Source organism: Weissella thailandensis (assembly GCF_001932615.1).
Classification (GTDB): domain Bacteria; phylum Bacillota; class Bacilli; order Lactobacillales; family Lactobacillaceae; genus Weissella; species Weissella thailandensis.
On sequence record NZ_CP014332.1, the window covers coordinates 1496093 to 1553763 of the forward strand.

Below are 57671 nucleotides of genomic sequence, written 5' to 3' on the forward strand. Positions count from 1 at the left end.
ACAGTGGTACGAATCTCAGCACCCTTGGTATCCAGCAAGAAACCAACTTTCTTGCCAGCTGCCTTCTCGGCCTCACGAACTGCATTCATTCGTCCCAAATGTTCCTCATGATCACCATGTGAAAAATTGAAACGGACAACATTTGCACCAGATTCGATTATCTTTGTAATCGTCTCTACATCAGAGCTGGCTGGTCCAAGCGTTGAAACAATCTTGGTCTTCTTCATGATTAAAAACTTCTCCTTAGTAAAAGATATTGCTATTTCTATCTATCTGCAATCATTGTACTATTTATCACTTTCTTTGTATACAAATTCAACTCGGCGTTTGTTTCATCAGTAGAACACTTTTTATCCCCTAAAATTAGGAACCTTTTTATATTAAGCAATAAAGCGCTACCACAATTTTAAATCTTTTTTTATTCTTTATATATAAAAAAAGATTAGGACAAGTTGTCCTAATCTTAGTGATTTATTTAATCTAATGATCGCGCATTAGTATCTAAATCAACGTCCGTTAGCTTACGTAACTTAGTATGATGCTTGATCTTATAACCAAAGTACAAAACTAAGAATAGCGGTATAGCTAAGTATGTCGTGATAATACCAGGCCAATTCCAGTCAGCAATCGAGCCTTTAAATGATGCTGTATCTTGTCCAACAACAACGATAATCGATAAGACCAAGGCAACGATTGGTCCAAATGGGAACCACTTTGCTTTATAACGTAATCTATTAACGTCTCTACCTTGCGCAATAAATGCTCGACGGAAACGGTAATGCGAAATGGCAACCCCAATCCAAGCAATAAAACCAGTCAAACCAGAAGCAGCAACTAAGTAATAGTACAATCCTTGACCAAATATCGATGTAACGTAGGTAAATAATCCTACAGCAACCGTAGCTAATAAGGCAGGAACTGGAATTCCAGTCCGGATATTAACCCGCTTGAAAATCTTAGGTGCCATCCCATCTATTGCCATTGAGTAAAGCATACGAGAAGATGCATAAAGTCCCGAATTGGCTGATGATACAACCGCTGTTAGAATAACTGCATTCATGATAGAAGCTGCCGCAGCTAGTCCAGCAGACTTAAATACCAAAGTAAATGGTGAGACAGCAATATTTGTTTCACTTGAGTGCAACAAGCTTGGATCCTTGTAATAGATAATTGCACCAATAATGAAAATAGATAAAATGTAAAATAGTAAAATACGCCAGAAAATCTGCTTTACAGCTGCAGGTACTGATTTTTCAGGTGTTTCTGATTCACCAGCTGTAATTCCGACCATCTCAGTCCCTTGGAATGAGAAACCAGCAACCATAAACACTGACAAAATACCACCAAAGCCACCAACAAACCCATGATTACCACCGGCTGACAGGTTATGCACCACATCAGGTTGCTTAAACATAATTCCTAAAATAGTTAGTAATCCAACAATTAAAAAGGCAACAACTGCAGTGACTTTAATCATAGCCATCCAAAACTCCGTCTCAGCATAAGCCTTAGCTGAGAACAAATTAATCACTGTAATTAACACCAAAACAATCGTCGACCAAATCCAACTAGGAACATTTGGTAACCAAAATCCCATGACAACTCCAACTGTTGCAGCTTCTACAGCTACTGTAATGGCCCAATTAAACCAGTAGTTCCAACCCATCGCAAAGCCAAATGCTGGATCAACGAAACGGTCAGCATAAACTGAAAATGAACCTGAAATAGGCATATAAGTTGCCATTTCTCCCAAGCTGGTCATTAAAAAGTAAACCATTACACCAATAACAGCATAAGCAGTCAACGCTCCAAATGGTCCTGCCTGAGAAATAGTTGCTCCCGATGCAACAAACAGTCCTGTTCCAATCGTCCCTCCCAATGCAATCATTGAGAGATGACGGGTTTTCATTGTTCTCTTTAAATGTCCCGTCTGTTGTTGATTATCCGCCATAATTCCTCCTAAAACAAAGGCCTAACGCATTTAAAAACAAAAAAATCCTAGTTTACACATCTATCGTATAAACTAGGAACTCATTAGTTTTTAGTATTGTCGATAGCTCTCCGCAGCCGACTATTTTGCCGCGACAGTCTGCACACTATTAATATACACACCAACGATGAATATCACCATATCCACCATTTCGGCAATCGCCCCTTTCGTCTAACATCCACACCCGTCGGCTCCTTTAGACTAATTATGTTGATTGCAACCTCTATATCCTATTTAATTTGTAATCTTAATATACATGAACCCATTTTACTTTGTCAAGTTATATTTTAAGTAAAGTAAAAGAGTCATTAAGCATTTTGGGCATACATGGGTTATTTGTAACAAACATGATAAAATCAGTGTAGTTAAACATTTGACAGATTAGATGAGCAAAGGAGTATGGGCTTATGATTATAGCTAGATCACACACACGTTTTCTGACGTTCCTGATTAGTTTGCTATTATTTATTGTAATTTCAATATTAACCTATAGACATCAAGGATTCTTGCACACACTCACACAAATAGACTATTCAATTGCTAGGGCCGTGGTACCTAATTGGCTAGAAAATCTTATTAAACCAGCTTATATTTTTAGTCATGGCATCCTGTCTGGTTTACTGATCTTTGTCATTGCTTTCTTTTTGTGGGGATTTAAGTTTAAAATTCCAGCGACCTGGATTTTATTAACCAGCTTAAGTGGTTGGTTATTAATCAACATTCTTTCACTATTTTTTAACTTAGAAGTCAATGGTACAAAAATAGTTTATCCCGCACATACAACCTTTTTTATGACCTTGTTAATCTCTTACATATTACTCATTATTATCCCTGAAATTAAACATGATTTGGGTCAATTTATCTGTCAAACCATTTTGTTATTAAGTTGGGTCGGAACATTTATGATGACTTTATTGTCTCCTAATTACAATCTGGTTTCCGCACTTGCCGGTTGGATTTTAGCTATTGCTTGGCTAAAGTTTTCCGAAAATTTTTACCGCGTTTATGCTGGTGAATTATATCGACGCAAAGGATTTAGCAATTCATGGTACTAATAAAAAGAGAGCGAGACAAAAGTTGCTTTGAAGCCGGTGTATAACGTGATTTGCGACATTTTTGGCCGGAGCAAAGCGCAGGACAGGAATGGCGTAAATTGCATTACATTGAGACTTCAGACTTTTGGAACGCGTTTAAGCTGTTAAATTTATAAGCTTATAATTAATTTATTGTTAACAAATAGAGGTTGGGACATTTCTTTTGTCCCAACCTCTTTTATTTTATTAATTTAATCCAGTAATGTGACCATCACTATCAATATCTATATCAAGAGCTGCTGGATGCTTAGGCAAGCCCGGCATCGTTAATATTGACCCAGTTAACGCAACCAGGAAACCAGCGCCTAATTTAGGCATAAATTCACGAATATGAATATCAAAGTCTGTCGGTGCCCCAAATCGTTTGGCATCATCTGTCAATGAATTTTGTGTTTTAGCCATAATGATGGGTAATTTATCCCAACCATATTGCTTAAAGTTTGCTAGCTGTTTTTCAGCCTTAGCAGACAATACCGCTTTATGACCACCATATATTTCTTGGACAATATGATTGATCTTTACCAATGCATCATCTTCTGGTTGATAAAGTGGTTTAAAATCCTGATAATCAGCTCGCTCGGTCGCCTGGACAACACCAGTAGCTAGTTCTTGAGCGCCTGAACCACCCTGTCCCCACACATCTGCTACATAAGCATCGACACCAAAACTTTTCGCATAATCACTGACTAAAGCAAGTTCCTCGGCTGTATCATGTGTAAATTGGTTAATCGCAACAACTACGGGCACACCATAGCGTTTCATACTTTTTAAATGCTGACCTAAATTGCCAAGGCCTTGCTTTAAAGCCGTCAAATTAGGAGTTGTTAAATGTTGTTTGTCCTCACCACCATGCATTTTTAGTGCACGCACAGTTGCAACGATTACAATGGTGTCTGGTACCTTTCCTAACAAAGGTGTTTTAAAGTCAAGAAACTTTTCACCACCTAAATCGGCTCCAAAACCAGCTTCCGTAACGGTATAATCAGATAATTGTAAGGCCGTTTTAGTGGCTAAAATTGAATTAGTTCCTTGTGCAATATTGGCAAATGGACCACCATGAATAAGTGCTGGCGTATGTGCCAATGTTTGCACCAGATTAGGTTTAATAGCATCCTTCAATAACGTCGTAATTGCACCCTCTACACCTAAATCGGCTACCGTTACTGGTTCTTTATCATAAGTATAGCCAATCATAATTCTTGAAATGCGCTGTTTCATATCATCCAAATTATGTGACAATGTCAAAATGGCCATTAGCTCAGAAGCCACTGTAATATCAAACCCATCTTCACGGGGGATTCCCGATGTCGGACCACCAAGACCAATCGTGGCGTGCCGTAATGCGCGATCGTTAACATCTAAAGCTCGTTTCCACAAAATACGACGTGGATCAAGGTGCAATGGATTTCCCTGATATAAACTATTATCGATCAAAGCGGCCAAGGTGTTGTGCGCACTAGTCAATGCATGAAAATCACCTGTAAAATGCATATTTATATCCGCCATTGGGATGACCTGTGAATAACCACCACCAGTTGCGCCACCTTTTAGTCCCATCACTGGTCCCAAAGAAGGTTCGCGCAAGGCAACCATTGTTTGACGCTTTTGTTGCATCAGTGCATCAGCTAAACCGACTGTAACCGTCGACTTACCTTCCCCTGCTGGTGTCGGATTGATTGACGTCACTAAAATTAGCTTTCCTAACTTGTTCTGCTGTGTTGATGAACTCAGCTGAACTTTTGCCTTATCACGACCATATGGCTCCCACTCATCGGCACTTAAGCCAATTTGATCAACTATTTTTTCAATTGGCCAAGTATCTGCCGACTGTGCAATCTCAATATCTGTTTTCATCCCCACTTTTACCTCTTTATATACTCAATATGATGTCTCTATAATTTATACCACTTAGTCTACTTGCTATTTCATATAATCTCAATACCTATTTTGATAAGCATTACCTGCTGATTATAATTTAAACATCAGTACCGATTATATTGTCGAACAAAAACTAATTAGCATCTTGTCAGACAAACTAAAAAGCCACCAATCTACCAACATAACTTGATGAGATTAGTGACTCTGGTGAATATTTATAAGAGATTACAGCTAGTTTAACTCATTAGCAACTAACTTTTACTTATTATCAGTACCAAAATACTTTTGTGATATTTTATCGATTGTACCATCCTTTTTGGCCTCAGCAAGGGCATCATTGACTTTATTACGCAATGTCACATCGCCCTTACGCATACCAACACCATAGGCATCAGTACCAAAATTAGTCTGAATCGTCTTAAATGCCTCTGGATCCTTCTCGTGCGCGATATAATATCCGGCATAATCAGCATCAATTAACACCGCATTCAAACGACCAACTTGCAAATCATTCAAAGCTTTATCAAAAGTATCATATTGCTGTGCGTCAGAACCAACCGTCTTTCGTAAGCTGTTTCCCTGCTCGTTATAAGTCAATAATCCAGATGATCCGGTTTGCGCTCCCAAACGCTTACCTTTTAGGTCATTTAACTTATTAATTTGTTGGTTCTTCATCGTAACAATAACCTGGTGATCATGGTGATATGAATCTGAGAAAGCAACCTTCTTCTTACGATCAGCATTCTTAGTATAACCATTCCAAATCATGTCAATATGACCGGTTTTTAATTCAGTTTCTTTCATTGACCAATCAATTGTCTGAAAATCAGCCTTTAGTCCCATTTTCTTCAAAGTTGCTCGCGCTAATTCAACATCGTAACCAACGAGATCACCCTGAGCATTACGGAACCCCATAGGAACAAAGGTATCATCAACACCGACAACAACGGTTTTATCAGCTGTTACTTGCCGCCAAGTATCTTGGCTATGAACGGTACGGTACCAAAAAAAACCACCAATTAAAGCTAAAACAATAATAACAATACCGTTACCGATAATTTGTCGCCGCCAATTAATTTTAGATTTAATCATAGGCTACCTCCTCGTGAAACATCAGTGCCAAAATCAAACGTCTGATCTGCGACTGCTTGGGCAAATGGTAAATCGTGGGTAACAATTAACTGTGTCACACCTTGTTCTTTCAAATGTTGAATCACATTAATCACACGATCTGTTGATCCCGCATCTAGTCCTGATGTTGGTTCATCATAGGCAAGAATGCCCGGTTTCATTGCCAATGCACGGGCAATCGCCACACGTTGCTTTTGTCCACCTGATAATTGGAATGGATATTGATTGGTCTGTTCTGCTAAGCCTAAATTATTTAGCAATTCTTCCGCATTGGCGTTTGCCTCTTTTTTAGTCATCTTCTTAACAAGTTGCGGTGCCAATGTAATATTTTCCTTCACAGTATATTGTGGAAATAGGTTAAAGTCTTGGAAGATAACACCAACCTGTGCTCCCTGGCGATCACCAGAGATGTCTAATGGTTCATTATTTAAAATCAATTCACCACGATCTGCCGGTAACAAACCAGCCAAAATACGTAAAAAAGTTGTCTTACCAATACCAGATGGTCCCACAATACTTAATACTTCCCCATCATTTATCGTTAAGTCCATATCTTTAAAAATGACACGTTCATCAAAAGCTTTGGCTAAATTTTTAATTTCTAACATAATACGTCCCCCTTAACGATAATAGTTCATTTTGCTTTCCATCCGGCGCTGAACAATTGTTGCAATAGCAATTAATACTAAGTACACCAATCCCACTAACAGATATGGCACCAATGTCACATCTCGGGAAGCCGCAATGTTTCCCGCACGCATCAAATCTCCTAGTCCAATAACATAAACCAATGATGAATCCTTAACCAAATTAACCACTTCGTTTCCGACTGATGGCATCACAATTTTTAATACTTGTGGCAAAACGATTTTACGCATCGTTTGCAACTTACTTAAGCCCAATACTTTCGCACCATCATATTGCCCATCAGGGATACTCTGAATACCACCACGGAATATTTCAGCAAAATAAGCCGTATAATTTAGAATAAAAGTTACCACTGCCGCTTCAAAACGTGGCAAAGTCATAATATTCGCTAGGCTTAAACCGTAATAAACGAAGACAATTTGTAGTAACAAGGGTGTACCACGCATTATCCATACGTACGCATTCATCACCCATTTCAACAAATAAATATCCGAACGTAATGCTAACGAAACTAAAATTCCTAGGGGTACCGAACCAATCAAGGTTAGGACAAACACACCCAAAGTCATTTTTAGACCCCCCAGTATACTTGGTAAAATCTGTACAATATAGTCCATACGCAATCTCCTTAATAAATAAAAAAAGCCCTCAAGCAATCACACGGATTGCTTGAGGACGATTACTCGCGGTTCCACCTCAGTTTAATCAACCATTGCTGGTCAATACTCTAATACCATTGATATCAAATGGTATTCATGGATAACATCATGACACGGGAACGATTAGGCTCCGATAATCTTGGGTGTGGTTCATCTAGTACCTTGGTTACTTTTCAGCTTCAGCGTAACTCTCTTTAACAAGATAACAAGACTACTCGTCCAATCAAATCTTTCTATAAATAACTGTTTACAATAATATAGTTTAAAACCAACCATAAGTCAATCTTATTTTGACATATTTCTTTGTGATCGCGAATCTAAGACTAAACGGCCATTCAAATCACGAGGTGTGACATCGTAAGATGAGATATCAGGTTTCTTCGTAGCATTATATAAATAAATAACTAACTCATACACAATAATAAGTAAAACTAAATTAATAATGATAGTTGGGAACAAATGAAACATGATAAAGTTAGGAATGTTTAAGTTCACCAAATTGATAATACCAAATGCCGCATAATCATATGCCATGTAGGCCGTCAATGTCACAAACCAAACAGCTAACGATGACGAAAAACTATAAGATAGATATCTCTGAATGAACTCTGCTAATTTAAGCATCAGCAAAAAGCCGATAATAGCTGGACCAACTATCCCCGTATAAAAAATATCAACAAGCATACCTGCAAAGAAAGCAATTGTGTATAACCACTTACGTTTAATCTGTTGTGCATGTCCAGTCATAACGGGCATAATCACAAGAATTAGCGATAACATAGGACTTGCCGACATTGGTTGTTTAAATAGTAATGGTGCCAAATATAATGATATCCCACCGTCAAGCATCACGGCGATGATAACTAAAATAAAATGAACCCATGTGGTACTTATATATTTCAGCATAATTATTCTCCATAATTGTTACAAAATTGGTAACTACATTATAGTAGCCTGATTTTCACTATCTCGTCAACCAATTTACATCAAAAAAATCCTGTAATAAAACATACTAGACTGCTACACTTAAATGAGTAGGTTAATAAGGAGAAATAGGATGCAAAAATTAGATTACTCAGCACAAGATAAATGGCCCCGTACTTCAGGTAATATGCAGTCACCAATCGCATTATCTGACGATTTAGCAATTAAAAATGATTTTCAAACATCATTATCTTTTGACTATGATTATACGGCTAATTATGTTCGCGACACTGGTGCAGGCATTGAAGTTGGTTTAAAAGGTCATGCCCAATTAGGAAATCGTCCCTTTACATTGAAACAATTCCACATTCATACGCCTAGTGAACATACAATAAACAAACAAGCATATGATGCTGAAATTCACTTCGTGCATGAAGCCAGTGATGGTCGTCTTGCTGTTGTTGCAGCAATGGTTGAGGCTGGTCATAAATCCGCAACTTATGAAGCCGTCTTACAACACATGAATGAAACAACGGACTTTGACATACCAGTAAATGATATTATGCCTGAAGGCAAAGAATATTATCACTATATTGGTTCATTAACGACGCCACCCCTAACTGAAAATGTTGAATGGTATGTATTAAAAACGCCCGTTACCCTCTCACAGGAGCAAATCACTCATTTAATGGCCTTCTATAGCCATAACAACCGTGATTTACAAGCACTAAACGAGCGTCCCATCGTTTCTTCAAATTAAACACATATTAATAAATATAATAAAAAGCTGGGGCATCACGCCTCAGCTTTTTTACATTATTTAAGGAATAGCAACACTAACAACAGGAATATTATTGAAGTCTGTTGCTGGTTTGATATAAATTTTCTTTGACAAACCGTAGTTATCACTACCAACCTTCTCAACTTTACCAACGTATAGTCCAGAAGGTGTGACACCACCCAGACCACTGGTTGTTACTAAGTCACCTTTTTTCACTGACACACTTGATGTAATCTGCCCCATCACAATGAGATTCTTAGACTGATTAAAACTAGTTACAATACCATCAACAGTCTCACCATCCCCATTTTGCACACGAATGGCAAATCGATCTGAAACTTGGCTATTGTCTGATATCAACTCAACCTTTGCATTAGTTGTATTCACCTGGGTGATACGACCAATCAGGCCACCCGATCCCATAACAGATAGCCCCTTTTTCAAGCCAGCATTGGTTCCTTTGTCAATAATCAACTGTGTTTGCCAACTGCTTGGCGACCGTGAAGTAACAACCGCATTAACAACTTTATAATCTGTTAATGTGTTACTGATTTTAAGTTGATCCTTCAAAGCACGATTTTCTTGTTGCAATACCTGCAATTGCACCTTTGTCTGTGCTAAGTCATCAACCTTCTTAGTTAAACGTCCATTTTCTTGGTAGGTATTCATCAATTCATCAATTGAATCAAACCCACCCTTAACCGCGCGTATTGGGGTATTCACAATATTAGAAGTCCAACCTGACACGTCAGAAATAACTCGAACCGGCAAAGAAGGTTCTTTTTCTGAATTGTGGGCACGTGCACCTAATGTAATGGCACCAATCGCCACAATAACAACTATGACACCAATCACTAGCCGACGTGATGTAAAGATATTCTTCATCTTAAACATGCCTTTCGTTTATCTTGCTTCACCATACTACATGAGCTAATGCCTAACAATTCTAGTACATATGAATAAACTACCCTGAAAATAACGGGGTAGTCATGACTTCACAAGTTTAGGCTTAATTATTTTTTAAAACATCAATCGACTTTAAAGCCTCACCAGTACCAATAACAACCGCATCCAATGGTTCAGGTGCAACAAATACTGGCACCTTAGTTGCTTCAGCAATCACCTCATCTAAATGAGCTAATTGCGCGCCACCACCAGTGAGGACAATACCACGATCAATGACATCAGCAGCAATTTCAGGAGACGTTTCTTCTAGTGTTTCCTTGATCGCAACAATCACATCAGCGACCACATCTTTAATCGCATCAGCAACATCACTTGCCTGAATCTCAATCGTCTTTGGTAATCCTGTTACCAAATCTCTTCCCCGGGCAGTAGTTCCTTCCATATCTTCAGCTGCCTCAACGTCAGCTGAACCAATCGCCATCTTCAAACGTTCTGAGGTCTGTTCACCAATTAATACAGAATACTTCTGACGAACATACGTCATAATTGCTTCATCGATTTTGTCACCAGCCATTCTGATAGAACGTGATGAAACAATGCCACCTAATGAGATGGTGGCAACATCAGTCGTTCCACCACCTAAATCAACAACCATTGACCCAGTTGGTTCCATCACCGGTAAACCAGCACCAACAGCAGCTGCAAAAGGTTCTTCAATAACATATGCATCACGAGCTCCTGCTACACGGGCAGCATCAATAACGGCACGTCTTTCAACAGCTGTTACACCTGAAGGCACGCCAATTGTGACGTATGGCTTTGCGCCACGACCACCCAAGGCTTTACCTAAATAATACTTCAACATAGCAACCGTTGTCTCATAATCCGCAATGACACCGTCACGCATTGGACGAATAGCTGTAATAGATCCTGGCGTTCGTCCTAGCATCTCTTTAGCAGCTGTACCAACTGCGACAACTTCATTGGTCTTTGTATTTCGAGCAACAACAGAAGGCTCACGAAGAATAATCCCCTTACCTTCAATGTATACTAATGTATTAGCTGTTCCTAAGTCTATTCCAACATTTCGAGTTCCAAATGAAAACACAGCACTTTCCCTTTTCTTTTTATATTTTTGATAATTCTCACCATGTACTTAAAACGTACCATGCAATTTCTTACTAAGTTTATCACATGTTGTCGACCTTAGTCCATAAATCGATTAGTGTTTCTAACGCAACTTTGGGTAATAAATCTTCCGTCCGATAGCTACGATAACCTTTGATTGAAATGATCATAAAATCTAAAAAATGGACCTGCATGATTTGGCTACACATCGCCATTTGTGACATTGCCAAACTGTCAGCAGCCGACGCTTTTAAATTACCACTAGGATGATTATGGCACAAAATAAAACCATAAGCATTCGTTGCAACTAAATGGCGAAAAACATCGCGTGGATGGATATTCACACTATCTAAAGTTCCTAACGCTACTTGCCAGACATCAATAATCGTCATTTGAGTCGTCACCGCCACTACCCAACAAGCTTCTTGTGGTGAATTTGCATAACGTTGTACTAATAAGTCGCCTAACTGCCTCACTGATGTAATTTTAATCGTCATAGATTGACCTCCAATAATAAAGACGTTAAATCTACGACTTTTGTCGTCACTGTTTTAATTCTAGGCGTATAATGGATAGTTGAGAAATTAAAAGACATTGAGGTATAACAAATGCGAGTTAGAAAATTCAGTCCATTACAAATTCCAGCAAAAATCGTCCCTAACACGGTGCGATTTTATCGTGAGGTATTTGACCTACCAACTGAATTTGGTATCAACGAATCACGGCATTTATTTTTTGATCAAAAAGCTATTGTATTTAACGAAGAGCCAGATGCCGACCCAATTACTGTTCAAGTTGTCGTGCGTGACCATCGTGAGGCCGTAGAGAACCACTTCATTAACTATGAAGTAAAAGAAAGCAAACCTGCCACGGAAAGTGATGATGGCCGTCATGTTATTTTTTATCTTGATGATATTGATGGTAATCATATTGAAGTTATTGCGAATAAATAATCCGCTCAGTTCAAGATAATAAGAACATAATTAAAAGCCGAAACTCTTATATAAAAGGAGTTTCGGCTTTTAATTAGCTCACACATTTCGTCGCCAAACACGCAATAAGTAGCGCCCATTTTCAGACATATCATGCATTTTCAATTGCTCAGCTATCTGTATACTTTCTTCTGCCTGTCCCCATTCATGCTGGACTAAGTGATCTACTAAACTAGACCACCAGGCAAAACTCATCGCATCACGTGGTTGTTCCACGATCCATGCTGCAACTTCATCAAATATTTCATGATGGTATTCCCCATTGTCCAAGAGCATGACTAAAAATTTGGCAGTCATTATATTAAGCATTTCCATTGTATGATGTGGCCAATGCTTAGACCAAATAATCGTTAAATAATCAGCGACTCTTTCAACTGGAACTTCCGTGATGATTGGTGCCAACAAGGCAACATCCATCTCCCGCCAAATCGTTACCGCTTCAAAAGAATCGATTAAAATTTTTTGGGCAATCTGGGCATGTTCGTCAGGAACAATCCGTGCATGTAAAACATCTGCTAAACTTGCAACACGCAAATAACCACGGGCCATTGTATTACGAAACAAATGATAACCACGTCGACTAATATCTTTAATATCATCAACCGCATGTTTTTGATTTGCTTCTTGTAAGGCAATGATTAATCCCTCAACAGTATCTAACCCATTGACCAATTCTGTATTTACTTCTGTTCCAGTTAATAATAAATGACTCATCAGCGAAATAAATCCCTCAGCTGGTAAGTCATTCTCATTATTCAAATACCGGTAATAGCGATTACGACTAATGCCAATATTTGCCAATTCACGAACAGGAATATCATTAGCTTGACGAATAGCATTAATTCGATTGCGATTAATTAAACTCATGTAGCTATCCCCTATTTTGCTATCTCTCATATCTCATCTTATTGAGTGTACCACCTGCGCAACAACCATTCAACAAAGATTAACCCAGAGAGCAAAATATTCTTGATTTTTACCACATCTTTATCCAATTTAACGTAATTGCTGGCCAATTTGCATACCAAGCCAAAAAATAATTAAACCACCTATAAAGGTCATGATAGTCTTAAAAATTAACATTTGATGGTGACCATGTGGTTTTTGTATCGCATCAGCAATATCTACAATTGGTGCCGAAAAGGTTGATAAACCACCTAAAACTCCTGGTGCTAAAATTGTATGCATCCAGCCTGGTAAGATTAAAGCGACCACAACCCCCATACATAGCGCAGCTAGTAAATTAATGCAAACAACCATTAATTCTGCCAATTTACCAAACCATCGCGGTGCAACTGTCAATAATCCAAAACGAATTAATGAACCCATCATGGCACCCAAACCTGTCAACATTATTTCTACCATGATGCCACCAGCTTATGACCAATTACACGACTGATAAGGACAACTGTCACACCACCAACAATGCTGATTCCTATATATCCTAGCGCTGGCAAAATTGATAATTGACTGATATCTACTAGTGCAGTTGAGTAAGTTGTATAGGCACCTAAAATACCAACCATGACAAAGTCTGCTGTTATTTGTTTTAACTTGGTTAGCTTACCAAGTAAAATGACCAACAAAGCAGAGATAAAAGTACCGCTCAAATTCACAATGATCGTTTCCCATGGAAAATGATTGCTGTGAAACAACATCATCATGACAGCTCGTAAGGTCCCACCTATAAAGCCACCAAACGCAACTGCAAGGCTATTCAATAGTAAACTTTTATTTTTCATTTTCTCTATTTTAGTAACGATTAAAGTAATTCAGCAAATCCGTCACCGTCATTTTCTCCTTTGCATCCCCACTAACGTCTAATGAAATTTTTCCGTCTGACATGATAATTAATCGATTACCATAGTCAAGGGCATCTTCCAAATGATGCGTAATCATCAAAGCTGTCAAATTTTCTTCATGAATCCGTTCATTTGTTACTTGCATTAATTGTGCACTAGTCTTAGGATCTAAAGCCGCTGTATGCTCATCTAACAACAACACTTCAGGCCTAATTTGGGTGGCCATTAAAAATGACAAGGCTTGCCGTTGTCCACCTGATAAATCACCTGCATCCATATCTAACCTGTCTGACAAGCCATTTCCCATTGTCTTCGTAACTGCCACAAAAGAAGCTTTCTTTTCATCAGTTAAGCCACGATTTTTTAGGCGACGACGTAAACCTCTTCGTTCAGCAAGCAATAAATTTTCCGCTACTGTCATTCGCGGCGCCGTACCAAGCTTTGGATCTTGGAAAACGCGAGCCAAAAAGTGCGTACGTTGTGCTTCATCTAATTTTGTGACATCACGTTCACCCAAAAAAATATGACCACTTGTTAATGGTAAAGAACCCGCAATAACATTGAACAACGTTGACTTACCAGCACCATTAGATCCCAAAACCGTCACAAAATCACCGTCGTGTAACGTTAATGATACATCATCTAATATTGTCTTTTCATTCGGTTGCCCTTGATTGACAACGACAGTGGCATGATCTAATCGTAATTTTTCTTTTAAAGCCATAGTTAATTAACCTCGTTTTAAAAATGAACTTAAACGCAGCTTAGCGCGTATTCCTGGCAACATCAGAGCCAGACCAAGTATAATGGCACTGACTAATTTTAAATCATCCGCGTTAAAGCCAATATATAGCACAACAACCAAGACAAATCGATAGAAAATCGATCCGATAATAATTGTAATCAGACGTTCAGTTAACGTTAATGTATCAGTAAAGACAACTTCACCAATAATGATTGAAGCTAACGCAACCACAATCGTGCCGACACCCATGTTCACATCTGCGAAACCATTATTTTGTGCAACCAAAGCGCCACCCAGGCCAATCAAACCATTCGCAATCATTAAACCTAAAATCGTCATATTATCAGTATTGATACCTAACGAGCGCGCCATTTTTGGATTATCACCCGTAACAATAAAAGATTGTCCAAGTTCAGTTTTCAAAAAGCGTGCTAAAAAAATGGTTAATAATACAATAACAATTAATCCAATAACAATTACTGGAAAATTACGAGGCAAGACATGCAAAAAGTCATAAGAAAACAGACTATTCTTTCCTAGTAATGACCGATTGGCTTGCCCCATAATTCTTAAGTTAACTGAATAAGCAGCTGTCATCGTTAAAATACCAGCAAGTAATATTGGAATCTTACCCTTTGTGTACAATACACCTGTCACAAGACCTGCTAGACTTCCCACTAGCGCTGCACCGATGGTCGCTATAATTGGTGAGACGCCACTTGATATTAGGGTCACAGCAGTTGCGGCTCCTAACGGAAACGTCCCTTCTACGGTCATATCGGGAAAATCCAAAATACGGAAGGTTAAAAATAGCCCGAATCCCAGGGTTGCCCAAATTAACCCCTGACCAATTGCTGAAATTAAAAGATTCATAATTGCCTCACTTTACAAATTTTGCTTGTTTATATTTATCTGGTAATTGGATGCCCAATTTATCTAACTGTGAACGATTAATAATTAAATCACCCTTTTTGATAAAGCCAACTGGTATATCCTTTGGTTTTTTACCATTTAATATTTGGGCAACTTGCTTACCAGTTTTTACACCTAGCTTTTTCTGGTTAATTGACTCGGCAGCCAGGCCACCATCTCTAACCATCGTATCTACTGTTGGGAAAACCGGAATCTTCGCCGCATTAGTACTATCAATCAGCGTGGGCATCGCACCAGCAATTGTATTATCTGTTGGTACAAATACCGCATCGACCTGATGATTAGCAACCATTTGCTTAGATGTTTGATTTAAATCGTTAGAAGACGAAATCGTGTATGGTTTAGGTTCAATACCAGCCTTTTTTGCTAATTTCATCATCTGTTTTGCTTGTCTCGATGCTGAATCATCCGAAGAGGTATAGATAACACCCAGATTTTTCATATCCGGGACAAAAGTCTGTATCATCTTTAATTGCGATTGCAACGGTGCTTGGTCAGACACACCGGTGACATTACCACCCGGGTGTTGATAACTTTTAACAAGTTTTGAATGGACAGGTGTCGTTGATGCTGAAAAGACAACTGGTCTATCGGTAACTGTATTTGCTAAGGATACTGCTGCCGGAGTTGCGATTCCTACCGATACATCAGCCCCTGCATTATCGAACTTTGAAGCCATGGTTTTCAAATTTGATTGATCACCTTGCGCGTTTTCGTAAATTACTTTGACATTGCGCCCTTTATGAAATCCTTCACTCGCCAATCCCTTGTATATTCCTTCATTTATGGCATCCAATGCGGGATGTTTCATATATTGCAAGACCGCAACTGTTGGGATCGCCTTCTTTTGATTTTTAGCAACGGTTTCATAACCGCCGGCAAAAAGCGTAAATACAGTTAACACCCCAATTGTACCCAAAATTTTTTTGTTCATTCGTTTACTCACTTCCACTACTATTTAATTCGACAAAATAAAAAACACGAGCAGATACAATAGTACCTTCTCGTGTTTAACATGAAAAGGACTATACACTAAATCGTGTAACCCTTTCCAATAATTTTAGGAAAATTAGTTAGCACAGACTCAATACTTTCGTTCCCGAAGGAACCCACGTACCGAATCTATGCAATCATAGTTCGTACGCGTTATCTGCGCCACCAACCATTTAATTGGAATTTAAATTTACCCATAACTAATTTTCTCCTCAGCTATTTTTTATAATAATACCACGTCACTTGTACTTACGCAATACTATTCAATTTGATAATCATCATCTTCCATAGCTTCAACCTGACCAAGTCGATAACCATTACCCACTTGTGAGAAGAAATCATGATTTGAAGTCGTTGTTGAAATACCATTCATAACGATAGGATTAACATCTTCAGCACCATCTGGGAATAATGGATCTTGTCCTAAATTCATCAATGCTTTATTTGCATTGTAACGTAGAAAAGTTAATACCGATTCTGTCCAACCAATGTCATCATACAGTAACTTGGTATAATTCTCCTCATTACTGTACAAATCTAATAGCAAATCATATAACCAATTTTTTAACTCATTTTGTTCATCTTCGCTCAGTTCATTAAATCCCATTTGGAATTTATAACCAATATAAGTACCGTGAACTGACTCATCACGCAAAATTAATTTAATAATTTCAGCAACATTGTTTAACTTATTATGTCCTAAATACCAAAGTGGCGTATAGAATCCTGAATAGAATAAGAATGTTTCTAAAAATACCGAAGCAACTTTACGTTGTAATTGACTACCACTTTGATAAATTTGATTAATCCGATTGGCCTTATATTGCAAAAATTTATTACTATTTGTCCAATCAAATATTTCATCAATTTCAGCTGGCGTGTGTAACGTTTCAAAAATTGAAGAGTAAGATTTTGCATGAACAGATTCCATAAACTCAATGTTATTTAGAACAGCTAGCTCATGTTGTGTCCTAGTCGATTGCTTCAAAGATGCCATACCGTCTTGTGATTGTAATGTATCTAGTAAAGTTAATCCACCAAAAACATGGCCAACTAAATAATGTTCTTGTTCAGACATCTTACGCCAGTCATCCAAATCATTTGATAGAGGGATTCTTGTATCCAGCCAAAACTGCTCAGTCAACTTTTCCCATGTTGCTTTATCAACCTTGTCTTCAATAGCATTCCAGTTGATTGCTTCATATGCTACTGTCATTTGCTCACCTTATCTCTCATTTGTATAACACCTTAAATTGAACAGCTCTCACATTCATTGACACCAAATTCTTCCATATCGTCAGTATATGTACGAATATAGTAAATTGATTTGATGCCTTTCTGATAAGCATATAATCTTAGAATGTTTAAATCACGCGTCGTCATCTTCTCTGTATGTCCATCTTTCCAATCATATAGACCCTCAGGAATTGTTGAACGCATAAATAGTGTTAATGCCATTCCCTGGTCAATATGCTGCTGTGCAGCTGCATAGACATCAATCACCCGACGCATGTCCATGTTATAGGCAGATTCATAGTATGGTAGGGTATCTGTTCCCAAATAAGGTGCTGGATAGTAAATTTTTCCAATTTTCTTTTCTTGGCGTTCTTCAACACGATTAATAATGGGATGCAATGAAGCAGTTGCGTCGTTAACATATGAAATTGATCCAGTTGGTGCAACTGCCATGCGATAAGCATTATACAAACCATATTGCTTAACTGATGCTGCTAAAGCCTGCCAATCCTCTTGGGTTGGGAAATGGTGTACAGCAAATATTTCTTTAACTTTATCAGTTTTCGGTGACCAATCTTCGTTAATATACTTTTCAAAATATGCACCACTAGCGTAAGTTGATTCTTCAAACTCGTAAAAGCTAGTCTGTCGTTCTTTAGCAAGATTATTTGAAGCAACTAAACTATAGTAATTCAGCATTAGGAAGTAAGCATTCGTAAAGTCCAATGCTTCTTCATCCCCATAATACATATGATTTTTAGCAAAAAAGGCATGCAAGCCCATTGCACCTAAGCCAATCGCATGTGTCTGACGATTTCCCAATCTAACTGAAGGAACAATATCAAGATCTGTTTGATCCGAAACAAATGTCAATGCACGTACCATTGCATCTACTGACTTACCAAAATCATTTGTAGCCATCATATTAACAATATTTGTTGAACCCAGATTACATGATACATCTGTTCCTAACTCATCATACGTTTGCTCGTTATTAATTTGTGATGCTCGCTGAACCTGTAAAATTTCTGAACATAAATTAGATGAGATAACCTTACCCGCAATTGGGTTAGCAGCATTAACAGTATCTATATTAATAACATAAGGATAACCAGACTCCTGCTGTAATTTCGAAATTTCTGTTTCTAACTCACGAGCCCGAATTTTCTTCTTATGAATTTGCTTATTAGCTACCATTGCATCATATTCGGCTGTAATGTCGACATAGTTAAATGGCTTACCGTATACACGTTCAACGTCATACGGAGAGAATAAGAACATATCTGAATTACTTTTGATTAATTCATAAAACTTATCAGGAACAGTTAATCCAAGTGACAATGTTTTGACACGAATTTTTTCATCAGCATTTTCCTTTTTAGTAGCTAAAAAGTTCATGATATCTGGATGGAATACTGATAAATAGACAACTCCTGCCCCATTACGTTGACCCATTTGATTAGAATATGAAAATGAGTCCTCTAATAGTTTCATAACAGGAACAACACCTGATGCGGCATTATTAATGCCCTTGATAGGTGCGCCAGCCTCTCTAAGATTAGACAAAACGATACCAACACCACCACCAATTTTAGATAACTGTAATGCCGAATTGACAACCCGGCCAATGGCATTCATGTCATCCGTCGCCTGTAAAATAAAGCATGATACCAGCTCACCACGACGGGCACGACCAGCATTCAAAAACGAAGGCGTTGCCGGCTGATAACGTTGATGAATCATCTCATCAGCTAAATTCATAGCTAACGTCTCATCACCATTTGCATAGAATAGGACATTCATAACAATGCGATCATTGTAATTTTCGATGTAATAGTCACCATCATTTGTCTTTAATGCATACTGTGCATAAAACTTATAGGCAGCCATAAAAGACTTAAATTGAAAATGTTGTGAGTCTAAATACGCATACAACTTCTCAATAAAAGCCATCGTATACTTATCGACCATTTTTGGATCAACATAATCATTAGCGATCAAGTAATCAAAACGATCCGCTATTGAATCGAATTTCTTTGTGTTTGGCTCAACATTTTCTTTAATAAAAGCTTGTAATGCTTCGGTATCTTTCTGTAATTGAATACTATTATTCTTTGGAATATTCAACTGATTATTTAAATCAAAATAAGTAACCTTATCTAGATCCAGCGTTGCTAATGACATATAACTCCCCCGCGTAGTACCTAGTGTAAAGCGGAATCCTTTTGGTTGCACCGACACCTAGGTATCTTAACTAATTGATTAAGTGATTAAATTGCTTTGCTTAACTTGGCAAGCAGATCTGGACGGAAACCTTTAACTGGTTCCATGTCTTCTGAAAAGACAACAGGTACTGATTGATAACCTTTATCCTTCAAAAAAGTTAATGCATCTGCATCATTTTCAACGTTCTTTTCTGAGTAGCTAATACCATATTGTGTCAATGTCTTCTTAGTCATGAGACATTGAATGCAGTTATTCTTTGTATACACGGTCACGTTTTGCATATTTTCACCTAAACTTTCTTCTTCTATAAAACCTAACGGATTGTTAATATGTCATTGAGTATAAACCACTCAACTAACAGTTTGCAAGTTAATAATTTAACTAAAAAAAGGCTTGACATAGGCTTCATAGCACTGCATAAGCCTTTATAGTGATTATTACAAAAAGATTAAATAATAACTTTCCGTTACATATATGATTGCTAATTATTGTAAACTTTTTTAGACTAAATATTATAGAAAAATCTGGAGGAAAAGAATGCCAATCCATCTATTATATAGTTCAATTTCTGGCAATACACGTGCATTCGTTAAAAAGCTAACTGAATATGCCGAAACTCAAGGCCATTTCACTTTGATACCAATTGAAATTTCAGACGCGACTGCCGATATTATCGAGACAAGCCCTTTTTTTGCCCTTGTACCAACTTATTTGGATGGCGGTAATGGCATTGATAATGGCGTCTTTGAAATTTTAACAGACCCCTTACGAGAACAACTAGAAATCCCAGAAAATCAACAGAATTTACTGGGAATTATCGGATCTGGAAACAAAAATTTCAATGCACAATATATTCTAACTGCGCGTCGTTATGCCGTACAATTTAAAGTTCCCTTGATTGCTAATTATGAACTGCGCGGAACTTCAAATGATGTACAACGTGTTTATGAAGCAATACAACAACGACTAACCGAAGTACAATCGTCACATAATTAGGTAAAAGAAGAAGTAAATCATGCAAGTCACCAAACCAAAAACTAAGAAAGTCTCATTAACCAAACAACGACGTGCGGAAACTTGGCAACGATTAACCAAAGAACAGCAATCAGTTATCCAAAAGCATATTCATTATCAGCAAACTTCATTATTTATGAATCATGAGCTAATTGGTCATGGGCGGCACTGGTCCCTAGTCGCCTTTCATGAAAACATGAATTTCGACAGTCCTAGCAGTCCCCAACTATATTGTGACTGTGGTCGTCGCTTAAAGTATCAGTACGTCCTAACTAACAATCTTGGTGAAGAAATAAAACTTGGCATTACTCATTTTGCAGATCATATTGGCATTCCAGAGGCCGTTGCTCGTCAACTGCAAGCTGAAATTCACCAATTAAATTTTGGACTAGATGAGCTTTTACAACGCATTCGTCGTCATGCCGGTTTGAATCAGGAGATGCGTAATTGGTTCATCAGTCATCAAGATGGATTTGACGACTTACCACCTAACACCGTTGACTTTATCACTCAAAATTTACCACCTGAACGAGAAATACAAACTGACATCGTGCGCTCCTATAAAAAAGCAACTTATGTTAAAAAGGACCACGTGCACCGTAAAAAAACTAAGCTAAATAAAAAAGCTTGGCAGGAAATCTTTCGCGAGATTTAGAAATGGAGTCACTATGATTAAAATATACGTCGCCCCCACTGTAAAACCAAGATTTGCTTTATTGGTCGATGACAGGCGCGAGTTGGTGTCTCAAGTGTATACAATACCATCCCAAAATTTGCCAACGACAATAAGCCAAATAAAACTACCAAGTATGATGGCCCTTCATACAAAACAAACGCAACTACTAGCAAACGAGAATTATTGGTTGTGGCCAATTGACGAAACGACAAACCAATTTCCATCTATTACCGAAAAGCATTTAAATAATTAAAAACAAACTAAAAAGGCTACGTCTGACTGGGAAATTTCCCCAATTTTCAGACGTAGCCTTTTAGTTTTTATGAGTAAATAAAGTAACCTTTAACGGTTCGGCTTACCACCAACCATTAGCGGCACGGAAAGAAATTGCATTGTCGATTGAACCATAGCGTGAGTCTGCATAGTTCAACATACCCTTTGTTTGGTTTTCAACAGAACCTGAACCCCATGATTGGTTAGTTTGACCCAATCCATGGTATTGACCGTTTGATGCGTTGACATTTCCACCTGATTCAGGCATTACAACTGATTCCCACAATTCTGATGTTCCACCAGCAGCAATAAATTGGTCATAAGTTGAGCCTGAGGCTGAACTTGATGAAGCTGAATTAGAAGCTGTTGATGTCTTTGTTGTTGTCGCAGCACTTGATGCTGGCGCAGCGCTTGATGCTGGGGCAGCAGCTTGTGAAGGTGCTTGGCTAGCAGCAGGTGCTACTGAAGCTGCAACAGATTGTTGTGTTGTAGCGGCACTTGATGCTGGCGCAACAGCTTGCGTTTGTGCATTAGCTGCTTGGTCATCTAACTCAAATTGCTCACCCACAAAAATCATGTTAGAATCTGCAATCTTATTTACATTCAAAATACGATCAACTGTGGTGTTATGATCTGCGGCGATTGATGATAGGGTGTCCCCTGACTTAACAGTGTATGTATCAGCTGATACATCAGTGGCCATTGCAGCAGTTGCAACACCAGCGACAGTTAATGCAGTAAGTACTTTCTTATTCATGGTAAATTCTTCTCCTTGATATTTGCCTAAATGGCAATTAATCTACTCAATCCACTGCAACGCAGGTATATCACTGCGTTGGGGACTGAACCTTTACGACATGTATTAGTTTACCAAGCTCAACCCGATATTCGTTACAAGGATGCGACATTGCGTTACACATGTATCACAAACCAACTTTTTGTGAGAAATTAAACTGTAATATCATCACTGTAAAGGGCTCTAATGACTGTCACGCCAACTTTCTTAAAATACTAATTAACCGGTTAAATAAGAAAATTAAATTTGCTAAAAACCCTAAATTTCTTGCAAGATTTATTTTTATTCTAAATAAAAGTTTATTAATTACGACAATGTAACAGTAGTAAAGTTAATTTATTTTATTTTTATTTACTTATTGATAAAAAAACAGCTTGGTCTTCACTGACCAAACTGCTTTATAAATATTTTATGCTTTTTTGATAATTTCTCGCTCAACCAATTCATTCAAATAAAAACGATACAGTGATACTAAATCTTCATGATGATCATTTTTAAAAATATTCACCGTTGCATTACCACTTGGATTAACCGTTTTTATTTTAATACCAGTTAATTGTTTGTTCACGACAACTTTTAACTTAATCGCATTGTCTAAGCCTTTTTCTGGCTCTAATGACCTTTTCATCACATATGAACCCGCATTGTTCTTCACAAAACCTGTATCACCTAATGCATATTGCTTTAATTGTGGGTTGAATTGATAAACAACATCGTCTCCAGCCACTACCACAGTTGTTTCAAATGCCATGTTTATGATCCTCCTACTATTATTAAGCCTGTTCCTTAAAGAAATTAATTAGGACTTGTGCAGATTGTTTGCCGGCTTCGATAATAAATTCATCAAAAGTCATACCGGCATCCCCATTTGCGTTATCTGAAATCGCACGAACAACAGCGAAAGGTACATCAAAATAGCTAGCGACTTGCGCAATTGATGCTCCCTCCATCTCCGCTGATTGCGCCTCAGGAAAGTTCGACAAAATAGTCTGTTTTTGTTCATTACTTGCAATAAACGAATCGCTCGTCACAATTAATCCATTAACTAAACGGGCATCCGTTACTTCTTGATAGGCTTGTGATAAACCATTTGCTAAATCCTCATCTGCCTTGAATCGCGCTGGTTGTTGCGGAACTTGGCCATAAACATATCCAAAGGCCCGGGCATCCGCATCTGCATATGACAATTGGTCAGCAATGACAACATCACCAATTCGTAAATCAGTTCCCAAAGAACCTGCTGACCCTGAATTAATCACTGCATCAACACCGAAATTAGTAATGAGCAAGGTTGTCGTTAGCGCAGAAGCCACCTTTCCAATTCCGGATTCAACAACAACCACATCAACGTGCCCAATTTTCCCGTGATGAAATAATTTACCAGCAATAGTTGTCGTTTTCTCATCGACCATTGATTCAACCAATGCTGCTTTTTCCTCTGCCATTGCATTTATTACACCATATCGCATTAAAAAATATCTCCTTTATTTTATGATTTACTATAGAAAGAATAAAACTAGGTAAGTAATTACAATTAACACAATCAATACGATGATTGCCAAGTTTAGGCGGTGTCGTAATCTTGCCGTTTTGCCATTCTTTGTTAGTTTTCGTGTTTGTGAATCTAATTCATATCGGCCATGACGCGTTAGACGATGCTCTTCACGTGTCAATAATTCAGGGGTAACTGAACTAGTAGGCTCATTCTCAGACACTGTTTTAACATCCTCTGTACCAACGTTTGAGCGCTGCCGACGAGTTGTTTCTTGTGATTTTTTTTTAAATAACATCGTATTTACCTATTATTGTAAAGTACGCCAATAAAGGTATGCCATATTAGTTTTGGCATCCTCTAATTGCCCATTCTCAAATAATGCCGTTGCTTCTTCATAAGTGACATAAATTAGATCAATTTTTTCATCATCATCTTGAGGTAATTCTTGACCCACGGCAGATAAATCATTGGCTAAGTACAATGTCATATATTCATTTGAAAAACCAATTGAAGAATAAAATCCTGTTATTTTTTCTACATGGTTGGCTTGCAGTCTTGTTTCTTCATTTAATTCACGATTAACCGCATCAAGTGGTTTTTGATCTCGTGTATCGATTTTACCTGCAGGGATTTCCAACGTTAATTTCTTAACTGGGGCACGCCATTGTTTTTCTAGAATCATTTTATTGTCTTTCGTTAATGCTAGAATCGCAATTGCATCGGCATGATAGACAATATCACGTTTTGCCTGGCGACCATCAGGTAACGCAACAGTCTGTTCCGTTGCCCGAATGATGTGTCCCTTATACTTTTCTTCCTCATTTAAGATTGTTTCCTTAAATTCGTTCGTATCTACTGACAAATCTATCATGTCATCAACCTCCCATTAATTATTGATCCAGTACTTCAACCGCTGCTGCTTGAGGACCACGTACACCTGGCACAACAACTAATTTTACTTCTTGACCAACTATTAAATCACGTACTTTTGGTGTTTGAATAGCTGAAAAATGGACAAAAACATCATCTTCACCCTTCAATTCAATAAAACCAAATCCTTTATCTGATTGCCATGTTTTGACATAGCCACTAATTTTTTCCATCTGTTTGACTCCTTATTCTTAAGTACGAGTTATAAAATAGGCATAGGCGGTAATACCAATTAAAATGACATAACTTGCAAGTGTGCTGATACGCCACCAAATAGTCCAAAATCGACGAGTTACAAAGTTTTCACGGATAAATCCTTGGTATAAGGCCAGTGCAATCCCCCAAACAACAAACATCAATAGCATGGGAAACAACATCGTGATATGCCAAACTTCAAAAGTGGTGACAGCAATACTCCACCACGCAAAAACAACAGCAATATCTGTAATCTTTATGTTTTTTGGCCAATGATTCTGGAAAAATACTTGTTTGATAATCCAAAGAACAATTAGCAAAATTAAAGCAATGAAAACCGTAACTGGCCAATTAAATAATGTCAGCATCCTTGCCTCCTTAAATTCATTAATCTATTCATTATACCTTTAATTAATCTCTCTGTGGTACGTTATCCTATTTTTTTGATACAATAGACTAAATGAAAAATTAGAGGTACGGTAATGCAAAAAAATAACAAAAAGAAAAAATCAACAATGCAAAAGGTTATTCAAGGATTTGTCATCTTCATGCTTATTCTATCATTTGCCAGTGTATTTATTACATTGTTACAGATTTCTTTTTAATCAACTTAAAACAAAAGTGGTTGAGACAATACAAATGTCTCAACCACTTTTTGTTTTTAACATATACTAATTAGCAGCTGATAAATGTTAGGCATCTACGTATTTCAAAAGGTCACATCGTCAATGTAACATCTTGTGCTTTTTAATCTAATCATTAAATTGCCAAACCCCAGCAACATGTAACTGATTCAACAGCTGCTCAGAACTTGAGCCAACAGCCAGAACATGCCCCATTTGAGGTAATAAACTAGGTAACTGATACATTGAGATTTGCCAATGTGGTTGAATTTGCCAATGTCTATACAACTTATCCGCTTCTTTTTCAGTGATTGGCATATAAACAGCAGATTCTTCAAAAATAACTTCAGCTAGTCTTTGACCAGTAACTGCTCTTAAATGTTGCATGGTCACACTAATATTAACAGAAACATCGTACAAAACAGTTGTCTTGGACAAGCCAGGAATAACATTACGTAAATACAACGTGCCATTCTCAGATAATAAAAATGTCACATCATAGGCACCGATATAATTCAAGGCGTGACCTAATTTTTCAGTGACATGCTTAATTTCCGTAACAATTTCATCTGAAACGTCCCCCACTGTCCAAGCTCTTGTTAAACCTTGTTCAGGTGTTTCTACTTGTCGTAATGGATATAAGGTCGTGTCATCATGTGAGCCACGAACTGCCGTCATAACGAAAGATTTTGTATTTTCGAGCCAAGGTTCTACTAGCAATGTCCCACCATCAATTAACGGTGCAACTAACCCAAGATCCCAATCACCACGTAAAATGACTTGATCATCAATATGTTTATGCTTAAAGATAGGCTTTACGATAATTGGATAACCCAATCTAGCCCCTGCCTGTGCAATTTCATCCAATGAACTACCTGTTTCATATGGCAATATATTCAATGATTCATTTTCATAAAACGCTTTGGCTAAGGCATGATCATCAGTGATATCTAGGATTGTCGTTCCTTGTGGCACTGTTTGGTTAGCCAATTTATCTGTAATCTGTGTTGGTAGCCATGCTGATGTATAGGTAATCATGTCAGATAGTGCCGCGAAACTTTCAATTTCGTCATCATTATCTTTATCCCCCAAGAAACGATAGTCAGCATCCTTGAATACTGCGGATTCGGCAGTACTACTATATGCTGCAACTTGGTATCCCATATTATGAGCAGCTTGTGCCAAGTAACGACTAGTAATGCCTTCACCAATTATACCAATAGTTGCGCCCGGTAAAATTTCATAACTCATGTTCTCACCCTTTTCATCCATTTCTATTTATCATCATACTTATCCAAATGATAAGTTTCAATCATATGAATTATTTTATCCGCATAAGTAGGGTCTGTTGCGTAACCCCCAGTTACTAACCCATTTGCTGCTGTCTCATAATCTTTAGCTTGAATAACCGTTGCATATCGCTGTGGATTGTCTGACGTCCCATTAACGAGTAACTGCGCGTGCGCTGCCATTGAATCCTGCCAACTGCTATACACACGAAAAGAATCATTAATCGTAATCCACTGATTATTCTCATATTCTTTCGTTGCCAACTTCACACTTGGTTGTTCCGCCGAAGACTTTACACCAAAAAAGTTATTATACTTAGATGATAATTCAGATTGACCCCAATTTGATTCTAAAGCAGCTTGAGCGATACTAATAGATGCTAGTAGCCCATATTGCTTTTCGAGTTTTTGTGCTTCAGGGGCAATTTTTTCAATAAATGCTTCCCGAGAAACTGGCACCTGCGTCACCTCTTCTGTTGGCTTTTCCTTATGCAATTGTTGCCAATGTATGTCTGTTTGCCAAAAACCCAGTCCTAGTAAAATAATCACACAGATAAATACTCGGCCACGGTGCAATTGACCTTTTTCAACAAAGAAAGTCCTTATGAAACTTTTCTTTTTTTTCGTATGCCTTTTCTTTGTCTTAACCAGAAAATCACCCTCTTATATATCAGTTAAACTACCATGATCCATTTGTAATAACTTTTTAAATCTTGGTTCTGTCGTCATCAATTGTTCAGGCGCACCCTGCATCGATATTCTTTTATTTTCGATAAAAATGACATCATTAACAAATTCAATACCAGTTAGATGATGGGTTACCCAAATAATAGTCCGATCAGAAAGTGCGTCAAAAATAGTCTTTAATACATTCAACTCAGTAATTGGATCTAGAGCAACAGTTGGTTCATCAAGCACAACAATCGGCGTATCTTGCAATAACACACGTGCTAATGCGAAACGTTGCTGTTCACCACCAGAGAAACGATTTCCCATCTCAGTCATTGGCGTCTCCAAGCCTTCTGGTAAACTACCAACCAAATCAGATAAAGCAACTTGTTTTAACACATGCCATAATTCTTCATCAGTTGCTGCTAAGTTTCCTAAGCGCAAATTGTTAGCAACTGAACTAGCAAATAGGTGTGGCTGTTGATCCAAAACTGAAATAATAGATGAACGTTGTTGTTGCAATGTATTAATACTCTGATTATTAATCGTAATTGCACCACTATTAGGTTGTTCATCACCTAATAATAACTTTAAAAGAGTCGTTTTTCCAGCACCAGACTGACCCAAAATAGCTAGCTTTTCACCGTTTTTTATTGTTAGGTTTAGGTTCTCTAGAACCAATCTACTGTCATTATACCCAAAGTTAACTTGATTAAACTTAATTTCCGGATTTTTAATTTCTTCCGTTGATTGGTCGCTTGTTTGCTGCCCTTCATTTTTTGATTCAGCAGCCATATTGTTTAATCTTTCAATAGAATCTTGATATCGTGGCCATTCACCAATTCCTGTACTAATAGATGTTAAAGCATCTTCTGCTGGAAAAATAGCTAACACAAAAGCTGCAATCCAGTTAACGGCAAAGCTATCATCACCGAATTGACGGGTAGCAAAAATTAGCAAAATAACCGCAGTTGCACCAATAACCAATGCACTGAACATGTCACGCCACCAATTAAAATGAGCTTGCTTTGACTTAATTTTATTAATACCATCAAAATCATTTTGTTGGCGATCAAACAGTTCTTGTGTTCGACCAGCTAAAACCCAGTCTTGTAATCCCATTACCGAATCAGTTAAATCAGTATATAACTGACCCTCCAATTGTTGTTGCTTAAAATCACGAGCACCATTAACGGCCAAAGTAACCATAGGTGCAACAATTGTCGTCATACCCAACACGAGCAGGATAGCCAATGCAAAGCCCCAATTAAAGACACCAACACCGATTGCAATTAGTAAATAAACAACTAAGCCAATGACGGTCGGGAATAACGTTCGCAGGTAGAAGTTTTCTATTTTAAACAGGTCATTGTCGAGAACATTTAAAACTTCTCCCGTTTGTGATCTTGCATATACAGATTTTGTACCAGTTTCTACCAGTTCATAGAGACGTCGCCGAAATACCGAAACAATCTTTAATACCCAGTTATGCGAAACTAATCGTTCAGCGTAACGAAAACTTGGTCGTCCAATACCAAAAGCACGCGTTAACACAATTGGCACATACACCATCAAAATATTTTCAGGAATTTGTGCCGATCTTGAAATCAAGAACCCTGAAGTAAACATTAAGGCTGCCCCAGAAAAAGTAGTCATAAACCCTAAAAAGATAATCAGGACAAGTAGTTTCTTATATGACTTTAAATATGGAAATACCCATGTATCTTTTTTGATTAGTTCAAACATTTTATGCATTTTTGCCACCTCGCATCGCTGATTGCAAACTTACAAAGTAACCATTATGCGACTTCAAGTCTGCTAACGTCCCCTGTTCAACAATCTCACCTTCACGCATAACAATAATCCAGTCCATCTCAGTTAACCAGTGTAATCGATGCGTCGCAAAAATAACCAGTCTTTGTTCGAATAACGGAATCATCGTCTCTTTTAAACGCACTTCTGTTTCAATATCCAAATGGGCAGTTGGTTCATCCAATAATAACACTCGTCGATCCTGATCTAACAAAATTCTTGCCAAGCCAATTCGTTGCGCTTGACCACCAGAGGTTTTCATTGCCCCTTCACCAATTAATGTATCTAATCCACTTGCCAGACTATCATACCATTCACCTAGTCCAACCGTATGCAATGCTTTAATTAGCTCATCATCATTTTTTTCAGGCGAATAAAACGCTAAATTACCGCGTAATGTGTCATGGAAAATATATGGTTTTTGTGGCAACACTTGTAATTGATTTTGCCAATCTTTTTGTTGTAGATGAGGAATATTTTGATTATTTAACTGTACTTCACCATCACCAATTAAAAAACCGCCCAATAAATTCAAGAGCGTTGATTTACCAGATCCAGAAGTTCCAACAATGGCGACTCGCTGGTGGCCCTTAAATGATAGATCAATATCTTTCAAGGCTGGTTCGGTTGCTTCAGGATATTGATAGTTAACACCCTTAAGTTGCAGAGTGTCCTCGGCTTGCCATTGCTGTTGTTCACTATGATAAACATTTGTATCATCAGCCAGGTCTTTATCAAGTAAATCCATGATATCCGCAAACGAATTTTTTCCATTAAGCGTTGCGTGATAATCATTAGCAAAATTTCGAATTGGTAAAAAGTATTCTGGTGCTAAAACTAAAATTGTTAATGCTGGTAACAATGGCATCGTACCGTTCATTAAACCTAATCCCAAAAAGAGCGCCACGATAGCAATCGACAACGTTGTAAAGAAATCTAAGGCAAATGTTGATAAAATTGCAATTTTTAATGTACTCATCGTTGCTTTACGATGTTCTTCTGAGACATCATAAATGTTGTTAGCGTATTGCTTAGCTAATCCAAGTTGCTTCAAAGTAGTCAAACCACGTAATGAATCCACAAAATGATTAGACAGCCTATTAAACGTATCATATTCTCGATCCGCCTTAGCCTGGGCTGCATAACCTAAAATAATCATAAATAAGACAATTACTGGATAAATGAAAAATAAGAAAACAGCTTGTTGCCAATCTATCGTAAAAATGTATGCCAAAATCACCCATGGAATAATCATCATATCAAATAGTTTAACCAAGACTAATGTAAAGTAGTCATGTACTTGATCGATTCCCTCAACTGCTAGCGAAACTGATTTTCCAGTTCCTAAATCAGAAATGGCACTGGGACCTAATTTTGCGTACTTTTGGGTTAATTTACTTTGTAACATCCCCGTTGTTTTACCAGCAAATGGTTCCAAGGCATATTCTTTAAAAACCCCCATCAGTTGCCGTAAAACATATGAACCAATAAATATTAAAACCACCCAAAACACTGACTTTAGTGGATGTTGTTGCCAAAGCCTGGTCAATGCAATACTAATGGCGCGTCCCTGTCCAATAATGGCAAGGGCTTGAACAAAGGTCAGAATACACAACACACCTAACGCCTGCCGTGCTCCAGAAAATTTAAATAATCGTTTATCTAACATAAAAATAATTCCTTTCACTTCAAGAATAAAGCAAATATGTATAAAAAGGTTGGGACAAATATTGTTCCAACCTTTTTGGTCCTGTTAATCGTTAAGGCTAACAAGTACTTAATATGAAATCTTCTCAACCCGAATACGATCACGGAAAACGTAAAAACTCCAGATTTGATATGCCAACACAATTGGCAAAGCTGTAAATGAAATGATTGTCATCCACTTTAATGTATATGGTGTTGAAGTTGCATTCTTTAGCAAGAGTGACATACCTGATTCATTTCCAACAATGACACGTGGGAATAATCCTGTAAACAACAATGCCACGACTAAGATAATGACTAATCCTAGCGCGATAAATGCCCAGGTATTTTGTCTTTTAAGTGTAACTGTCCAAGCAACTAGTGTTAATACCACAATCGCTGCCAGCATAATAACTGTTATCAATGGCTTTTCCCTAAAGAAATCAGTAAAGGCAAATAACGTCACCGCAAATGCAACTTCACCAACCAAAAGTATCGGATATAGGACTCGCAATTGCTTTTGAATACGATCATGCAGTGAACCATCCGTAATCTTCAAACGTGCATAATTTAGACCATGCACGTATGAAAGTAACGACATAGCAACACCACCAACAATTGAGAAAATATTGAAGTAATCCCAGAAATTAGCTGACATATCACCACTAGCATCCAAAGGCATTCCCTGAGCAACGTCGGTAAATAGCACACCAAATAAGAAAGGTACAAACATCGATGTAATTGATGAAATAGTTGTCCATAAATCGCGGTATTTTGCTGTTTTCATTTGCTCACGGAACTCAAATGAAACACCACGATAAATCAATCCAATCAATATCGCAAATAGAATCAAATAGAAGCCTGAGAATAATGATGCATACCAGAATGGCATAGCAGCAAACATTGCCCCACCGGCTGTAATTAACCAAACTTCATTACCGTCCCAGTGTGGACCAATTGAACGAATCAACGCATCTTCTTCTTCATCATTCTTAGCTAGTGTCTTTAATGACATACCAATTCCAAAGTCAAATCCTTCAAGGAAGAAGAAACCTGAAAATAGTACAGCAATTAAAACAAACCATAAAATTTGATATCCTGTCATCGCTTAGGCCTCCTTTCCATTTTCAAATGCTTTAGGTGAAAATGGATCGACATCTTCTTCAGTTTCAGTTTCATCAACTGATTCTGGGCCAGCAATCATCACACGACGTGACAGCATAACCATGATTAGTCCTAATACTGTGAAAGTTGAAAAGTACAAAATATTTGATGTTAGCAATGATGCAGCAGAAACATTTGGTGATACAGCATCAGCCATCGTTAGTACTCCATAAACAACCCATGGTGCACGACCTAGCTCAGTAATTAACCAACCTGACGTAATAGCCACAAATGGCAAGTACGTTGCAATTCCAAATATCCAAAGAGCCCACTTGTACTTTGTAATATCAATTTTAGACTTCTTACGAGTGAACCAAAGTGCGACTACCGCCAACAATCCAAAGGCACCGGCTGATGCCGCCATGATTCGGAAACTATAGTACAACGTATTATTTGGTAAGTAATAATTCATATCATGGCCAAACTTTACATCGTACTTTTCATGAAGTTCCTTGTTAAGTTCATGCCAACCTTGACTACCACCAGTTAATGAATGGTGAGCTAGAATTGATAACATGTAAGGAACATCCAGTGACCACTTCACTTCATTGGTCTTTGGATCAGTGTAAGAGATAACAGACCATGGTGCCTGTTCATCATCGCCACCAACATTCTTATCAAGACCTTCTGTCGCAGCAAACTTCATTGGTTGATCTTCTTGTAGAGCCAATGAATGACTATCACCCGTGTAAGCTAACCCGACAACACCAACTAGTGCTACCACTGCAGATACCTGCACTGATTTTTTAAAGAAATTAACTTCATGGTGTGGTTTACGCAATAGTGAAAAGGCAGAAACTCCCATGACCACAAATGATCCTGCCATAAATGTGGCAAAAATAACGTGAGGGAATTCAAGCCATAATTGATGGTTTTGCAACAATGCTGGGAAATCTACCAAAACAGCTCGGTCAAATTTATGATCAACTTCGAAACCAACTGGATTCTGCATAAATGAATTAGCTGCTAAAATCCAAAGGGCTGAGAACGCCGAACCTAGTGTCGTTAACCAAATAAACAATAGGTGCAATTTTTTATTAAAACGATCCCATCCAAATGACCACAAGCCCAAGAAAGTTGATTCCAAGAAGAAAGCAACTAATGCCTCAACAGCCAGTGCTGGACCAAAGATATCACCCACATAACGAGAATATCTTGACCAATTCATACCAAATTGGAACTCTTGGATAATTCCAGTAACAACACCTACCGCAAAACTGAGCATAAAAATCTTACCCCAGAATTTTGTCATTCGTTTATACTGGTCATCCTTTTTTATAACGTACAAAGTTTCCATTACCGATACAATAATACCAAGCCCAATTGACAACGGTACAAAGAAAAAATGAAAAATTGTCGTCATTGCGAACTGGAATCTTGCCAGGTTTAAAATGGAAAGACCTGCTACCAAGTTCATACAACTAACCTCCTACTCAACAGATATGTTTTTAAGCGCAATAAGTGCTCATATAAGATTAATTGTACCTATTTTAGACATCTTTTACCACTTTATTAAACGTTTTTTTGCACATTTTTTTGCCAAAATATTATTTATTTGTGAATATTTTCATTAAAGTTTCAATTGACACACGCCGTTAATATTTCGTATCGCTTTCATCGTATTATTAAATGGACGTTTTCCGATATTTCGCTTAAAATAAACTAAAATAACCCATTTGGAGGAATAATTATGATGACGAAATTATTGGCACTGTCACCGTTAACCGATGAAAATATAGAAACATTAAAAAAATATCACATTACGGTTGTTACGCCAGAAACAATGATTCCTGACGAATATGCTGAAATTGATATTATTTATGGTTGGCGCTCTAAAGTTATCAGTAAAATACTAAAAACTCCCAATCATAGTTTAAAATGGATACAATCTTTTTCAGCTGGTGTCGATTTCATGCCCTTGGTCGATTTAGAAGAGCATCAAATTATCCTAACCAATGCCAGTGGACAAAAAGCAGTGCCAATTGCTGAAAGTGTGATGAGCTATATTTTACACTTTGCACGTGGTTTACACGTTTATCAAACACAGAATCATTGGGAACCCTTTGAAAAACAATTTACGCTAAAAGAATTGCCAGTTATCATATTTGGTACTGGACGTATTGGACAACAAATTGCTACCTATCTACAGGTATTTGGTACTAAAGTATACGGTGTCAATACAACAGGTCATCCAGTTGCTGGTTTTAAAGAAACTTTTGCTATCAATGATTTAAAACAAATACCAAATCATATCGCTATCGTTATTAACGCCTTACCTAGTACGCCTACGACAAATAATTTCTTTAATAAATCGCAACTGGAATTATTTAAAGAGCTATTCCTATTCATTAATATCGGGCGTGGTTCAACAGTCAATGAACAGGATTTATTGGCTAAACTTAATGACGGTAGTATTCAACACGCTGCTTTAGATGTAACTAAAGTAGAGCCAATCCCAAATGACTCGCAGTTGTGGCAGCAGGATAACTTGTTATTAACACAACACTCAACTTGGGCGGAAGAATCAGATTCGCTATTTAATATATTCATGAAAAACTTGCCAGACTTTCTGGCTGGTAAACCTCTATCTTACAACGTGGTTGATTATAAGCGCGGTTATTAGTATAAAACACCTATCACGATAGTTTAGTAAACTATTCTGATAGGTGTTTTATTAATTTATTTCAAGATCTTCTAGATACTGTTTAACATCATCTTGTAAGTTAATATCTTTAGAAAACTCTGCAGCTGCATACATGAGCATTTTTGCCTCTGATTTTTCTTTCAATAAAGATAACTGTTCACAACACTTTACTCGTAATTTTTGTAGTTTGACAATCTGATGAAAATGTTCACTCGTTGGTAAAATTGCCAATGCTTGTGTAATACGTTCCATTGCTTTTTGTGGATTATCAATCGTTAAATATAATTTGCTTTGATGATAATACGTGTGTGCAATGACCTTTCCTAATTCAGCACGCATGGTTGGTCGATAGCCTTTGATAATACCACAGGCACGTTCAAAATATTCTGATGCATATACGTACTCACCTTGTTTTGCCCACGTTGCCCCCATTTCTGTGTAAATTTCAATTAACAGCTCCGTTTGATGCTTTTCTGCATCACCAAGCGCAATTTGTAAAAACTGCATAGCAACGTTGGTCTGATTTTGAGACAACGCAATTCTAGCTCTTAATAGATTATATTCTGGCAATGCAAACACTGGTAATCGACGTAGTAAAGTTGAACTCTCTAATCGATTAGCGGCTTGTTCAAATTGACCAATATCAATAAAGTAACGGATAACCGTTAACGGCGTTACCGTCAACTCATTAATTTTAGCAACACTGGACACACGTAACTGTAAACGTGCGCAAAGTTGTTGTAAGACGGTGATATTTGAAATTTCATCAGTACGTTCTATTCGAGATAGCAAGGACTGATGACAGATACCCTCCGCAACATCAGCTTGTGAAATTCCTAATTGTTCGCGACGACGTTTTAAACTACCTTTTAATAATTTCATGTCTTTGATCTCCGAATCAAAAATATATTATTAGCATATATGTTAGTTAAATAATAAACAAGTCTTTTTATATTAGTTTTTGGAGTTAATGATAATTTAAATACATAGTTTATGATATTTTTCATAGGTAGAATCACGCTATACTACTCTTTTATTGCACTTTTAGTTTTAATGTCCTAACAGTGTTACATAAAATAATTAATTTTCACATATTTAAATATGCTAATTTTCACAGGCAATTTTTCATATATTTCAGGATAAGCAAATCAGTCAAAAGGTATTTCCAACCTGCTACCATAATAATTACCTGATTTAAGCCTACAAAGAAGAAAAAAATTATGCACTCATCGCTGCATTAAACTTTTAATCTTTGGAAACGTCTTACTATTTAAATCTAAATACGCTGGCAAAAATCCTATGCTTCCTTTTTGTCTATCTTATATAAAAGCTTAATTTAATCACTTATTTTTCTTGTTTATAAAAATAAAAAGTTAATCAATAATAAATGTGTACTATTTCTTCGTAGAACCTACGCAGTACGCCCTTACAAAGGTTCTCATACCCAACTCATCCAGCTGACTATCTCTACTCAAAACAATGTTAAGGTATACAAACGATCTTATCCAATTAATTCATTTTTTCTTTTAGAAACAAAAAAATTGCTCTCCCGAAGGAGAACAATTCTAGTTATCAATTAATGTTATTAAGTACGGAGACAGAGGGATTCGAACCCTCGCGCCGGTTTCCCGACCTACACCCTTAGCAGGGGCGCCTCTTCAGCCTCTTGAGTATGTCCCCATGTCAAAAGTAATCTTTTAACAAAATGGGACTGAGAGGACTCGAACCTCCGACCTCACCCTTATCAGGGGTGCGCTCTAAACCAGCTGAGCTACAGTCCCATACTACAAAGCGGACGACGGGAATCGAACCCGCATTCCCAGCTTGGAAGGCTGGAGCACTAGCCGTTGTACTACATCCGCATAACACTATTAATATAATGCTATGGCGCGGGGCGGAATCGAACCGTCGACACTACGAGCTTCAATCGTATGCTCTACCAACTGAGCTACCGCGCCAAAATAAAACGGTCACAACGGGATTCGAACCCGTGATCTTTCGCGTGACAGGCGAACGTCATAACCAACTAGACCATGCGACCAACAGATAAAAAAATCTGATTTAATTGCGGGTGTAGGATTTGAACCTACGACCTTCGGGTTATGGGCCCGACGAGCTACCAGACTGCTCCAACCCGCTATAATAAATAATAATCATCAAATGATGACGAAGGAGAATGTGGGATTCGAACCCACGCGCCGGTTTCCCGACCTGACGGTTTTCAAGACCGTTCCCTTCAGCCAGACTTGGGTAATTCTCCATAAATACCTAAGGCCTAAATGGACCTTGTTGGACTCGAACCAACGACCGGACGGTTATGAGCCGTCTGCTCTAACCAACTGAGCTAAAGGTCCAATTTCTATGAGCCAATCGCGGCGGGGGGAATCGAACCCTCGACCTCCCGGGTATGAACCGGACGCTCTAGCCAGCTGAGCTACACCGCGAAACATAACACTTAGTGTCATAATCGGGACGACAGGATTCGAACCTGCGACCCCCTGGTCCCAAACCAGGTGCTCTACCAAACTGAGCTACGTCCCGAACATGCTAACTAGCAATAATAAACAAACTAACGTTTGTAATGCACCTAGAAGGATTCGAACCTTCAACCTTCTGATTCGTAGTCAGACACTCTATCCAGTTGCGCTATAGGTGCAAATAATATGCCGGCTACCGGGATCGAACCGGTACGATGTCTCCATCGCAGGATTTTAAGTCCTGTGCGTCTGCCTATTCCGCCAAGCCGGCAAAGCGAACAACGGGATTCGGACCCGCGACCTCTACCATGGCAAGGTAGCGTTCTACCAGCTGAACTATGTTCGCATGATGCCGACTAAAGGGTTCGAACCTTCGACCTCCGCTTTACAAGAGCGATGCTCTACCAACTGAGCTAAGTCGGCAACAAATAAATAGTTACCAGTTTGACGAAATAGATACATATTATTAAAGTGGGTCGTCTGGGGCTCGAACCCAGGACCCATGGATTAAAAGTCCACTGCTCTGCCAACTGAGCTAACGACCCAATGGACGTTACAGGGATCGAACCTGTGACCCCCTGCTTGTAAGGCAGGTGCTCTCCCAGCTGAGCTAAACGTCCATTGATGCATCGCGATGTCCTATCCTCACAGGAGGCGATCCTCCAACTACTTTTGGCGCTACTGAGCTTAACTGCTGTGTTCGGTATGGGAACAGGTATGACCTCAGTGCCATCATCACGACACGATAGTTACTAAAAGCAACCACGAGATTAATTATCTCAAAACTGAATCATAATGTCAAGTCTTTTTTTCATTTTGCCTTACACCACTTGCTACTTGGTTAAGTCCTCGAACCATTAGTACTAGTCCGCTCCATGTGTCACCACACGTCCACTTCTAGCCTATCTACCTCATCATCTCTGAGGGGTCTTACTTCATTTCTGAATGGGAAATCTCATCTCGAGGCGAGTTTCACACTTAGATGCTTTCAGCGTTTATCTCATCCGTACATAGCTACTCAGCGATGCTCCTGGCGGAACAACTGATACACCAGTGGTACGTCCACCCCGGTCCTCTCGTACTAAGGGCAGCTCCTCTCAAATTTCCTACGCCCGCGACGGATAGGGACCGAACTGTCTCACGACGTTCTGAACCCAGCTCGCGTACCGCTTTAATGGGCGAACAGCCCAACCCTTGGGACCGACTACAGCCCCAGGATGCGATGAGCCGACATCGAGGTGCCAAACCTCCCCGTCGATGTGGACTCTTGGGGGAGATAAGCCTGTTATCCCCAGGGTAGCTTTTGTCCGTTGAGCGATGGCCCTTCCATGCGGAACCACCGGATCACTAAGCCCTACTTTCGTACCTGCTCGACTGGTAAGTCTCACAGTCAAGCTCCCTTGTGCCTTTACACTCTGCGAATGATTTCCAACCATTCTGAGGGAACCTTTGGGCGCCTCCGTTACTTTTTGGGAGGCGACCGCCCCAGTCAAACTGCCTGCCAGACACTGTCTTCCACCACGCTTAGTGGTGTGAGTTAGAGTGTTCATACAACGAGGGTAGTATCCCACGTTTGCCTCCATCGAAACTAGCGTCCCGATTTCTACGGCTCCTACCTATGCTGTACAAGCTGCACAAACACTCAATATCAAGCTACAGTAAAGCTCCATGGGGTCTTTCCGTCCTGTCGCGGGTAACCCGCATCTTCACGGGTCTTTAAATTTCACCGAGTCTCTCGTTGAGACAGCGCCCAGATCGTTACACCTTTCGTGCGGGTCGGAACTTACCCGACAAGGAATTTCGCTACCTTAGGACCGTTATAGTTACGGCCGCCGTTTACTGGGGCTTCAATTCGTACCTTCGTCGAAACTAAGTACTCCTTTTAACCTTCCAGCACCGGGCAGGTGTCAGCCCCTATACGTCATCTTACGATTTTGCAGAAACCTGTGTTTTTGATAAACAGTCGCCTGGGCCTATTCACTGCGGCTCAGCTTGCGCTGAGCACCCCTTCTCCCGAAGTTACGGGGTCATTTTGCCGAGTTCCTTAACGAGAGTTCACTCGCTCACCTTAGGATGCTCTCCTCGACTACCTGTGTCGGTTTGCGGTACGGGCAGGTAAACACTAACTAGAAGCTTTTCTCGGCAGCGTGACATCACAGACTTCCCTACTTTATTTCGGTCCCCATCACAACTTGTCCGTATAAGTGCAAGCATTTAACTCACACTAAGACTCATTGCTTGGCCCAGCATTTCCAGCAGCTGGGATCCGTTAGCCTTCTGCGTCCCTCCATCGTTCAAACATGTTCACCTGGTACAGGAATCTCAACCTGTTAGCCATCGACTACGCCTTTCGGCCTCGCCTTAGGTCCCGACTAACCCTGGGAGGACGAGCCTTCCCCAGGAAACCTTAGTCATATGGTGGACAGGATTCTCACCTGTCTTTCGCTACTCATACCGGCATTCTCACTTCTAAGCGCTCCACCAGTCCTCACGGTCTGACTTCATTGCGCTTAGAACGCTCTCCTATCGCGCCACTTACGTGGCACCCGTAGTTTCGGTGGTGTGTTTAGCCCCGGTACATTTTCGGCGCAAAATCACTCGACTAGTGAGCTATTACGCACTCTTTAAATGGTGGCTGCTTCTGAGCCAACATCCTAGTTGTCTATGCAACTTCACATCCTTTTCCACTTAACACACACTTAGGGACCTTAACTGACGATCTGGGCTGTTCCCCTTTCGACAATGGATCTTATCACTCACTGTCTGACTCCCGGACATACGTGATTGGCATTCGGAGTTTATCTTAGTTTAGTAACCCGAGATGGGCCCCGCACCAAAACAGTGCTCTACCTCCAACACGCTTTCTTCCGAGGCTAGCCCTAAAGCTATTTCGGAGAGAACCAGCTATCTCCAAGTTCGATTGGAATTTCACCGCTACCCACACCTCATCCCAACATTTTTCAACATGTATGGGTTCGGGCCTCCAGTGCGTTTTACCACACCTTCACCCTGGACATGGGTAGGTCACCTGGTTTCGGGTCTACAACAACATACTCAGTCGCCCATTTCAGACTCGCTTTCGCTACGGCTCCGGTCTTTCCACCTTAACCTTGCATGTTATCGTAACTCGCCGGTTCATTCTACAAAAGGCACGCTATCACCCATTAACGGGCTCTAACTTGTTGTAGGCACATGGTTTCAGGAACTTTTTCACTCCCCTTCCGGGGTGCTTTTCACCTTTCCCTCACGGTACTGGTTCACTATCGGTCACTAGGGAGTATTTAGCCTTACGAGATGGTCCTCGCAGTTTCCAACTGGATTTCACGTGTCCAGCCGTACTCAGGATCCTACACGGGAGTTTGCTTACTTTCGCATACGGGGCTATCACCCAGTGTCGCTCAGCTTCCCAGCTGATTCTGCTAATAAACAAATTTGTAACTCCACAACGGTAGTCCTACAACCCCAGAGTGCAAGCACTCTGGTTTGGGCTTCTCCGTGTTCGCTCGCCGCTACTGACGGAATCGATTTTTCTTTATTCTCCTGTTGCTAATGAGATGTTTCAGTTCACAACGTCTACCATCGTTTAACTATGTATTCATTAAAACGATAACTTGCATAACAAGTTGGGTTCCCCCATTCGGAAATCCCCGGATCAAAGCTTACTTACAGCTCCCCGAGGCATATCGGTGTTAGTCCCGTCCTTCATCGGCTCCTAGTGCCAAGGCATTCACCATGCGCCCTTAATAACTTAACCGATCAACTTACGTTGATGATTTCGTTTGAGTATTGTGACTCAATGGTCACAAGCGATTTTAAACTTATTTAAAAAACTCAAAAAATTACGCGGTGTATTTTTTCGGCTCAATTTAATTGATAAAAATCAATTTAAATGAATTTAAAAATTTACAATTATGATTCAGTTTTCAAAGAACTAATCAGAGAGATAAAACTCTCAAAACTAAATATCGTTTCGTTGAATGTGTAGGATTCCGATTTTCCTTAGAAAGGAGGTGATCCAGCCGCAGGTTCTCCTACGGCTACCTTGTTACGACTTCACCCTAATCATCTGTCCCACCTTAGACGGTTGGCTCCTAAAAGGTTACCGCACCGGCTTTGGGTGTTACAAACTCTCATGGTGTGACGGGCGGTGTGTACAAGACCCGGGAACGTATTCACCGCGGCGTGCTGATCCGCGATTACTAGCGATTCCGACTTCATGTAGGCGAGTTGCAGCCTACAATCCGAACTGAGACATACTTTAAGAGATTAGCGTACCCTCGCGGGTTAGCGACTCGTTGTATATGCCATTGTAGCACGTGTGTAGCCCAGGTCATAAGGGGCATGATGATTTGACGTCATCCCCACCTTCCTCCGGTTTGTCACCGGCAGTCTCACTAGAGTGCCCAACTAAATGCTGGCAACTAATAATAAGGGTTGCGCTCGTTGCGGGACTTAACCCAACATCTCACGACACGAGCTGACGACAACCATGCACCACCTGTCACCTTGTCCCCGAAGGGAACATCCTATTTCTAGGATTGACAAGGGATGTCAAGACCTGGTAAGGTTCTTCGCGTTGCTTCGAATTAAACCACATGCTCCACCGCTTGTGCGGGTCCCCGTCAATTCCTTTGAGTTTCAACCTTGCGGTCGTACTCCCCAGGCGGAGTGCTTAATGCGTTAGCTGCGACACTCAAGGGCGGAAACCCTCGAACATCTAGCACTCATCGTTTACGGTGTGGACTACCAGGGTATCTAATCCTGTTTGCTACCCACACTTTCGAGCCTCAACGTCAGTTACAGTCCAGAAAGCCGCTTTCGCCACCGGTGTTCTTCCATATATCTACGCATTTCACCGCTACACATGGAGTTCCACTTTCCTCTACTGCACTCAAGTTATCCAGTTTCCAAAGCCCTTCCTCAGTTGAGCTGAGGGCTTTCACTTCAGACTTAAATAACCGTCTGCGCTCGCTTTACGCCCAATAAATCCGGATAACGCTTGGAACATACGTATTACCGCGGCTGCTGGCACGTATTTAGCCGTTCCTTTCTGATAAGATACCGTCACACACTGAACAGTTACTCTCAATGTCGTTCTTCTCTTATAACAGTGTTTTACGAGCCGAAACCCTTCATCACACACGCGGCGTTGCTCCATCAGGCTTGCGCCCATTGTGGAAGATTCCCTACTGCTGCCTCCCGTAGGAGTATGGGCCGTGTCTCAGTCCCATTGTGGCCGATCAGTCTCTCAACTCGGCTACGCATCATCGCCTTGGTAAGCCATTACCTTACCAACTAGCTAATGCACCGCGGGTCCATCTCTTAGTGATAGCAGAACCATCTTTCAATTAACAGCCATGCGGTTGTTAGTATTATACGGTATTAGCACTTGTTTCCAAATGTTATCCCCTGCTAAGAGGTAGGTTACCCACGTGTTACTCACCCGTTCGCCACTCTTTGTCAGATAAAATCAAATCAGAGCAAGCTCTTCATATCAATTAAAGACAAAGCGTTCGACTTGCATGTATTAGGCACGCCGCCAGCGTTCATCCTGAGCCAGGATCAAACTCTCATTTTAAAAGTTTGAGTATAACTCAATTTGTTGTTATTTGTTTAACAGAAGTTAAACGAATTTATTAGTGAATTGACTTCACAAATGTTTTGTATCAAGTAAATTACTTGATGACCCTACACATTTGTTTCATCGAAACGATATTCAGTTTTCAAAGAACTATCTCGTTAGAAAGCGTTTACTCAACGCCAGCTATATTAGAATAACAACTTCGTGCAACATTGTCAAGAAATTCATCAACTAACAATTGTTGTTTGACATCCATTGCTCTAACACAACTTAATAATCATATCTTATTAAATCCTGATTGTCAACATTTAATTTCAATTGATTATTATTGAGTTTAAATGAATAATGTAATCTTTCCTCAAAACTCAACTTTTTAATAATACCTAATTTATGAAACAATTGCAAGTGTTTTTCAAAATAAAATTAATCTAATTGCATAACTCCTGTCATATCAACGTTTTTCAAAAAATCAACCACGTCCTTGGCATTCACGAACTGCAATCCAAGTAAGCTTAAGCGATCCAAATTCAAATTTTCTGAATCAACTGGTTCAAATGTGTATAGCGAAATCAAATCTTCTGGCGAATCCAAACCTTGCGTATGCCAAGCTGCTAACTCCCCAAAACGCAAGTTATCCATATTAATACCTAATTCATCTTGCATACCACTAACAAGTGATCCTAGAGCAGTGTCACCGTCATGTTTATGCATCTTAACTGTGTAGAACTTTGGTTCTGGTACTTCATCTGTTACTAAAAAATATGACTGTTCATTTCGCGTAAATATAATTGTTCCTGCAATAAGTGACATATTCGTCTCCTTGTACTTCTATTGATGCAAACGTTCAAGTGCTTCATTAATCATCGATTGCCCAGATTTAGAAATAGTATCAAAGCCTATCTCTAAATGTTGATTCGTCCAATAATGATGTTGAATATATTTATGCTCTTGTTTTACATTTTCAATATCAAGTGGCGCTTTATCATAACCATCAAGGACTGTCCGTCTAGAAAGAGATATCTTATGACTGTATAGATCAATATCTAGAATCATGACACGGATTGGCTCACCAACCTTTATTTCATCCCCAATCTCATGGATAAACGCTGAACGACACTCGGATATATGAATTAATCCTTGATGTTTTTCATCAAGCTGTACAAAAGCACCATAGGGTTGTATGCCAGTTACAACCCCTTCTAAGACCTGGCCGACATGAAACGTCATCATTATACCTCCTATATACAATATTAAAATATATGTATCCGAGAAAACATCCCGGCTTATTAATTAATCAGTTACTGTTGCTTTTAAAATTTTGATATCTGTCTTTGGCTTATCAGCAAAGTCAACTTTTTGATTTGCCATGTTATCAATAACATCCATTCCTTCGATAACTTGACCAAATACAGTATGGTGCTTATCTAACCATGGAGTTCCACCATTTTTACTATATGCTTGAATGATTTCATCAGGAACCATTCCTGCAAGTGATTGCAACATACGTTCTGGTACCTTATGTGCTTGGACAATAAAGAATTGTGAACCATTTGTATTTGGACCAGCATTTGCCATTGACAAAGCACCCCGCAAATTAAAGACCTCATCAGAAAACTCATCGGCAAATGATTTACCCCAAATAGATTCACCACCCATACCAGTACCGGTAGGATCACCACCTTGAATCATAAACTCATTAATAACACGATGAAAAATGATGCCATCATAATACCCTTGTTTAATTAATCCAACAAAATTTTCAACTGTTTTAGGCGCTTGTGTGGGGAACAATTGTACTTTGATGTCACCTAACGTTGTTGATAAAGTCGCGATTGGTCCTGACACTTCACTTATATTTAATTGTGGAAAAGCCATTATATTTCTCCTCTTAAGTTATGTTAAATATACTGGGGTTATTATAACATATAACGTACATGGGCTTAAAAAAGTGTTAAACTAGAAGCTAAGTAATTTTTAGTCAATTGACAAATATAGGAGTTTAAACACAAAATGGTTCAAATTATCGATATATTCCTCCATCTTGATGTTCATTTAAATAATCTAGTAAATACATGGGGTGGTTGGTCATATGCTGCTCTATTTGCCGTTATTTTTATCGAAACAGGTGCTGTTGTCCTGCCATTTCTACCGGGGGATTCGTTACTATTTGCAGCTGGATCAATCGCAGCTCTATCAGGTAACTCACTCAACCATTGGGTATTAATGTTACTATTTTGGATTGCTGCAGCCACTGGTGATTCGCTTAACTTTTGGTTAGGACGAACGGTTGGTTTGAAATTAGTCCGTCACCCTATTTTAGGACGCTTTATCAAGGAAAAGCACTTACAAGAGGCTAATGAGTTCTTTGTAAAGCACGGTAAAATGGCTGTTATTCTAGGTCGGTTCTTACCAATCATCCGAACATTGGTTCCTTTCACTGCTTCCATCTCAGGTTTTCGATACCGAAACTTTATCGGGTTAGAAATGATCGCAATTACCTTATGGGTCGTTATTGCTGTCGAAGCTGGTTATTACTTCGGTGGTAATGCGTTTGTCAGTGAACATTTCTCATTAGTTCTTATTGGTATTCTACTTGTTTCAGCATTACCAGCCATTATTAGTGCTGCTCGTCAAATGATTGTCTCAAAAAAGCAAAAACAGATTGAAAAATAATTATCGTCTATAAAAAAGAAGACGGACTCAACAAAGTCCGTCTTCTTTTTTATATATTAAACTTACTTATTTGTTTGTATCATCAATAACCACATTGCCAGCTTCTATTTCTTCAAAAGCTTGGCCAATTGGCTTAACTGAATCGAACTTTGACAAAGTAGGCAATTCACCTTGCTCCAATCCATGAGCTCGCTTTGCGCCTAAAGCAATTAGCTTATAACGTGAATCAACTTTCTCTAATAATTTATCAACAGATGGGTATAAAATCATGCCTCTAACTCCTCAATCATTTTAATATACTCTGGCAACACACGGTTAACGCGTAATCGCTCAACTTTAATAATATCTTTAATACGATTAACAGCCAATGAAACTTCATCATTAACAACTGCATAATCATAGTTCGCCATCATACGAATCTCAGCAGTTGCTGCTGATACACGGCGATCAATAACATCCATCGCCTCTGTACCACGACCAATCAATCGCTCTTTCAGGGCAGCTAAATCAGGTGGTGTTAAGAAAATATAAGCCCCTTCTGGCATTTTTTCTTTCACCTGTAGTGCACCCTGTACATCTATTTCCAATAGAACATCTCGCCCTGCTGCTAATGTTTGGTCAATAAACTTCTTAGGAGTACCATAATAGTTTCCTACATATTCAGCATATTCCAACATATCGCCATTTGCAATTTCTGTTTCAAATTCTTCGCGGGTCACAAAAAAGTAATCTTCACCGTTTACCTCACCATTTCTGGGCTGTCTAGTAGTCATTGAAATAGAATATTGAAAATCAATATCTGGTTCCTCGAATAAGGCCTTTCGTACAGTACCCTTTCCCACGCCAGACGGTCCAGATAGTACGATTAATACGCCACGTTTCATGGTATACTTGCTCCTAACTTTTTATTTAGCTATTTAAGTAGTCATTTTACTCGTTTTTTCTCTTTGAGACAACTTTATTCCTCTGAAATTTTATTATCATGGGCTCTTTTGAGTAAATCACGGGCATTTTCTTTCGCAGCAGGCGTTAATTCGTCACCTGATAACATCCGGGCTAATTCATCCGTTCGTTGTGCTTCTGGTAATTGTCGTACCACCGTCTCGGTACGTTCTCCCACCACTTGTTTCTCAATGAAAAAGTGGTGGTCAGCAATGGCGGCTACCTGAGGTAAATGAGTAATCGTAAGTACTTGCGAGTAACGGCCAATAACAGCTATTTTTTCAGCAATCGCCTGAGCAACACGGCCGGAAACACCCGTATCAACCTCATCAAAAATGATCGATGTTACCCCTTGTTCTCGCGAGAAGATGGTTTTCATAGCCAGCATCATTCGTGAAAGCTCACCACCAGATGCAATTTTGGCTAACGGCTTAGCACCTTCACCCAAGTTAGTTTGAATATAAAACTCAACAATATCTGATCCCGTCGCAGTTAAGCGCTGGTGCTCAAACTTTACCGAGAAAACAGCCTTATCCATGTACAAATCTTTCAATTGCTCATGAATTTGCTTTGCTAGCGACGTTGCCGCTTCACTTCGAATATCATGTAGCTGCTCAGCCAAGGTATTGGCTTCTTTTTTAGCAAGCTCTACCTCGTCAGCTAATGCTGCTGCACTCTGCTCGCTGCCACCCATTTGGGCTAATTCGGCATCTACTTTTTGTTGATGTTCTAACACGTCAGTAACTGTCGCACCATATTTCTTTTCCAATGACCGAATCAAATTTAAGCGTTCATCGACAAATTGCAAGCGTTCTTCATCAAACTCTAAACCATCACGAACCGTTAATATATCTGAACTTGCTTCTTGTAATTCATAATAGGCACCTCGCACAGCCTCAGCTAACCGCGCATAACGAGGTGATAGTTCTTCAATATCTTCTAACTCACCCATTGCCGTCGCAATAGTTTCTAAACCATTATGTTCCCATTCACCACTTAATGCTTCGTAAGCCTTTGACAAGGCAGTTAGAACGTCTTGAAAATTTGATAACTCTTGATATTCAGCTTCAAGACGTTCTTCTTCACCAGCTTCCAAGTTGGCTTCATTCAATTCATTACTTTGAAAACTTAGCATATCTAAACGCTGTGCCCAAGCTTGTTCATCCGCTTGTCGTTGACGATAAGCATCTTCTAAACGACGATACTTTTTATAAGCCTGACTGTAGGCTGCCATAACAGGTTGCAATCGGTTTTTAGCAAATTCATCTAACAAACTTAAGTGACGTTCAGGTTGCATTAAAGCCTGATGTTCATTTTGACCATGAATATCTACCAAGTGACTACCTAATAATTTTAAAGCTGTCGCATTGACTAAAGTATTATTAACTCGAATAACATTGCGTCCATTTCGATGCAATTCTCGATGAATCAGCAGTTGGCCATCTTCTAAAACAACGCCCAAATCATCGAGAATCTCTGATAACGCCGTATTTGGTTCAACATCGATCAATCCCTGCAAAATTGCTGTATTAGTACCTTCTCGTATATAATCTTGTGAACCTCGACCACCTGTTAGCAAACCAACCGCGTCAATAATAATAGATTTTCCAGCACCAGTCTCACCTGTCAATACCGTCATCCCCGGTTCGAAACTAATATTTAATTTTGGAATAATCGCAAAATTTTGAATTGATAGTTCTTGTAACATGCGTCCTCCTCAAGTATAGCCAATTTACTGTAATTGTTGCGTAACAAACTCACTTGCTTGTACATCTCTATTTAAAATGATCAGTACATCTGAATCATCACCTAACATACCAAACAGCTCGTCAAAATCGGCTTCTTCTAAGGCTGATTTCAAGGCCGGACCCGTACCGGGCAACACTGTAATCATCACAAAATTATCTTGTGTACGAATCGTCGTCGTTGGCTCTTGAATAATTCTCTTTATACGTACCAATGCATCGGTTTGTGCCACAATTGCATAAGCAAACCCTCCTGTTTCAAGAGGTACCTTAACTAATTGCATCTCTGAAATGTCACGTGAGATGGTCGCCTGGGTAACTTCCCAACCGACCCGGTTTAATTCAGCAACCAAATCCTCTTGCCGTTGAATATTTTTTTGTGCAATTAACTCACGAATTGCCAATTGTCTTTCTTTTTTAGTTTTTCTCATCTTCTTTACCCTCGCGATGGGCATTTAACTGGGAATGTGCTGATTGTACAACGGCCTCTCTGTCAGCCGCCGTCATTGTACTTCCCCCGCCATCCAATACCAGATGTGCAAGAAATTCAATATTTCCCGAACCACCCTTAATCGGTGAATAGTCTAACCCAATCATGCTGAATCCTGCTTGTTTGGCATAATCAGCAACTTTATCAATAACTTGGCTATGAATTGTCGCATCTTTTACAATACCGTGTTTACCAACAGCCTCACGTCCTGCTTCAAATTGCGGTTTAATCAATGTCGCAACCGAACCACCAGCTTCTAAAATCTTAGCCAATGGTGGCAAAATAAGGTTCAATGAAATGAATGAAACATCAATCGTTGCTATTTGCGGTTGTCCATCTTGGAAATCCGCCAACTGTGAGTAACGAAAATTAGTATTTTCCATCACGATAACGCGTTCATCAGAACGTAATGACCACACTAACTGATTCGTCCCCACATCTAACGCATAAACTAATTTTGCACCATTTTGCAATGAAACATCGGTAAAGCCACCCGTTGATGACCCAATATCCAATACCGTTTTATTTGCCATATCAATGTCAAATACATGTAATGCTTTTTCTAATTTAAAGCCTCCCCGTGATACATATGGCATGGGAGCGCCCTTCAGATGTAATTCCGTAGTAACTGGTATCTTTTCACCAGCTTTATCCATCCGTTGTTCATTAGCTCCTAAGATTTCACCAGCCATAATGGCTCGTTTAGCCTGTTCACGTGAAGTAAATAGTCCTTGCTGTACCGCTAAAACATCAACGCGTTCTTTTTCTATTCCCATGTTTGCTCCAATGTTTCTGTAAAATAATCTAAGAATGATGCCAATAATGTTGTATCTAATCCCGTAGCTTTTTCAAACTGTGAAAGTGCTGTGTTAGCATTGTTTACTTGTGTTTTTAATGCCAAAACCGTTTGGGGTAATCCCAGAATAGTTGGATAAGCTTGTGATTCCACCTTACCTGCTTGATAATCATCAATATCATCTTTGATCTGAAATGCTAAACCATACGCCATACCAAAATCACGCAAAATCTTTTGAACTTCTTTATCTGCATTAGCCATAATGGCACCAGCTTGTAGTGCGTATGCAATCAAGGCGCCTGTTTTATGATAATGAATCGCCTGTGTTTCAGATAATGTCACGGCAGCTTTCTGCATTGCTTCAATATCTAACACCTGTCCAGCTACCATACCGGCACCACCTGAATCCTTAGCTAAGGTTGCGACAAGTTGCACGCGCTGTGAATCATTCAATGGTTGATCTGCCGCAGTTAACCATTCAAAAGCTAATGGTTGTAAAGCATCCCCCGCCAAAATCGCCATATCCTCACCAAATGCACGATGAGTAGTAGGCTTGCCACGTCTTAATTCGTCATCATCCATTGCTGGCAGGTCATCATGAATCAAACTATACGTGTGTACCAATTCTAACGCGCTTGCTGCTTTAAGATAATTATCAACCGGTTGCCCATAAGTATGGAGAACCGCCAATGATAACATCGGCCGGAGACGTTTACCACCTGCCAATACTGCATACAACATGGCCTCCCGCAATGTTGATAATGACACATCATTTGTTAATTCAGTTTCTAAGGTTCGCTCAATTTTAGGTATCACAATCTTTGAAAATTCTTTTAACCGCATCAGCCTATTCTCCATCGCCAAAATCACTAATGCTGCCATCCTCGTTCACAATTTTGGCGAGGCTAGTTTCAGCATTTTGTAATGTTTTTTGTAAATCTTGACTAATTTTAATACCAATTTCGAATTGTTTGAGCGCTTCTTCTAGCGGAACGTCACCTTTTTCCAATTGGCTAACAATTTTTTCTAAGTTTGCTAGATTCTCTTCAAATGTTTTCTCTGCCATTTTACTTCTCTTTCTTTTCGGTAACCCGGGCAACGATTTCACCATCTGATATTTGAATCGTGATATCGTCATCCAACGCAACTTGTTTTAATTGCCGAACCACTTCAGTATCTTTTTTGGTCACACTATAACCACGACCCAACACAGCTAATGGACTCACCAATTGTAAGCCAGACGCAGCTTGACCAAAACGCTGTTTAGACTGGGCCATTTCATGTTGCATACTCATTTTTAATCGTGGCAATAATGTCTCTACTTGTTGCTTTTGCTGTGCAATTTGTCCTGTAACTGTTCGAATCAATTTATCTTGTGCAATATCCAAACGTTGTAAATATCCTTCATACAATCGTTCCGGATTCGTTAATACATAACTTTGTTGTATCCGTGTTAACTGGTCTTTACGTTGCGCAATTTCACGTTGTAACAACGTGACTAGCTTTTGTTGATTTTGTTGAATAGCCAACCATAAATCTGCTAAGGGCATTGGTGTCGCCAATTCCGCAGCAGCAGTCGGCGTTGCAGCACGTTTATCAGCAATGAAATCAGCAATAGTTGTATCCGTTTCATGTCCCACAGAACTAATTACCGGAATCTTGACCGTTAATAACTGTCGAGCAAGCTTTTCATCATTAAACGCCCATAAATCCTCGATTGATCCACCACCACGTCCAATGATCAACACATCATAATCCTGCGCTTGATTAACAGCTTCAATCTGTTGACATAAGGAAGGGACTGCGCCATCCCCCTGCACAACTGCCGGATATAAGACAATTTCAGCAATCGGATACCGTCGCTGCACGGTTGTCATAATATCGCGAATAACTGCACCACTTGGCGATGTGATGACTGCAATTTTCTTAGGAAACAAAGGTATCTTCGCTTGCCTAGCCTGAAACAAGCCTTCTTTATCTAATTTTTCTTTTAATTGTTCGTAGGCTTGATATAATGCACCGACACCATCAGGTGTAATCGTTTCAATAATCAAACTATATGACCCATTAGGTGCATAAAGATCCATATGACCACTAACATTAACTTTCATACCTGGTTCCAATTGGAATTTTAGACGGTTAAAAGCTGACTTAAACATCGTCACTGATAGGACTGCTTGATCATCTTTGATTTTAAAATATTGATGACCTGGTCGTTGACGATAATTGGAAATCTCTCCTGTTACATAGACTTTTTTTAAATATGGATCAGCTGTAAACTTACGCTTTAAGTAAGCAGTTAACGCTGAAACCGTTAAATATTCTGCCATCCTTGCTCCAATTCTATGTGGTGGTGCTTCGCGGCAAGTTCCACTGTGGTTTGTAGTAATGTTGCAATCGTCATCGGACCGACACCACCCGGAACAGGTGTAATGGCGCCAGCAACTTTTTCAGCTGACACAAAATTCACATCACCAACTAACTCATTATTTGGTAATCGATTCATTCCGACATCCATGACAACAGCCCCTGGCTTCAAGTCAGCGCCCATTACTAAGTCAGGAACCCCTGTGGCAACCACGACAATATCCGCTACAGCTAATAACTCGCGACGTAATGTCGCTGGCGTATATTGATGTAATAACGTCACACTAACATTAGCAGCTTGTAATAGTGCAAACATTGGTCGACCAACAAGAATTGAACGTCCAATAACAACCGCATGTTTATTTGATAAATCAATTTTTTCATGCTGTAACATGGTCATAATACCACGTGGTGTATTAGCAATTGGGTAATAACCCGCTTGACCAGCATAAAGACGGCCAATATTTTCGGGATGAAAACCATCAACATCTTTTTCCGGAATAATACCTTCTTGTACTTTTTGTTCATTAATTTGTGATGGTACCGGACTTTGCACAAGAATTGCATCAATCGTATCATCAACGTTTAATGCAGCTACTTTATCTAAAATTTCTGCTTCAGTGGCCGTGCTTGGATATTTAAACGTTTCAGCATGGACACCTACTTTATTAGCCGCACGTTCTTTATTACGAACATAGATTTCACTTGCCGGATCCTCACCCACTAAGATCACAGCTAAACCAGGAATTACCGATTGCTCTTTTAAAATAGCCGTCTGTTCTGAAACTGCGCCACGTAGTTTTTTAGCAATCGCTTTACCATCAATAATCTTCGCCATATTATCCTCACTTTTATTCATTCTTGTGCATAAATTTTATCACACAATCACGTTTTTAACCACGTATAGCTCAATATAAAAGGCGAATAAATCGCTTAATTTTAACGATTCATTCGCCTTCAACATTGCATACATAGCAACTATTTAACCATTAAATTATGTGCATAAATATTGGAACTAATTAACAGCAAAGTGCTGGTAAATCTTAAATAGCATTGTCCCAATAATTGCAATGGCTAATGTGTTGACCAAAACAATCAATGCGCCTTCTTTCATTGATTCTACCAGTGACAAATTGTAGACCCAGTGATCTCCTAAAGGTGCGATAATTAACCAGACAACAATATTCGCAAGTAATTGCCAAATATTAAACAAGACCAACTTTCTTGTTGTTAATTCACCAATAAAAATTGCTAAACGCCGGGTAATCAAACCAATAAATAGACCAAATAAACTATCGGCAATCGTCCAAGTCCACCACACAGTTGCCGTTGTACTATTAACCAATGCGTCACTTGTCGCATGACCAATAAAAGCCGTCACCGCACCTGAAATTGGTCCAAAAATGGCTGTTACCAACGATAACCAGGCTGGTGCCAAAGTAGCATTCTCCGTGGTATCACCGATTTGGACCGCTAAATATTTAAACAGAATTATGAAAACAATAATACTAATGATTGTACCAATCACTTTATGTGATGCGATAACATTATGTTTCATTATTTAATTCCTCCAATATAACTACCGACACCGTGTGCCCTAAACAACCAAACATTTTTCAACCAAGTTATGTATGCAAAGATTACTTTGTTTCATCTTCAGCAGCCTTTTCTGCTTCCTTTTCCTCTTCAAGTGCTTTTAACTTATTTTCATTGATTACTTCAATTTGTTCATTAAAAAAAGAGGCTATTTTTTCCTCAACAGATGTTGCATCATCCAAGAATGACTGTGCTGACGCTGCCTTTTTGATAATCAAATGTGATTTCGTCACTAATGGATGTTCCACGATCATATACAATGATACTTCTGTCTCTGGATCATTAATGATAATTTTACGAATTGCATTCGTATAACGAATTGGCAAATTGATGAGACTCGTTTCCAATCGTAAACTAATGGGCTCTTCCTCGTTAATTAACACTTCTGCACTAAATATTTGATTGTCAGCAACGTTCTTTTCAACAAAAGCAAACAACTCATCTAATGCAATCGTCTCTTGATCAGCAGCTTCAAATGTTTTTTGTTTATAATTTTCTTCAGTCAAGATTTCAATGAAATCATTTCCTGTCATTTCCATGGGTTAACCCCTCTTCTCTAACTTTATATATAAGTTTAGCACACGGGACACGTTTTACACTAGCCACTGTATCGAACAGAGTGTGAGCAAAAACGATTTGAATTTAGTTGTAACACGGTTAAACAAATTGTTGGGTGGTGCAACGCAACAAACAAAAAACCTTGTGCCAGATTTAATGGCTCTATACTTTCTAGCGTGAAACTAAAAATTTCACGCTTTTTATTTCGCCTTTTTCACAAACAAAAAGACACCAATAAGATACCGGCGTAAAATGTAATCGACGAAAAAAACAGATACGAGGTATTTATTGATGTCCATTAATGATTCTATCCTAAATTCAGTTGGTTTAACAGACAAAAATATTAAATTTATAATTTCTGAAGATGGTAATTTCAATGAGTTAGTCCCTTACGGGCATTATCATCATTTAGTTTTACTATATAAAGCCAGTCTAGCTACTCCTCCTGAATACTGCCCACAATGCGGTTTTAGTTTAACTGATCATTTATACTTATCGGGTACTGATAGCGCTAAGTATAAATTACCTACCACTAATGGTTATCAACAAATTTTATATTTAACGAAACAACGTTACCAATGTCGTCGTTGCCGGAGTACCTTTGTTGCACAATCACCAGATTTTATGGAAAGGTCATCAATCTCACGACCCTTACTACACCAAATCATTGATTTGGCTAAACGTGATATTTCCGAAAAAAATATTGCCTATATTTTACATTTATCAACAAGTAAAGTGAATCAGTTAATGCATCACGCAGCCAAGGCCTACCAAACAAATTACACTAAAAAATTACCAACGGTTATTTGTGTTGATGAATTTCATTACGCTAAGTATCAATATAGTTTTGAAATGATCGATGGTCGTACTAGTGAACTAATTGAGCTTTTCCCAAATAGAACAAGCACAAATATCCGAAAGTACTTGTCGAATTATGCTTTAACTAATCGACAACGAGTAGAGTACGTTGTCACAGACATGAACGCTAACTATAGTACTCCTCTAAGACAGATGTTTCCCAATGCTCAAATAATTATTGATCGTTTCCACATTATTCAACTGGCAATGAAAGCTGTGCAATCTACAAGAATCACTATCCAACGAGCCATTAACAATAAACACAGTCGTGTTTACAAATTACTGAAATCAAATTGGCAGTTCTTCATTACCAACCTTACCAAACTGGATTTAAACCAAACTCGTTGGTTCAAAGGCATTAATGAATACATGTACCCTCAGGATGCTTTACAACTAGTGTTTGGTTTATCGCATCACTTTAAGCAAGCTTATGAAGTTTATCAAGCAATATTAACATCCCAGCAGAATCATTCCTTTGATGACTTCTCCGCAATTGTAGCTCAGTATAAACCAAACCATTCTGCAATGGATCAGGTTATTTTAAGCTACAAGAAAAACTATAAAGGTATTAAGAATGCCTTTTCAAATCCTGCTTCCAATGGACGTATTGAAGGAACAAATCGTCGTATTAAACAGATTGGCCGGACGGCCTACGGCTATGGTAACCCACATAATTACTTTTTCAGAATTCGTCTACAACTATTTAATCGTCACCAAATTAAAGTAAACTTCATGAACTTATTAACACAAAAAACGACCATGAATCTGATATAATCTGTCAGATTCACAGTCGCTTTTCACAAACCTAATTAATCGATTTTACTGTTTTTCACGCTATTTGACACAGAGCCGATTTAATCTGACACAAGGTTTTATATAGACTTAAGCTATTGCTATTCTCGTTATTTCACAATAATATTTTCACGATTCTTGATTTTAGCAGCTGCTGCGTGATCCACAATCACTGTGACATCTGAATGTGTTTGTAAAGCACTGGCTGGCATATTTTCTGTAACAGGTCCCTCAACCATTGCTGCGACGGCGTCTGCTTTATTCTCACCATAGGCAACTAATAGAATTTTCTTAGACTTTAAGATACTACCAATTCCCATTGAAATAGCTCGGCGAGGCACATCATCTTCATTGGCAAAAAAACGTGCATTGGCTGCAATTGTTGATGGTGTTAAGTCGACAGCATGTGTTTGACTATCAAATGACGTTCCTGGTTCATTAAACCCAATATGCCCGTTTTGACCTAATCCCAATAATTGCAAATCAATGGGGTGGTTAGCGATGACTTTATCATAACGCACAGTTTCCGCCGCAATATCATCAGCTAACCCATTAGGAACATAACTTTCTTTAAATGGCTTCGCATTGAATAGATTTTGATTCATAAAGTAACGATAGCTCTGGTCATGTGTCCCTGCTAGTCCTTGATATTCATCTAAATTAATTGAAATTTTGTCTGAAAAATCAACATCGCTAGCTGTTAATGCTTGATAAATTGAAATGGGTGATGAACCGGTTGCTAACCCAAACACTTGTGCTTTATCTGCTAATGCTTGTTTGAAAATATCAAACCCAGCTTGACCACCTGCTTGTTGATCTTTTACTTCAATAATTTTCATGATTACACTCCATCTATAACGTTTTGGTATAGACCAATAATATACCATTCACAATAAAATTGCAATCAAAACGATTCATCACTATTCCTCAACACACGCATAATAAAAAAGCTGAGACAAAATAAACTGTCCCAACTTCATTATATTTAAAATTTATTCATGATGAATAATAGGTCTATTCACCCTTAACGGCTTTTTCAAGCGTATCCAATGCGCGTGAATGGTTAGCAATATCTGCAAGTAAGTCTTTCTCAAATTGATCAACAGACTTAACATTAGTATCACGTGAACCGAATCGACGAATCGTAACCGTATCATTTGAAACTTCCTCATCACCAATAACTAGCGTATATGGAATCTTCAATGATTGTGCGTTACGAATCAAGTAACCTAACTTCTCATTGCGGCCATCATATTCAGCACGAATACCTTGCTTAACCAAACGGTCCGTCAATTGTTGTGCGAACTCACCATGGGCCTCACGGTTAACTGGGATAATACGTACTTGATGAGGAGCTAACCATGTTGGGAAGGCTCCCTTATACATCTCAGTTAGGTAGGCAGTAAAGCGCTCCATCGTTGAAATAATACCACGGTGGATCATAACTGGACGGTGTAACTCACC

58 protein-coding genes, 16 tRNA genes, 3 rRNA genes, 1 pseudogene and 1 riboswitch (2 of these 79 running past the window's edge) are annotated in these 57671 nt (G+C 38.9%); of the genes and pseudogenes, 9 read left to right on the top strand and 69 right to left on the bottom strand.

Translation table 11 applies throughout. The features are described from left to right. Both pyk and FOL01_RS07400 read right to left on the bottom strand, forming a co-directional pair. Window positions 1-227 carry the 5' portion of a pyruvate kinase gene (pyk, locus tag FOL01_RS07395; RefSeq protein WP_075270033.1) on the bottom strand. 1198 nt of this gene lie to the left of the window's left edge, so only the first 227 of its 1425 coding nucleotides appear in the window; the start codon lies at window positions 225-227; its stop codon lies beyond the left edge, outside the window. A 248-nt stretch (window positions 228-475) separates the two neighbouring features. After that, on the bottom strand, window positions 476-1951 hold the full coding sequence (locus tag FOL01_RS07400; RefSeq protein ID WP_075270034.1) for an amino acid permease: 1476 nt from the start codon (window positions 1949-1951) through the stop codon (window positions 476-478). A 95-nt stretch (window positions 1952-2046) separates the two neighbouring features. Then, window positions 2047-2224: riboswitch (Lysine riboswitch) on the bottom strand. Between the two features lie 221 nt (window positions 2225-2445). Between FOL01_RS07400 and FOL01_RS07405 the strand changes: the two genes are divergently transcribed. Continuing rightward, window positions 2446-3045 carry a hypothetical protein gene (locus tag FOL01_RS07405; RefSeq protein WP_156835009.1) on the top strand — a complete coding sequence of 200 codons (600 nt, stop codon included), beginning with the start codon at window positions 2446-2448 and terminating at the stop codon, window positions 3043-3045. Between the two features lie 225 nt (window positions 3046-3270). On the opposite strand, the gene FOL01_RS07410 is transcribed toward FOL01_RS07405, so the two are convergent. From FOL01_RS07410 to mreD, 5 genes are all read right to left on the bottom strand, one after another. Further along, complete coding sequence (locus FOL01_RS07410; RefSeq protein WP_075270036.1) at window positions 3271-4938, bottom strand: formate--tetrahydrofolate ligase; 1668 nt, start codon at window positions 4936-4938, stop codon at window positions 3271-3273. A 282-nt stretch (window positions 4939-5220) separates the two neighbouring features. After that, entirely contained in the window at window positions 5221-6054 is an 834-nt protein-coding gene (locus FOL01_RS07415; RefSeq protein WP_075270037.1) for an amino acid ABC transporter substrate-binding protein, read from the bottom strand. Continuing rightward, entirely contained in the window at window positions 6051-6701 is a 651-nt protein-coding gene (locus FOL01_RS07420) for an amino acid ABC transporter ATP-binding protein (protein ID WP_075270038.1), read from the bottom strand. The genes FOL01_RS07415 and FOL01_RS07420 overlap by 4 nt, the downstream gene beginning before the upstream one ends. Before the next feature lie 12 nt (window positions 6702-6713). After that, window positions 6714-7358, bottom strand: coding sequence for an amino acid ABC transporter permease (locus FOL01_RS07425; protein ID WP_075270039.1), 645 nt, complete (start codon window positions 7356-7358; stop codon window positions 6714-6716). Window positions 7359-7685: 327 nt separating this feature from the next. Beyond that, window positions 7686-8306 carry a rod shape-determining protein MreD gene (mreD, locus tag FOL01_RS07430; RefSeq protein WP_075270040.1) on the bottom strand — a complete coding sequence of 207 codons (621 nt, stop codon included), beginning with the start codon at window positions 8304-8306 and terminating at the stop codon, window positions 7686-7688. Window positions 8307-8457: 151 nt separating this feature from the next. Here mreD and FOL01_RS07435 point away from each other — a divergent pair, with 151 nt between their 5' ends. Further along, the gene (locus FOL01_RS07435) at window positions 8458-9084 is read left to right on the top strand and encodes a carbonic anhydrase family protein (RefSeq protein WP_075270041.1); all 627 of its coding nucleotides are present in this window, start codon (window positions 8458-8460) and stop codon (window positions 9082-9084) included. 60 nt (window positions 9085-9144) lie between these two features. Here the strand turns inward: FOL01_RS07435 and mreC are convergent, their stop codons facing one another. From mreC to FOL01_RS07450, 3 genes are all read right to left on the bottom strand, one after another. Continuing rightward, the gene (gene mreC / locus FOL01_RS07440; protein ID WP_075270042.1) at window positions 9145-9990 is read right to left on the bottom strand and encodes a rod shape-determining protein MreC; all 846 of its coding nucleotides are present in this window, start codon (window positions 9988-9990) and stop codon (window positions 9145-9147) included. Window positions 9991-10114: 124 nt separating this feature from the next. Further along, the gene (locus FOL01_RS07445) at window positions 10115-11119 is read right to left on the bottom strand and encodes a rod shape-determining protein (RefSeq protein ID WP_075270043.1); all 1005 of its coding nucleotides are present in this window, start codon (window positions 11117-11119) and stop codon (window positions 10115-10117) included. Window positions 11120-11201: 82 nt separating this feature from the next. After that, window positions 11202-11636: a JAB domain-containing protein gene (locus tag FOL01_RS07450; RefSeq protein ID WP_075270044.1), complete on the bottom strand. Its 435-nt coding sequence runs from the start codon at window positions 11634-11636 to the stop codon at window positions 11202-11204. Window positions 11637-11747: 111 nt separating this feature from the next. On the opposite strand from FOL01_RS07450, the gene FOL01_RS07455 reads away from it, so the two are divergent. Then, window positions 11748-12092 carry a VOC family protein gene (locus tag FOL01_RS07455; RefSeq protein ID WP_075270045.1) on the top strand — a complete coding sequence of 115 codons (345 nt, stop codon included), beginning with the start codon at window positions 11748-11750 and terminating at the stop codon, window positions 12090-12092. Window positions 12093-12170: 78 nt separating this feature from the next. On the opposite strand, the gene FOL01_RS07460 is transcribed toward FOL01_RS07455, so the two are convergent. The 9 genes from FOL01_RS07460 to nrdH all read right to left on the bottom strand — a co-directional run bounded on the left by FOL01_RS07460 (window position 12171) and on the right by nrdH (window position 20347). Beyond that, window positions 12171-12998 (bottom strand): hypothetical protein, encoded by an 828-nt coding sequence (locus FOL01_RS07460; protein WP_075270046.1) that lies wholly within the window; start codon window positions 12996-12998, stop codon window positions 12171-12173. Window positions 12999-13127: 129 nt separating this feature from the next. Then, window positions 13128-13496: a fluoride efflux transporter FluC gene (locus FOL01_RS07465; protein ID WP_075270047.1), complete on the bottom strand. Its 369-nt coding sequence runs from the start codon at window positions 13494-13496 to the stop codon at window positions 13128-13130. After that, window positions 13490-13873: a fluoride efflux transporter FluC gene (locus FOL01_RS07470; RefSeq protein ID WP_075270048.1), complete on the bottom strand. Its 384-nt coding sequence runs from the start codon at window positions 13871-13873 to the stop codon at window positions 13490-13492. Before FOL01_RS07470 ends, FOL01_RS07465 begins: the two co-directional genes overlap by 7 nt. A gap of 10 nt (window positions 13874-13883) precedes the next feature. Then, a complete protein-coding gene (locus FOL01_RS07475) occupies window positions 13884-14657 on the bottom strand; it encodes an ABC transporter ATP-binding protein (protein ID WP_075270049.1) in 774 nt (257 codons plus the stop codon). A 6-nt stretch (window positions 14658-14663) separates the two neighbouring features. Then, entirely contained in the window at window positions 14664-15551 is an 888-nt protein-coding gene (locus tag FOL01_RS07480; protein ID WP_075270050.1) for an ABC transporter permease, read from the bottom strand. A 7-nt stretch (window positions 15552-15558) separates the two neighbouring features. Continuing rightward, window positions 15559-16545 (bottom strand): tryptophan ABC transporter substrate-binding protein, encoded by a 987-nt coding sequence (gene trpX / locus FOL01_RS07485; RefSeq protein ID WP_075270051.1) that lies wholly within the window; start codon window positions 16543-16545, stop codon window positions 15559-15561. 318 nt (window positions 16546-16863) lie between these two features. After that, a complete protein-coding gene (gene nrdF / locus FOL01_RS07490; protein WP_075270052.1) occupies window positions 16864-17820 on the bottom strand; it encodes a class 1b ribonucleoside-diphosphate reductase subunit beta in 957 nt (318 codons plus the stop codon). A gap of 32 nt (window positions 17821-17852) precedes the next feature. Next, window positions 17853-20024, bottom strand: a complete 2172-nt coding sequence (gene nrdE, locus FOL01_RS07495) for a class 1b ribonucleoside-diphosphate reductase subunit alpha (protein ID WP_075270053.1) — start codon at window positions 20022-20024, stop codon at window positions 17853-17855. Between the two features lie 86 nt (window positions 20025-20110). Then, a complete protein-coding gene (gene nrdH, locus FOL01_RS07500) occupies window positions 20111-20347 on the bottom strand; it encodes a glutaredoxin-like protein NrdH (protein ID WP_075270054.1) in 237 nt (78 codons plus the stop codon). Between the two features lie 256 nt (window positions 20348-20603). On the opposite strand from nrdH, the gene FOL01_RS07505 reads away from it, so the two are divergent. After that, on the top strand, window positions 20604-21062 hold the full coding sequence (locus tag FOL01_RS07505; RefSeq protein ID WP_075270055.1) for a class Ib ribonucleoside-diphosphate reductase assembly flavoprotein NrdI: 459 nt from the start codon (window positions 20604-20606) through the stop codon (window positions 21060-21062). A gap of 19 nt (window positions 21063-21081) precedes the next feature. Continuing rightward, the gene (locus tag FOL01_RS07510) at window positions 21082-21735 is read left to right on the top strand and encodes a hypothetical protein (protein WP_075270056.1); all 654 of its coding nucleotides are present in this window, start codon (window positions 21082-21084) and stop codon (window positions 21733-21735) included. 17 nt (window positions 21736-21752) lie between these two features. Here FOL01_RS07510 and FOL01_RS11125 read toward each other — a convergent pair whose 3' ends face one another. From FOL01_RS11125 to FOL01_RS07550, 8 genes are all read right to left on the bottom strand, one after another. Beyond that, a complete protein-coding gene (locus FOL01_RS11125) occupies window positions 21753-21980 on the bottom strand; it encodes a hypothetical protein (RefSeq protein ID WP_156835011.1) in 228 nt (75 codons plus the stop codon). A gap of 131 nt (window positions 21981-22111) precedes the next feature. Further along, window positions 22112-22786, bottom strand: coding sequence for a LysM peptidoglycan-binding domain-containing protein (locus tag FOL01_RS07520; protein WP_075270058.1), 675 nt, complete (start codon window positions 22784-22786; stop codon window positions 22112-22114). Window positions 22787-23234: 448 nt separating this feature from the next. Continuing rightward, window positions 23235-23576, bottom strand: coding sequence for a cysteine desulfurase (locus tag FOL01_RS07525; protein WP_075270059.1), 342 nt, complete (start codon window positions 23574-23576; stop codon window positions 23235-23237). Between the two features lie 22 nt (window positions 23577-23598). After that, complete coding sequence (locus FOL01_RS07530) at window positions 23599-24294, bottom strand: 5'-methylthioadenosine/adenosylhomocysteine nucleosidase (protein WP_075270060.1); 696 nt, start codon at window positions 24292-24294, stop codon at window positions 23599-23601. 30 nt (window positions 24295-24324) lie between these two features. Then, window positions 24325-24615, bottom strand: coding sequence for a hypothetical protein (locus FOL01_RS07535; protein ID WP_075270061.1), 291 nt, complete (start codon window positions 24613-24615; stop codon window positions 24325-24327). A 12-nt stretch (window positions 24616-24627) separates the two neighbouring features. After that, window positions 24628-25191, bottom strand: coding sequence for an NUDIX hydrolase (locus FOL01_RS07540; RefSeq protein ID WP_075270062.1), 564 nt, complete (start codon window positions 25189-25191; stop codon window positions 24628-24630). A 19-nt stretch (window positions 25192-25210) separates the two neighbouring features. After that, complete coding sequence (locus FOL01_RS07545; RefSeq protein WP_075270063.1) at window positions 25211-25423, bottom strand: cold-shock protein; 213 nt, start codon at window positions 25421-25423, stop codon at window positions 25211-25213. An 18-nt stretch (window positions 25424-25441) separates the two neighbouring features. Continuing rightward, on the bottom strand, window positions 25442-25813 hold the full coding sequence (locus FOL01_RS07550; protein WP_075270064.1) for a DUF3397 family protein: 372 nt from the start codon (window positions 25811-25813) through the stop codon (window positions 25442-25444). 114 nt (window positions 25814-25927) lie between these two features. Here FOL01_RS07550 and FOL01_RS07555 point away from each other — a divergent pair, with 114 nt between their 5' ends. Next, entirely contained in the window at window positions 25928-26050 is a 123-nt protein-coding gene (locus FOL01_RS07555; RefSeq protein WP_075270065.1) for a DUF4044 domain-containing protein, read from the top strand. A gap of 147 nt (window positions 26051-26197) precedes the next feature. Here FOL01_RS07555 and FOL01_RS07560 read toward each other — a convergent pair whose 3' ends face one another. The 6 genes from FOL01_RS07560 to FOL01_RS07585 form a co-directional block, all read right to left on the bottom strand. Continuing rightward, window positions 26198-27319 carry an ATP-grasp domain-containing protein gene (locus tag FOL01_RS07560; protein WP_075270633.1) on the bottom strand — a complete coding sequence of 374 codons (1122 nt, stop codon included), beginning with the start codon at window positions 27317-27319 and terminating at the stop codon, window positions 26198-26200. Between the two features lie 23 nt (window positions 27320-27342). Beyond that, the gene (locus FOL01_RS07565) at window positions 27343-27852 is read right to left on the bottom strand and encodes a glycoside hydrolase family 73 protein (protein ID WP_237342621.1); all 510 of its coding nucleotides are present in this window, start codon (window positions 27850-27852) and stop codon (window positions 27343-27345) included. A gap of 168 nt (window positions 27853-28020) precedes the next feature. Continuing rightward, complete coding sequence (gene cydC / locus FOL01_RS07570) at window positions 28021-29781, bottom strand: thiol reductant ABC exporter subunit CydC (protein WP_075270067.1); 1761 nt, start codon at window positions 29779-29781, stop codon at window positions 28021-28023. Continuing rightward, the gene (gene cydD, locus FOL01_RS07575) at window positions 29774-31507 is read right to left on the bottom strand and encodes a thiol reductant ABC exporter subunit CydD (protein ID WP_075270068.1); all 1734 of its coding nucleotides are present in this window, start codon (window positions 31505-31507) and stop codon (window positions 29774-29776) included. Before cydD ends, cydC begins: the two co-directional genes overlap by 8 nt. 108 nt (window positions 31508-31615) lie before the next feature. After that, a complete protein-coding gene (cydB, locus tag FOL01_RS07580) occupies window positions 31616-32629 on the bottom strand; it encodes a cytochrome d ubiquinol oxidase subunit II (protein ID WP_075270069.1) in 1014 nt (337 codons plus the stop codon). Between the two features lie 3 nt (window positions 32630-32632). Continuing rightward, window positions 32633-34105, bottom strand: a complete 1473-nt coding sequence (locus tag FOL01_RS07585; protein ID WP_156835012.1) for a cytochrome ubiquinol oxidase subunit I — start codon at window positions 34103-34105, stop codon at window positions 32633-32635. A gap of 273 nt (window positions 34106-34378) precedes the next feature. Here FOL01_RS07585 and FOL01_RS07590 point away from each other — a divergent pair, with 273 nt between their 5' ends. Then, window positions 34379-35311: an NAD(P)-dependent oxidoreductase gene (locus FOL01_RS07590; RefSeq protein ID WP_207649837.1), complete on the top strand. Its 933-nt coding sequence runs from the start codon at window positions 34379-34381 to the stop codon at window positions 35309-35311. A 51-nt stretch (window positions 35312-35362) separates the two neighbouring features. Here the strand turns inward: FOL01_RS07590 and FOL01_RS07595 are convergent, their stop codons facing one another. The 23 genes from FOL01_RS07595 to FOL01_RS07705 form a co-directional block, all read right to left on the bottom strand. Further along, window positions 35363-36214, bottom strand: coding sequence for a helix-turn-helix domain-containing protein (locus FOL01_RS07595; protein WP_075270070.1), 852 nt, complete (start codon window positions 36212-36214; stop codon window positions 35363-35365). A gap of 710 nt (window positions 36215-36924) precedes the next feature. Next, window positions 36925-37012: transfer RNA gene (locus FOL01_RS07600), tRNA-Ser, on the bottom strand. Between the two features lie 26 nt (window positions 37013-37038). Further along, window positions 37039-37113 (bottom strand) — tRNA-Ile (locus tag FOL01_RS07605). Window positions 37114-37122: 9 nt separating this feature from the next. Continuing rightward, a tRNA-Gly gene (locus FOL01_RS07610) sits at window positions 37123-37194 on the bottom strand. Window positions 37195-37217: 23 nt separating this feature from the next. Next, window positions 37218-37290: transfer RNA gene (locus FOL01_RS07615), tRNA-Phe, on the bottom strand. Window positions 37291-37299: 9 nt separating this feature from the next. Beyond that, window positions 37300-37373, bottom strand: a tRNA-Asp gene (locus FOL01_RS07620). A 24-nt stretch (window positions 37374-37397) separates the two neighbouring features. Next, window positions 37398-37471: transfer RNA gene (locus tag FOL01_RS07625), tRNA-Met, on the bottom strand. A gap of 31 nt (window positions 37472-37502) precedes the next feature. Then, window positions 37503-37592, bottom strand: a tRNA-Ser gene (locus FOL01_RS07630). Between the two features lie 20 nt (window positions 37593-37612). Further along, a tRNA-Ile gene (locus tag FOL01_RS07635) sits at window positions 37613-37686 on the bottom strand. A gap of 16 nt (window positions 37687-37702) precedes the next feature. Continuing rightward, a tRNA-Met gene (locus FOL01_RS07640) sits at window positions 37703-37776 on the bottom strand. A gap of 23 nt (window positions 37777-37799) precedes the next feature. After that, window positions 37800-37873, bottom strand: a tRNA-Pro gene (locus FOL01_RS07645). 41 nt (window positions 37874-37914) lie between these two features. Further along, window positions 37915-37988, bottom strand: a tRNA-Arg gene (locus FOL01_RS07650). 8 nt (window positions 37989-37996) lie between these two features. Beyond that, window positions 37997-38080, bottom strand: a tRNA-Leu gene (locus FOL01_RS07655). Window positions 38081-38082: 2 nt separating this feature from the next. Beyond that, window positions 38083-38155: transfer RNA gene (locus tag FOL01_RS07660), tRNA-Gly, on the bottom strand. A gap of 4 nt (window positions 38156-38159) precedes the next feature. Further along, window positions 38160-38232 (bottom strand) — tRNA-Thr (locus tag FOL01_RS07665). Between the two features lie 49 nt (window positions 38233-38281). Further along, window positions 38282-38354: transfer RNA gene (locus tag FOL01_RS07670), tRNA-Lys, on the bottom strand. A gap of 2 nt (window positions 38355-38356) precedes the next feature. Beyond that, window positions 38357-38429 (bottom strand) — tRNA-Val (locus FOL01_RS07675). A gap of 6 nt (window positions 38430-38435) precedes the next feature. Then, a 5S ribosomal RNA gene (gene rrf / locus FOL01_RS07680) occupies window positions 38436-38552 on the bottom strand. Window positions 38553-38646: 94 nt separating this feature from the next. Next, window positions 38647-41563 (bottom strand): 23S ribosomal RNA (locus tag FOL01_RS07685). A 249-nt stretch (window positions 41564-41812) separates the two neighbouring features. Beyond that, window positions 41813-43387 (bottom strand): 16S ribosomal RNA (locus tag FOL01_RS07690). The 16S, 23S and 5S rRNA genes sit together here with 16 tRNA genes alongside, the layout of an rRNA operon. 426 nt (window positions 43388-43813) lie before the next feature. Continuing rightward, entirely contained in the window at window positions 43814-44200 is a 387-nt protein-coding gene (locus FOL01_RS07695; RefSeq protein WP_075270071.1) for a hypothetical protein, read from the bottom strand. A gap of 18 nt (window positions 44201-44218) precedes the next feature. Beyond that, window positions 44219-44620 carry a CvfD/Ygs/GSP13 family RNA-binding post-transcriptional regulator gene (locus tag FOL01_RS07700; protein ID WP_335673819.1) on the bottom strand — a complete coding sequence of 134 codons (402 nt, stop codon included), beginning with the start codon at window positions 44618-44620 and terminating at the stop codon, window positions 44219-44221. A 60-nt stretch (window positions 44621-44680) separates the two neighbouring features. Further along, window positions 44681-45265, bottom strand: coding sequence for a peptidylprolyl isomerase (locus FOL01_RS07705; protein ID WP_075270073.1), 585 nt, complete (start codon window positions 45263-45265; stop codon window positions 44681-44683). A gap of 135 nt (window positions 45266-45400) precedes the next feature. On the opposite strand from FOL01_RS07705, the gene FOL01_RS07710 reads away from it, so the two are divergent. Then, a complete protein-coding gene (locus FOL01_RS07710) occupies window positions 45401-46063 on the top strand; it encodes a VTT domain-containing protein (protein ID WP_075270074.1) in 663 nt (220 codons plus the stop codon). A 66-nt stretch (window positions 46064-46129) separates the two neighbouring features. Here FOL01_RS07710 and rpoZ read toward each other — a convergent pair whose 3' ends face one another. The 11 genes from rpoZ to FOL01_RS07765 form a co-directional block, all read right to left on the bottom strand. Further along, entirely contained in the window at window positions 46130-46333 is a 204-nt protein-coding gene (gene rpoZ, locus FOL01_RS07715; protein WP_075270075.1) for a DNA-directed RNA polymerase subunit omega, read from the bottom strand. Next, entirely contained in the window at window positions 46330-46947 is a 618-nt protein-coding gene (gmk, locus tag FOL01_RS07720; RefSeq protein WP_075270076.1) for a guanylate kinase, read from the bottom strand. Before gmk ends, rpoZ begins: the two co-directional genes overlap by 4 nt. Window positions 46948-47021: 74 nt before the next feature. Continuing rightward, entirely contained in the window at window positions 47022-48713 is a 1692-nt protein-coding gene (gene recN, locus FOL01_RS07725; RefSeq protein ID WP_075270077.1) for a DNA repair protein RecN, read from the bottom strand. A 24-nt stretch (window positions 48714-48737) separates the two neighbouring features. Beyond that, window positions 48738-49181: an arginine repressor gene (locus FOL01_RS07730; protein ID WP_075270078.1), complete on the bottom strand. Its 444-nt coding sequence runs from the start codon at window positions 49179-49181 to the stop codon at window positions 48738-48740. Then, the gene (locus FOL01_RS07735; RefSeq protein ID WP_075270079.1) at window positions 49168-50016 is read right to left on the bottom strand and encodes a TlyA family RNA methyltransferase; all 849 of its coding nucleotides are present in this window, start codon (window positions 50014-50016) and stop codon (window positions 49168-49170) included. Before FOL01_RS07735 ends, FOL01_RS07730 begins: the two co-directional genes overlap by 14 nt. Next, on the bottom strand, window positions 50007-50918 hold the full coding sequence (locus FOL01_RS07740; protein ID WP_237342622.1) for a polyprenyl synthetase family protein: 912 nt from the start codon (window positions 50916-50918) through the stop codon (window positions 50007-50009). The genes FOL01_RS07735 and FOL01_RS07740 overlap by 10 nt, the downstream gene beginning before the upstream one ends. Further along, window positions 50884-51102 (bottom strand): exodeoxyribonuclease VII small subunit, encoded by a 219-nt coding sequence (locus FOL01_RS07745; RefSeq protein ID WP_075270081.1) that lies wholly within the window; start codon window positions 51100-51102, stop codon window positions 50884-50886. Before FOL01_RS07745 ends, FOL01_RS07740 begins: the two co-directional genes overlap by 35 nt. Before the next feature lies 1 nt (window position 51103). Next, a complete protein-coding gene (gene xseA / locus FOL01_RS07750; RefSeq protein ID WP_075270082.1) occupies window positions 51104-52366 on the bottom strand; it encodes an exodeoxyribonuclease VII large subunit in 1263 nt (420 codons plus the stop codon). Further along, window positions 52351-53241, bottom strand: a complete 891-nt coding sequence (locus tag FOL01_RS07755; protein ID WP_075270083.1) for a bifunctional 5,10-methylenetetrahydrofolate dehydrogenase/5,10-methenyltetrahydrofolate cyclohydrolase — start codon at window positions 53239-53241, stop codon at window positions 52351-52353. Before FOL01_RS07755 ends, xseA begins: the two co-directional genes overlap by 16 nt. 177 nt (window positions 53242-53418) lie before the next feature. Then, window positions 53419-53961: an ECF-type riboflavin transporter substrate-binding protein gene (locus FOL01_RS07760; protein WP_075270084.1), complete on the bottom strand. Its 543-nt coding sequence runs from the start codon at window positions 53959-53961 to the stop codon at window positions 53419-53421. An 82-nt stretch (window positions 53962-54043) separates the two neighbouring features. Continuing rightward, on the bottom strand, window positions 54044-54538 hold the full coding sequence (locus FOL01_RS07765) for a hypothetical protein (RefSeq protein WP_075270085.1): 495 nt from the start codon (window positions 54536-54538) through the stop codon (window positions 54044-54046). 310 nt (window positions 54539-54848) lie between these two features. Here FOL01_RS07765 and FOL01_RS07770 point away from each other — a divergent pair, with 310 nt between their 5' ends. Further along, complete coding sequence (locus FOL01_RS07770; RefSeq protein WP_075269323.1) at window positions 54849-56189, top strand: ISL3 family transposase; 1341 nt, start codon at window positions 54849-54851, stop codon at window positions 56187-56189. Window positions 56190-56317: 128 nt separating this feature from the next. Here the strand turns inward: FOL01_RS07770 and FOL01_RS07775 are convergent, their stop codons facing one another. Together FOL01_RS07775 and thrS are read right to left on the bottom strand one after the other, a co-directional pair. After that, window positions 56318-57046 (bottom strand): glucosamine-6-phosphate deaminase, encoded by a 729-nt coding sequence (locus FOL01_RS07775; protein WP_075270086.1) that lies wholly within the window; start codon window positions 57044-57046, stop codon window positions 56318-56320. Window positions 57047-57340: 294 nt separating this feature from the next. Beyond that, window positions 57341-57671 (bottom strand): annotated as a pseudogene (gene thrS / locus FOL01_RS07780) (threonine--tRNA ligase); its annotated part runs 1530 nt beyond the window's last position; the annotation flags it as partial.

What these genes read in the sequence shown, in the direction of transcription:
- FOL01_RS07470 (WP_075270048.1), bottom strand. Translation starts at nt 13,873, where the DNA reads ATGAAAAATAAAAGTTTACTATTGAATAGCCTTGCAGTTGCGTTTGGT.
- FOL01_RS07595 (WP_075270070.1), bottom strand. Translation starts at nt 36,214, where the DNA reads ATGAAATTATTAAAAGGTAGTTTAAAACGTCGTCGCGAACAATTAGGA.
- cydC (WP_075270067.1), bottom strand. Translation starts at nt 29,781, where the DNA reads ATGCATAAAATGTTTGAACTAATCAAAAAAGATACATGGGTATTTCCA.
- FOL01_RS07525 (WP_075270059.1), bottom strand. Translation starts at nt 23,576, where the DNA reads ATGGCATTTGAAACAACTGTGGTAGTGGCTGGAGACGATGTTGTTTAT.
- nrdE (WP_075270053.1), bottom strand. Translation starts at nt 20,024, where the DNA reads ATGTCATTAGCAACGCTGGATCTAGATAAGGTTACTTATTTTGATTTA.
- cydD (WP_075270068.1), bottom strand. Translation starts at nt 31,507, where the DNA reads ATGTTAGATAAACGATTATTTAAATTTTCTGGAGCACGGCAGGCGTTA.
- FOL01_RS07410 (WP_075270036.1), bottom strand. Translation starts at nt 4,938, where the DNA reads ATGAAAACAGATATTGAGATTGCACAGTCGGCAGATACTTGGCCAATT.
- FOL01_RS07535 (WP_075270061.1), bottom strand. Translation starts at nt 24,615, where the DNA reads ATGTTATTTAAAAAAAAATCACAAGAAACAACTCGTCGGCAGCGCTCA.
- FOL01_RS07545 (WP_075270063.1), bottom strand. Translation starts at nt 25,423, where the DNA reads ATGGAAAAAATTAGTGGCTATGTCAAAACATGGCAATCAGATAAAGGA.
- FOL01_RS07590 (WP_207649837.1), top strand. Translation starts at nt 34,379, where the DNA reads ATGATGACGAAATTATTGGCACTGTCACCGTTAACCGATGAAAATATA.
- FOL01_RS07775 (WP_075270086.1), bottom strand. Translation starts at nt 57,046, where the DNA reads ATGAAAATTATTGAAGTAAAAGATCAACAAGCAGGTGGTCAAGCTGGG.
- trpX (WP_075270051.1), bottom strand. Translation starts at nt 16,545, where the DNA reads ATGAACAAAAAAATTTTGGGTACAATTGGGGTGTTAACTGTATTTACG.
- FOL01_RS07705 (WP_075270073.1), bottom strand. Translation starts at nt 45,265, where the DNA reads ATGGCTTTTCCACAATTAAATATAAGTGAAGTGTCAGGACCAATCGCG.
- FOL01_RS07460 (WP_075270046.1), bottom strand. Translation starts at nt 12,998, where the DNA reads ATGAGTTTAATTAATCGCAATCGAATTAATGCTATTCGTCAAGCTAAT.
- FOL01_RS07505 (WP_075270055.1), top strand. Translation starts at nt 20,604, where the DNA reads ATGCCAATCCATCTATTATATAGTTCAATTTCTGGCAATACACGTGCA.
- cydB (WP_075270069.1), bottom strand. Translation starts at nt 32,629, where the DNA reads ATGACAGGATATCAAATTTTATGGTTTGTTTTAATTGCTGTACTATTT.
- nrdH (WP_075270054.1), bottom strand. Translation starts at nt 20,347, where the DNA reads ATGCAAAACGTGACCGTGTATACAAAGAATAACTGCATTCAATGTCTC.
- FOL01_RS07710 (WP_075270074.1), top strand. Translation starts at nt 45,401, where the DNA reads ATGGTTCAAATTATCGATATATTCCTCCATCTTGATGTTCATTTAAAT.
- FOL01_RS07510 (WP_075270056.1), top strand. Translation starts at nt 21,082, where the DNA reads ATGCAAGTCACCAAACCAAAAACTAAGAAAGTCTCATTAACCAAACAA.
- nrdF (WP_075270052.1), bottom strand. Translation starts at nt 17,820, where the DNA reads ATGACAGTAGCATATGAAGCAATCAACTGGAATGCTATTGAAGACAAG.
- mreD (WP_075270040.1), bottom strand. Translation starts at nt 8,306, where the DNA reads ATGCTGAAATATATAAGTACCACATGGGTTCATTTTATTTTAGTTATC.
- FOL01_RS07480 (WP_075270050.1), bottom strand. Translation starts at nt 15,551, where the DNA reads ATGAATCTTTTAATTTCAGCAATTGGTCAGGGGTTAATTTGGGCAACC.
- FOL01_RS07735 (WP_075270079.1), bottom strand. Translation starts at nt 50,016, where the DNA reads ATGGGAATAGAAAAAGAACGCGTTGATGTTTTAGCGGTACAGCAAGGA.
- FOL01_RS07435 (WP_075270041.1), top strand. Translation starts at nt 8,458, where the DNA reads ATGCAAAAATTAGATTACTCAGCACAAGATAAATGGCCCCGTACTTCA.
- FOL01_RS07475 (WP_075270049.1), bottom strand. Translation starts at nt 14,657, where the DNA reads ATGGCTTTAAAAGAAAAATTACGATTAGATCATGCCACTGTCGTTGTC.
- FOL01_RS07455 (WP_075270045.1), top strand. Translation starts at nt 11,748, where the DNA reads ATGCGAGTTAGAAAATTCAGTCCATTACAAATTCCAGCAAAAATCGTC.
- FOL01_RS07555 (WP_075270065.1), top strand. Translation starts at nt 25,928, where the DNA reads ATGCAAAAAAATAACAAAAAGAAAAAATCAACAATGCAAAAGGTTATT.
- FOL01_RS07745 (WP_075270081.1), bottom strand. Translation starts at nt 51,102, where the DNA reads ATGGCAGAGAAAACATTTGAAGAGAATCTAGCAAACTTAGAAAAAATT.
- FOL01_RS07425 (WP_075270039.1), bottom strand. Translation starts at nt 7,358, where the DNA reads ATGGACTATATTGTACAGATTTTACCAAGTATACTGGGGGGTCTAAAA.
- FOL01_RS07700 (WP_335673819.1), bottom strand. Translation starts at nt 44,620, where the DNA reads ATGATGACGTTTCATGTCGGCCAGGTCTTAGAAGGGGTTGTAACTGGC.
- FOL01_RS07730 (WP_075270078.1), bottom strand. Translation starts at nt 49,181, where the DNA reads ATGAGAAAAACTAAAAAAGAAAGACAATTGGCAATTCGTGAGTTAATT.
- FOL01_RS11125 (WP_156835011.1), bottom strand. Translation starts at nt 21,980, where the DNA reads ATGGAAATTGGTTTGTCGTTTCGTCAATTGGCCACAACCAATAATTCT.
- FOL01_RS07765 (WP_075270085.1), bottom strand. Translation starts at nt 54,538, where the DNA reads ATGGAAATGACAGGAAATGATTTCATTGAAATCTTGACTGAAGAAAAT.
- gmk (WP_075270076.1), bottom strand. Translation starts at nt 46,947, where the DNA reads ATGAAACGTGGCGTATTAATCGTACTATCTGGACCGTCTGGCGTGGGA.
- FOL01_RS07770 (WP_075269323.1), top strand. Translation starts at nt 54,849, where the DNA reads ATGTCCATTAATGATTCTATCCTAAATTCAGTTGGTTTAACAGACAAA.
- xseA (WP_075270082.1), bottom strand. Translation starts at nt 52,366, where the DNA reads ATGGCAGAATATTTAACGGTTTCAGCGTTAACTGCTTACTTAAAGCGT.
- recN (WP_075270077.1), bottom strand. Translation starts at nt 48,713, where the DNA reads ATGTTACAAGAACTATCAATTCAAAATTTTGCGATTATTCCAAAATTA.
- FOL01_RS07540 (WP_075270062.1), bottom strand. Translation starts at nt 25,191, where the DNA reads ATGATAGATTTGTCAGTAGATACGAACGAATTTAAGGAAACAATCTTA.
- FOL01_RS07585 (WP_156835012.1), bottom strand. Translation starts at nt 34,105, where the DNA reads ATGAACTTGGTAGCAGGTCTTTCCATTTTAAACCTGGCAAGATTCCAG.
- mreC (WP_075270042.1), bottom strand. Translation starts at nt 9,990, where the DNA reads ATGAAGAATATCTTTACATCACGTCGGCTAGTGATTGGTGTCATAGTT.
- FOL01_RS07400 (WP_075270034.1), bottom strand. Translation starts at nt 1,951, where the DNA reads ATGGCGGATAATCAACAACAGACGGGACATTTAAAGAGAACAATGAAA.
- FOL01_RS07530 (WP_075270060.1), bottom strand. Translation starts at nt 24,294, where the DNA reads ATGCGATATGGTGTAATAAATGCAATGGCAGAGGAAAAAGCAGCATTG.
- FOL01_RS07760 (WP_075270084.1), bottom strand. Translation starts at nt 53,961, where the DNA reads ATGAAACATAATGTTATCGCATCACATAAAGTGATTGGTACAATCATT.
- FOL01_RS07520 (WP_075270058.1), bottom strand. Translation starts at nt 22,786, where the DNA reads ATGAATAAGAAAGTACTTACTGCATTAACTGTCGCTGGTGTTGCAACT.
- FOL01_RS07450 (WP_075270044.1), bottom strand. Translation starts at nt 11,636, where the DNA reads ATGACGATTAAAATTACATCAGTGAGGCAGTTAGGCGACTTATTAGTA.
- FOL01_RS07420 (WP_075270038.1), bottom strand. Translation starts at nt 6,701, where the DNA reads ATGTTAGAAATTAAAAATTTAGCCAAAGCTTTTGATGAACGTGTCATT.
- FOL01_RS07415 (WP_075270037.1), bottom strand. Translation starts at nt 6,054, where the DNA reads ATGATTAAATCTAAAATTAATTGGCGGCGACAAATTATCGGTAACGGT.
- FOL01_RS07695 (WP_075270071.1), bottom strand. Translation starts at nt 44,200, where the DNA reads ATGTCACTTATTGCAGGAACAATTATATTTACGCGAAATGAACAGTCA.
- FOL01_RS07550 (WP_075270064.1), bottom strand. Translation starts at nt 25,813, where the DNA reads ATGCTGACATTATTTAATTGGCCAGTTACGGTTTTCATTGCTTTAATT.
- FOL01_RS07740 (WP_237342622.1), bottom strand. Translation starts at nt 50,918, where the DNA reads ATGGCAGCATTAGTGATTTTGGCGATGGAGAATAGGCTGATGCGGTTA.
- FOL01_RS07560 (WP_075270633.1), bottom strand. Translation starts at nt 27,319, where the DNA reads ATGAGTTATGAAATTTTACCGGGCGCAACTATTGGTATAATTGGTGAA.
- FOL01_RS07465 (WP_075270047.1), bottom strand. Translation starts at nt 13,496, where the DNA reads ATGGTAGAAATAATGTTGACAGGTTTGGGTGCCATGATGGGTTCATTA.
- FOL01_RS07755 (WP_075270083.1), bottom strand. Translation starts at nt 53,241, where the DNA reads ATGGCGAAGATTATTGATGGTAAAGCGATTGCTAAAAAACTACGTGGC.
- rpoZ (WP_075270075.1), bottom strand. Translation starts at nt 46,333, where the DNA reads ATGATTTTATACCCATCTGTTGATAAATTATTAGAGAAAGTTGATTCA.